43 protein-coding genes and 4 pseudogenes (1 of these 47 running past the window's edge) are annotated in these 57671 nt (G+C 72.6%); 14 read left to right on the top strand and 33 right to left on the bottom strand.

The annotated features are described in order from the left end of the window. Positions 1-842, bottom strand: partial view of an ATP-binding protein gene (locus ACFY7E_RS22350; protein WP_389487416.1) — the 5' portion only. It extends 640 nt beyond the left edge of the window; the window shows 842 of its 1482 coding nt (coding positions 1-842); it begins with the start codon at positions 840-842; its stop codon lies beyond the left edge, outside the window. A gap of 629 nt (positions 843-1471) precedes the next feature. On the opposite strand from ACFY7E_RS22350, the gene ACFY7E_RS22345 reads away from it, so the two are divergent. After that, positions 1472-2683 carry a glycoside hydrolase family 64 protein gene (locus tag ACFY7E_RS22345; protein WP_389487414.1) on the top strand — a complete coding sequence of 404 codons (1212 nt, stop codon included), beginning with the start codon at positions 1472-1474 and terminating at the stop codon, positions 2681-2683. Positions 2684-2785: 102 nt separating this feature from the next. Here ACFY7E_RS22345 and ACFY7E_RS22340 read toward each other — a convergent pair whose 3' ends face one another. Both ACFY7E_RS22340 and ACFY7E_RS22335 read right to left on the bottom strand, forming a co-directional pair. Beyond that, on the bottom strand, positions 2786-4510 hold the full coding sequence (locus ACFY7E_RS22340; RefSeq protein ID WP_389487412.1) for an acyl-CoA dehydrogenase family protein: 1725 nt from the start codon (positions 4508-4510) through the stop codon (positions 2786-2788). Between the two features lie 68 nt (positions 4511-4578). After that, the gene (locus ACFY7E_RS22335; RefSeq protein ID WP_389487410.1) at positions 4579-5160 is read right to left on the bottom strand and encodes a PadR family transcriptional regulator; all 582 of its coding nucleotides are present in this window, start codon (positions 5158-5160) and stop codon (positions 4579-4581) included. Positions 5161-5275: 115 nt separating this feature from the next. On the opposite strand from ACFY7E_RS22335, the pseudogene ACFY7E_RS22330 reads away from it, so the two are divergent. Further along, a pseudogene (locus ACFY7E_RS22330) lies at positions 5276-5503 on the top strand (MFS transporter); the annotation flags it as partial. Between the two features lie 11 nt (positions 5504-5514). On the opposite strand, the gene ACFY7E_RS22325 reads toward ACFY7E_RS22330, so the two are convergent. The 6 genes from ACFY7E_RS22325 to ACFY7E_RS22300 all read right to left on the bottom strand — a co-directional run bounded on the left by ACFY7E_RS22325 (position 5515) and on the right by ACFY7E_RS22300 (position 13030). Further along, positions 5515-6600: an aldose epimerase family protein gene (locus ACFY7E_RS22325; protein ID WP_389487408.1), complete on the bottom strand. Its 1086-nt coding sequence runs from the start codon at positions 6598-6600 to the stop codon at positions 5515-5517. Positions 6601-6730: 130 nt separating this feature from the next. After that, complete coding sequence (locus ACFY7E_RS22320; protein ID WP_389487406.1) at positions 6731-7780, bottom strand: LacI family DNA-binding transcriptional regulator; 1050 nt, start codon at positions 7778-7780, stop codon at positions 6731-6733. Positions 7781-7852: 72 nt separating this feature from the next. Beyond that, positions 7853-8899: an ABC transporter permease gene (locus ACFY7E_RS22315; RefSeq protein WP_389487404.1), complete on the bottom strand. Its 1047-nt coding sequence runs from the start codon at positions 8897-8899 to the stop codon at positions 7853-7855. After that, entirely contained in the window at positions 8896-9870 is a 975-nt protein-coding gene (locus ACFY7E_RS22310) for an ABC transporter permease (protein ID WP_389487402.1), read from the bottom strand. The genes ACFY7E_RS22315 and ACFY7E_RS22310 overlap by 4 nt, the downstream gene beginning before the upstream one ends. Then, positions 9867-11669 carry a sugar ABC transporter ATP-binding protein gene (locus ACFY7E_RS22305; protein WP_389487400.1) on the bottom strand — a complete coding sequence of 601 codons (1803 nt, stop codon included), beginning with the start codon at positions 11667-11669 and terminating at the stop codon, positions 9867-9869. Before ACFY7E_RS22305 ends, ACFY7E_RS22310 begins: the two co-directional genes overlap by 4 nt. A gap of 260 nt (positions 11670-11929) precedes the next feature. Further along, a complete protein-coding gene (locus ACFY7E_RS22300; protein ID WP_389487398.1) occupies positions 11930-13030 on the bottom strand; it encodes an ABC transporter substrate-binding protein in 1101 nt (366 codons plus the stop codon). Positions 13031-13606: 576 nt separating this feature from the next. Between ACFY7E_RS22300 and ACFY7E_RS22295 the strand changes: the two genes are divergently transcribed. Beyond that, complete coding sequence (locus tag ACFY7E_RS22295; protein ID WP_389487396.1) at positions 13607-16897, top strand: LamG-like jellyroll fold domain-containing protein; 3291 nt, start codon at positions 13607-13609, stop codon at positions 16895-16897. Between the two features lie 77 nt (positions 16898-16974). Here ACFY7E_RS22295 and ACFY7E_RS22290 read toward each other — a convergent pair. Then, positions 16975-17409, bottom strand: a pseudogene (locus ACFY7E_RS22290) (AbfB domain-containing protein); the annotation flags it as partial. A gap of 60 nt (positions 17410-17469) precedes the next feature. Next, a pseudogene (locus ACFY7E_RS22285) lies at positions 17470-19803 on the bottom strand (AbfB domain-containing protein); the annotation flags it as partial. Positions 19804-20214: 411 nt separating this feature from the next. Between ACFY7E_RS22285 and ACFY7E_RS22280 the strand changes: the two are divergent. Beyond that, positions 20215-21285 (top strand): glycoside hydrolase family 43 protein, encoded by a 1071-nt coding sequence (locus ACFY7E_RS22280; RefSeq protein ID WP_389487394.1) that lies wholly within the window; start codon positions 20215-20217, stop codon positions 21283-21285. Positions 21286-21306: 21 nt separating this feature from the next. Here the strand turns inward: ACFY7E_RS22280 and ACFY7E_RS22275 are convergent, their stop codons facing one another. Further along, entirely contained in the window at positions 21307-21870 is a 564-nt protein-coding gene (locus tag ACFY7E_RS22275; protein WP_389487392.1) for a class F sortase, read from the bottom strand. Between the two features lie 92 nt (positions 21871-21962). Beyond that, positions 21963-22475: a sortase gene (locus tag ACFY7E_RS22270; protein ID WP_389487390.1), complete on the bottom strand. Its 513-nt coding sequence runs from the start codon at positions 22473-22475 to the stop codon at positions 21963-21965. Between the two features lie 416 nt (positions 22476-22891). Here ACFY7E_RS22270 and ACFY7E_RS22265 point away from each other — a divergent pair, with 416 nt between their 5' ends. Together ACFY7E_RS22265 and ACFY7E_RS22260 are read left to right on the top strand one after the other, a co-directional pair. Further along, the gene (locus tag ACFY7E_RS22265; protein WP_389487388.1) at positions 22892-23980 is read left to right on the top strand and encodes a nitrous oxide reductase family maturation protein NosD; all 1089 of its coding nucleotides are present in this window, start codon (positions 22892-22894) and stop codon (positions 23978-23980) included. 59 nt (positions 23981-24039) lie between these two features. Beyond that, complete coding sequence (locus tag ACFY7E_RS22260) at positions 24040-25086, top strand: methyltransferase (RefSeq protein ID WP_383448148.1); 1047 nt, start codon at positions 24040-24042, stop codon at positions 25084-25086. 97 nt (positions 25087-25183) lie between these two features. Here the strand turns inward: ACFY7E_RS22260 and ACFY7E_RS22255 are convergent, their stop codons facing one another. Genes ACFY7E_RS22255 through ACFY7E_RS22225 form a run of 7 tightly spaced genes read right to left on the bottom strand, consistent with a single transcriptional unit; the run spans position 25184 to position 30460 of the window. Beyond that, complete coding sequence (locus ACFY7E_RS22255; protein ID WP_383444783.1) at positions 25184-25519, bottom strand: TcmI family type II polyketide cyclase; 336 nt, start codon at positions 25517-25519, stop codon at positions 25184-25186. A 22-nt stretch (positions 25520-25541) separates the two neighbouring features. Continuing rightward, positions 25542-26021 (bottom strand): SRPBCC family protein, encoded by a 480-nt coding sequence (locus tag ACFY7E_RS22250; protein ID WP_383444780.1) that lies wholly within the window; start codon positions 26019-26021, stop codon positions 25542-25544. Between the two features lies 1 nt (position 26022). After that, positions 26023-26283, bottom strand: coding sequence for an acyl carrier protein (locus ACFY7E_RS22245; RefSeq protein ID WP_121832942.1), 261 nt, complete (start codon positions 26281-26283; stop codon positions 26023-26025). A gap of 26 nt (positions 26284-26309) precedes the next feature. Then, positions 26310-27557, bottom strand: coding sequence for a ketosynthase chain-length factor (locus ACFY7E_RS22240; RefSeq protein ID WP_389487385.1), 1248 nt, complete (start codon positions 27555-27557; stop codon positions 26310-26312). Then, on the bottom strand, positions 27554-28822 hold the full coding sequence (locus ACFY7E_RS22235; RefSeq protein ID WP_389487383.1) for a beta-ketoacyl-[acyl-carrier-protein] synthase family protein: 1269 nt from the start codon (positions 28820-28822) through the stop codon (positions 27554-27556). The genes ACFY7E_RS22240 and ACFY7E_RS22235 overlap by 4 nt, the downstream gene beginning before the upstream one ends. After that, complete coding sequence (locus tag ACFY7E_RS22230; protein WP_365540468.1) at positions 28819-29280, bottom strand: cupin domain-containing protein; 462 nt, start codon at positions 29278-29280, stop codon at positions 28819-28821. The genes ACFY7E_RS22235 and ACFY7E_RS22230 overlap by 4 nt, the downstream gene beginning before the upstream one ends. Positions 29281-29335: 55 nt before the next feature. Continuing rightward, positions 29336-30460 (bottom strand): TcmI family type II polyketide cyclase, encoded by a 1125-nt coding sequence (locus tag ACFY7E_RS22225; protein WP_389487381.1) that lies wholly within the window; start codon positions 30458-30460, stop codon positions 29336-29338. Between the two features lie 258 nt (positions 30461-30718). Here ACFY7E_RS22225 and ACFY7E_RS22220 point away from each other — a divergent pair, with 258 nt between their 5' ends. Beyond that, complete coding sequence (locus ACFY7E_RS22220) at positions 30719-32371, top strand: FAD-dependent oxidoreductase (RefSeq protein WP_389487379.1); 1653 nt, start codon at positions 30719-30721, stop codon at positions 32369-32371. Positions 32372-32463: 92 nt separating this feature from the next. Here ACFY7E_RS22220 and ACFY7E_RS22215 read toward each other — a convergent pair whose 3' ends face one another. Beyond that, entirely contained in the window at positions 32464-34089 is a 1626-nt protein-coding gene (locus ACFY7E_RS22215) for an alpha/beta hydrolase (protein WP_389487377.1), read from the bottom strand. A gap of 388 nt (positions 34090-34477) precedes the next feature. Here ACFY7E_RS22215 and ACFY7E_RS22210 point away from each other — a divergent pair, with 388 nt between their 5' ends. After that, positions 34478-35821: a PP2C family protein-serine/threonine phosphatase gene (locus tag ACFY7E_RS22210; RefSeq protein WP_389487375.1), complete on the top strand. Its 1344-nt coding sequence runs from the start codon at positions 34478-34480 to the stop codon at positions 35819-35821. Positions 35822-35841: 20 nt separating this feature from the next. Here the strand turns inward: ACFY7E_RS22210 and ACFY7E_RS22205 are convergent, their stop codons facing one another. From ACFY7E_RS22205 to ACFY7E_RS22190, 4 genes are all read right to left on the bottom strand, one after another. After that, positions 35842-36576: a class E sortase gene (locus tag ACFY7E_RS22205; protein ID WP_389487373.1), complete on the bottom strand. Its 735-nt coding sequence runs from the start codon at positions 36574-36576 to the stop codon at positions 35842-35844. A gap of 173 nt (positions 36577-36749) precedes the next feature. Continuing rightward, the gene (locus ACFY7E_RS22200) at positions 36750-37841 is read right to left on the bottom strand and encodes a DUF1996 domain-containing protein (protein WP_389487371.1); all 1092 of its coding nucleotides are present in this window, start codon (positions 37839-37841) and stop codon (positions 36750-36752) included. A gap of 134 nt (positions 37842-37975) precedes the next feature. Further along, a complete protein-coding gene (locus ACFY7E_RS22195) occupies positions 37976-40144 on the bottom strand; it encodes a discoidin domain-containing protein (protein ID WP_389487369.1) in 2169 nt (722 codons plus the stop codon). A 125-nt stretch (positions 40145-40269) separates the two neighbouring features. Beyond that, positions 40270-42465, bottom strand: a complete 2196-nt coding sequence (locus ACFY7E_RS22190) for a discoidin domain-containing protein (protein ID WP_389487367.1) — start codon at positions 42463-42465, stop codon at positions 40270-40272. A 190-nt stretch (positions 42466-42655) separates the two neighbouring features. On the opposite strand from ACFY7E_RS22190, the gene ACFY7E_RS22185 reads away from it, so the two are divergent. Then, positions 42656-43675: a LacI family DNA-binding transcriptional regulator gene (locus ACFY7E_RS22185; RefSeq protein WP_389487365.1), complete on the top strand. Its 1020-nt coding sequence runs from the start codon at positions 42656-42658 to the stop codon at positions 43673-43675. 604 nt (positions 43676-44279) lie between these two features. On the opposite strand, the gene ACFY7E_RS22180 is transcribed toward ACFY7E_RS22185, so the two are convergent. From ACFY7E_RS22180 to ACFY7E_RS22165, 4 genes are read right to left on the bottom strand one after another with little or no spacing between them, the layout of a single operon-like run. Beyond that, the gene (locus ACFY7E_RS22180; RefSeq protein ID WP_389487363.1) at positions 44280-45656 is read right to left on the bottom strand and encodes a GH1 family beta-glucosidase; all 1377 of its coding nucleotides are present in this window, start codon (positions 45654-45656) and stop codon (positions 44280-44282) included. Positions 45657-45691: 35 nt separating this feature from the next. After that, the gene (locus ACFY7E_RS22175; protein ID WP_389487636.1) at positions 45692-46531 is read right to left on the bottom strand and encodes a carbohydrate ABC transporter permease; all 840 of its coding nucleotides are present in this window, start codon (positions 46529-46531) and stop codon (positions 45692-45694) included. A gap of 34 nt (positions 46532-46565) precedes the next feature. Next, on the bottom strand, positions 46566-47558 hold the full coding sequence (locus ACFY7E_RS22170) for a sugar ABC transporter permease (RefSeq protein ID WP_365549349.1): 993 nt from the start codon (positions 47556-47558) through the stop codon (positions 46566-46568). A gap of 12 nt (positions 47559-47570) precedes the next feature. Then, entirely contained in the window at positions 47571-48875 is a 1305-nt protein-coding gene (locus ACFY7E_RS22165) for an ABC transporter substrate-binding protein (protein ID WP_389487361.1), read from the bottom strand. Positions 48876-49045: 170 nt separating this feature from the next. On the opposite strand from ACFY7E_RS22165, the gene ACFY7E_RS22160 reads away from it, so the two are divergent. The 3 genes from ACFY7E_RS22160 (at position 49046) to ACFY7E_RS22150 (ending at position 52687) form a co-directional block, all read left to right on the top strand. Then, positions 49046-50353, top strand: a complete 1308-nt coding sequence (locus tag ACFY7E_RS22160) for an ROK family protein (protein ID WP_389487359.1) — start codon at positions 49046-49048, stop codon at positions 50351-50353. Positions 50354-50419: 66 nt separating this feature from the next. After that, positions 50420-50674: a LapA family protein gene (locus ACFY7E_RS22155; RefSeq protein WP_389487357.1), complete on the top strand. Its 255-nt coding sequence runs from the start codon at positions 50420-50422 to the stop codon at positions 50672-50674. Positions 50675-50845: 171 nt separating this feature from the next. After that, a complete protein-coding gene (locus ACFY7E_RS22150; RefSeq protein ID WP_389487355.1) occupies positions 50846-52687 on the top strand; it encodes a thiamine pyrophosphate-requiring protein in 1842 nt (613 codons plus the stop codon). A 48-nt stretch (positions 52688-52735) separates the two neighbouring features. Here ACFY7E_RS22150 and ACFY7E_RS22145 read toward each other — a convergent pair whose 3' ends face one another. Continuing rightward, positions 52736-53536 carry an SDR family NAD(P)-dependent oxidoreductase gene (locus ACFY7E_RS22145; RefSeq protein WP_389487353.1) on the bottom strand — a complete coding sequence of 267 codons (801 nt, stop codon included), beginning with the start codon at positions 53534-53536 and terminating at the stop codon, positions 52736-52738. 373 nt (positions 53537-53909) lie between these two features. Here ACFY7E_RS22145 and ACFY7E_RS22140 point away from each other — a divergent pair. Beyond that, positions 53910-54191: pseudogene (locus tag ACFY7E_RS22140) on the top strand (maleylpyruvate isomerase N-terminal domain-containing protein); the annotation flags it as partial. A gap of 162 nt (positions 54192-54353) precedes the next feature. Here ACFY7E_RS22140 and ACFY7E_RS22135 read toward each other — a convergent pair. Continuing rightward, complete coding sequence (locus tag ACFY7E_RS22135; RefSeq protein ID WP_389487351.1) at positions 54354-55283, bottom strand: DMT family transporter; 930 nt, start codon at positions 55281-55283, stop codon at positions 54354-54356. An 84-nt stretch (positions 55284-55367) separates the two neighbouring features. Here ACFY7E_RS22135 and ACFY7E_RS22130 point away from each other — a divergent pair, with 84 nt between their 5' ends. After that, a complete protein-coding gene (locus ACFY7E_RS22130) occupies positions 55368-56321 on the top strand; it encodes a LysR family transcriptional regulator (RefSeq protein WP_389487349.1) in 954 nt (317 codons plus the stop codon). Positions 56322-56458: 137 nt separating this feature from the next. Here the strand turns inward: ACFY7E_RS22130 and ACFY7E_RS22125 are convergent, their stop codons facing one another. Continuing rightward, a complete protein-coding gene (locus ACFY7E_RS22125; RefSeq protein WP_389487347.1) occupies positions 56459-56899 on the bottom strand; it encodes a transposase in 441 nt (146 codons plus the stop codon). 198 nt (positions 56900-57097) lie between these two features. After that, entirely contained in the window at positions 57098-57415 is a 318-nt protein-coding gene (locus tag ACFY7E_RS22120) for a helix-turn-helix domain-containing protein (RefSeq protein ID WP_389487345.1), read from the bottom strand. Between the last annotated feature and the right edge of the window lie 256 nt (positions 57416-57671).

The following is a 57671-nucleotide window of genomic DNA, read 5'->3' as shown; positions in this document are numbered from 1 at the left end:
TCGACCACGACACCGGAGGGCACCTCGTTGGCGGTGACCTCCACGGGGGCGTGCGGGGGCGAGAACGACGTGGCGTTGTCGAGCAGTTCGGCGAACAGGTGCATCAGCGGCTCGGACCCGGGGCCGGTCACGGCCACCTCCGCCACCGCCTGCAGCTTGACGCGGGGGTAGTCCACGATGCGCGACATGGCGCCGCGCAGGATGTCGTAGAGCGGGATCGACTTCGACCACTGGCGTCCGGGGCGGGCGTCGCCCAGGACCGCGATGCTGGCGGCGAGGCGGCCGATGAGGGCGTTCCGGTGGTCGACGTCCTGGAGGCCTCGGGAGACCACGATGTCGTTGCCGTGGAGGATCTGCATGGCGTGCAGGTCCTTGGCGAGCTGGTGGACGATCGCCTGGACGCGGCGCGCGACCGCCACGAGCGCCCGCTGGGAGGCGTCCCGGGTGTGCTCCTCGGCCTCGACCGCCTCCAGGAGGGACCGCAGGGCTCCCCTGAGCGCTTCGGTGAACTCCTTGTCGAGGTGCTTCCCGAAGTCGACGGCGCGCAGGATGTCCGAGGCGGGGTCGCCCCTCTTCAGCCGGGCGACGGCCGCGGGCAGGAGTTCCTCCGCGAGCCAGACGGTGGTGGCCCGCTGGTCGGCGAGCCGTCCGAGCAGGGCGGCCTCGCGCTGCTCGTAGTACTTCTCCGCCTCGGCGCGCGCCCGTGTGTGGCGGGCCGCCTCCGCCGACCGCACCCGGCGGGCGGTCCCGGCCGAGGTGAGGACCGTCAGGACGACCGCGGCGAAACCGCACCAGGCGACCGGTGTCCGTATCTGTGCAGGGGAAAGGAGGAGCGCGATCACGGAGGCTCCCGCCAGAACTCCCGGAGGGAGGAGCCATTCCCGGACGACCGGAGCCGGCCGGGATCTGGAAATCGAACCTGCACGAACCATCAGAAGGGTCCCTAAGAAGTCTGGAATGAGCGGACCGTGGGGGCGCGGTGCGCCGAAAGGGACGAGGGCGGACTTCATTCGGGCATGTGTACGCGTGCTCCGATGAAAACCCGACGGGCGGAAACCCGGGGGATCGCTCCGGAAATCACGCCTTCGGGCGCTTCCCTTCGCGGCCGTACTCCGTCCGCGCGCCCACGGCGTTCATGACTCGCTGTGAGCGCGGCGCAACACACCGGTGAGCATAGTCAGTTCGGGTTCTCCGTGTGACCTTGCCGAAAGGACAACCGCCACCGGTCATTCCGGTTGCACAAAGCGACCGATAGCCGTACCTGAAATGCAATAAAACGATCAAATTCTGTCGCCCGACCATCGGAAGGGCGAGGCGGAGCGCTCCGCCGGCCGCCTCCCGGATCCGTCGCGGCCATTGACAGGCGCACCTCACCCTCCCATCCTTGGGAGCGCTCTTGAGAGCGCTCTCAAGAGCCCGGTCCCCACGGATTCCCCCCACATGGAGTCCCCCCACCTCCGAGGAGCCCCACGTGTCCGCACGTCACAGGCGCACGCGCCTTCGACTCGTACCCCTCCTGGCGGCCGCCGCGCTGGCCGGCACCGGCGTCACCGTCGCCGTCTCCTCCGACCCCGTCGAGGCCGCCGTCCCCGCGACCATCCCGCTCACCTTCACCAACAACTCCGGCCGCGGGGAGCAGGTGTACGTCTACAACCTCGGCACCGAGCTCTCGACCGGCCGGCAGGGGTGGGCGGACGCGAACGGGACCTTCCACCCCTGGCCGGCCGGGGGCTCCGTCCCGAGCCCCGCGCCCGACGCCTCCATCGCCGGTCCGGCCAACGGGAAGTCGATGACGATCCGGCTGCCGAAGTTCTCGGGCCGGGTCTACTTCAGCTACGGCCAGAAGCTGAACTTCAAGGTGGCGACGGGCGGGCTCGTGCAGCCCGCGGTCCAGAACCCGAGCGACCCCAACAGGAACATCCTCTTCAACTGGTCCGAGTACACGCTCAACGACGCGGGCCTCTGGCTCAACAGCACCCAGGTCGACATGGTCTCGGCGCCGTACGCGGTGGGCGTGAAGCGCCCCGACGGCTCCGTCGCGAACACCGGACGCCTCAAGCCCGGCGGGTACCGGGGCTTCTTCGCCGCGCTGCGCGCCCAGCCCGGCGGCTGGGGCGGCCTCGTGCAGACCCGCTCCGACGGCACGGTGCTGCGCGCGCTCGCCCCGGGCCACGGCATCGAGGCCGGCGCGCTGCCGGCGGGCGTGATGAACGACTACGTCAACCGCGTCTGGAGCAAGTACGCCACGTCGACCCTGACCGTGACGCCCTTCGCGAACCAGCCCTCCGTGAAGTACTACGGGCGGGTCTCGGGCAACGTCATGAACTTCACCAACGGGGCCGGCCAGGTCGTCACCTCCTTCCAGAAGCCCGACTCGGACAGCGTCTTCGGCTGCTACAAGCTCCTGGACGCCCCGAACGACCAGGTGCGCGGCCCCATCTCCCGTACGCTCTGCGCGGGTTACAACCGCTCCACCCTGCTCACCAACCCCAACCAGCCGGACGCCTCGTCGGCCGGCTTCTACAAGGACGCGGTGACCAACCACTACTCCCGCGCGATCCACGAGCGGATGGCGGACGGCAAGGCGTACGGCTTCGCCTTCGACGACGTCGGCGCGCACGAGTCCCTGGTGCACGACGGCAACCCGCAGCAGGCGTACGTGACGCTCGACCCGTTCGACTAGGCCGTACGCCGGGAACGGCGGAAGTCCGGGAAACGGCGGAAGCCCGCACGGCCGGCCGGGGAGGTCGGTCGTGCGGGCTTCCGCGTGACGGGCGGGAACGGGTCAGGGCGTCATCTCGTACGCGCCCGAAAGGGCTTCGACGCGCCGCCAGACGCGGTCCGAGCGGACCTCGTCGACGGCGGGGCGCCGGACGGCGCCGAGCGCCCAGAGCTGCTGCTGCTCGGTCGCGGAGTCCTTGCCGTGCAGTTCGACGGCGTGCGCGGAGAAGTCGCGGACGAGGACGGCGAACAGCTCGTCGAGGACGTCCTCGTCGAGGCCGGTGAGGGCGGCCTGCTCCAGGACCAGCTGCCCGTGGACGACGAGCGCGAAGAGCCGGCCGACGGCGAGCAGCAGGTCGAGGTCGCGGCTCTGCTCCTCGTCCGGGGCGGCCTTGAGGACGAACTCGCAGAGCGCGTCGGCCTGTTCGCGGAAGCGGGCGACGTTGGACACGTGGGTGTACGCGTCGTAGGCGGCGCGCCAGTCGTGGAAGCGGACCGAGCCGAGGCCGCGGGCCGGGCCCTGGCGGAAGAGGAAGGTGTCGTCGGCCGCGTCGAGACGGGTCGGGACGGGCTCGTACGCGGCCGGGTCGAGGAGGTGGTTGCGCATGAACTTGAGGATCAGCGCCAGGTTGACGTGGACGGTGCCCTCCAGCTTCGGCAGGCTCCGGATCTCCACGGCCGCCTCGGCGAAGTAGGTGTCCTTCTCGAAGCCCTTGGCGGCGATGACGTCCCACATGAGGTCGATGACCTTCTCGCCCTCCGTGGTCACCTTCATCTTCGTCATGGGGTTGAAGAGGAGGTAGCGGCGGTCGTCGGGGCCGGCGGTGCGGAAGTAGTCGACGGCCCGGTCGCTGAAGAGCTTCATGCCGACCAGCCGGACGTAGGCGTCGGTCAGTTCGCGCCGCACGTGCGGGAAGGCGGTGACGGGGCGGCCGTACAGGACGCGGTTCTGCGCGTGGGTGACGGCCTCGTACATCGCGTGCTCGCAGATGCCGATGGAGGCGGTGCACAGGTTGAACTTGCCGACGTTGACCGTGTTGAGGGCGGCGTCGAAGGCGGCGCGGCCGGTGTGCAGGACGTCCTCGGCGGCGACCGGGTAGTCCTCCAGGCGGAACTCGCTGACGTACTTCGAGGAGTCGACGACGTTCTTGACGAGGCGGTACGCCGGGTGGCGGCTGTCGGCGGCGAAGAAGACGTAGCCGTCGGGGCCCTCGACGTCGGTGCGGCGGCCGAAGACGGAGACGAGCCCGGCGGCGTTGCCGTTGCCGATGTAGTACTTGGAGCCGGTGGCGCGGAAGCCGTCCCCGCCGTCGGGCGTGAGCAGCATGTCCGTGGAGTAGATGTCGGCGCCGTGCGTCTTCTCCGACAGGCCGAAGGCGAACACCTCGCCCCGGGAGAGGAGTTCGGCGGCACGGGCGCGGGCGGCGGCGTTGTCGCTCTGCCAGACCGGGCCCAGGCCGAGGATGGTGACCTGCCAGGCGTACCAGTAGTCGAGGCCGTAGAAGCCGAGGATCTCGTTGAGGGCGGCGATGCGGGCGGTGTCCCAGCGCTTGTCGCCCTCGTCCTCCCCGGCGGCGGAGGACGGGGTGAGGAAGGTGGCGAAGAGGCCTTCCTCCGCGGCGAAGGCGAGGAAGTCGCCGAGCCAGGCGCGGGTCCGGTAGTCCTCGATGAGCCGGCGCTTGCCGCGCGCCTCGAACCAGTCGACGGTGGCGCGCAGGAGCCGGCGGGTCTCCGGGTCGAAGTGCGCCGGGTCGTAGGTGTGCGGGTTGAACAGCAGCGGGTCGGCCATGACGTCCGCCTTTCCGGCTTGTGACGAGGGGTAGGGGTGGTGGTGTGGAATGTGGGGGCGCCCCGGGTTCAGCGCCCGGTCCCGAAGCGGGCGAGCGTGGCGAGGACGTCGTCGAGCCAGGCGATCATCATGCGTTCGTACGCGATGCCGCCCCGCAGCACGACGTGCTGGAGTTCGCGTTCCGCGTCGAGCGGACCGCCGGCCGCCGGGTCCGGAGTGCCTTCCGCGCCCGGCTCCCCGAAGTCGCGCGTCTCGCCCGCGAGGTAGTGGGCGAGGCGGTCCGTGTGCGCCTTCCGGTGCCGCTCGACCTCGCCGGTCAGCGCGGCCGGGTCGTCGAAGGCGGCGCCCCGGATCTTCACCGCGAGGTCGTGCCGCACGCTCTCGGGCTCGATCGGTTCGTGCAGCCACGCGGAGAGCGCGTCCCGGCCCGGCCCGGCGACGGAGTACTCCTTCTTGTCCGGGCGCCCCTGCTGGGGCACGTCCCGGACGTCGATCCAGCCGTCGCTCTCCATGCGTTTGAGCACGCGGTAGATCTGCTGGTGGGTGGCGGTCCAGAAGTATCCGATGGACCGCTCGAAGCGCCGGGCCAGCTCGTAGCCGGATCCGGGCTTCTCCAGCAGGGACACGAGGATCGCGTGGTCGAGCGCCATGCGCCCGATCCTGCTATGCAACGAGTTGCATAGCAAGGTCGTGCGGGGCGGGTGAGACGCGGCTCACCCCGGGCCGGCCCCCACGACGGCTCAGTACTCGCATCCCGGGCCGACGGCCGGGAGGGTCGCGGAGGCGGTCACCGGCCATCCGGACGGCCGGGCGCCCACCGGGGACGGGCGCGTCGCCGAGACGCTCCGGGGCGCGGGCGACGCGATCCGCATGGACTTCGCCGAGGCGAACCAGTGGGTCTTCCACGGCATGGCGATCGCGCTGGCCGTGGCCTTCCTGTTCGCCTTGGCCCACCCGGGGACGCGGGTCACCGAGAAGCCCCCGGAGGTCTGATCCCCGGGGCGCTAGCGGGCCGCTCCGGGGAAGCGGAACTCGGTGCGGCGCCGGCCGGTGGTCCCCGGTTCCAGTACCGGGCTGGGGTACGCGGGGCGGTTGGGGGCGTCGGGGAAGTGCTGGGGCTCCAGACACACCGCCCCGTGGCGGGGCAGCGGGCGGCCCTCGGGGTCGGTGAGCGTGCCGTCGAGCTGGTTGGCCGTGTAGACCTGGAGTCCGGGAGCGGTCGTCCACACCTCCATGGCACGCGTCCCGCCCGGGGCGGTGAGCCGTGCGGCCCGGCGCGGCGCGGCGGTCTCCCCCGCCTCCCCTCCGGACAGCGCCCAGCAGTGGTCGTAGCCGCCGGCGCGGCGGACCTGCTCGTCGCCGTCGGCCAGGACGCCGTCGCCGAGACGGCGCGGGGAGGTCAGGTCGAAGGGGGTCCCCGTGACGTCCGAGACCGGGCCGAGGGGGATGCCGTCGGGGTCGACGGGCAGGTATCCGGCGCCGTCCACCCCGAGGGTGTGGTCCAGGACGTCCCCGCCGTCCGCCGCCAGGTTGAAGTACGCGTGGTGGCTGAGGTTGACGACGGTCGTGCGGTCCGTGACGGCCGCGCAGTCCAGGGCGAGGGTGCCGACGGCGTCGAGCGCGTACACGGCGGTGACGTCGAGCGCGCCGGGGAAGCCCATGTCGCCGTCGGGACTGTGCAGGCGCAGGCGCAGCCCGGCCGTGTCGCCCTCGGTGAAGGGCGTCGCCTCCCACACCCTGCCGTCGAAGCCCCGGGGGCCGCCGTGCAGGGCGTGGCCCCGGTCGTTGACGGGGATCCGGTGGACCGTCCCGCCGAGGGTGAAGCGGCCGTGGGCGATGCGGTTGGCGTAGCGGCCGATCAGCGCCCCGAGGTACGGACTCTTCTCGGCGTACCGGTCGAGCGTGGGCAGCGACAGGACGACGTTCCCGGTGCGGCCGGTGGCGTCGGGGACGCCGAGGGCGTGCAGGACGCCCCCGTAGGTGAGGATCTCCGCGTACACGCCGGAGGGGGATTCGAGGCGCCAGAGGGTGACGTCCTCCCCCTCCGGGGTGGTGCCGAACGGCCGGTGACGGACGGTGGGTCGGGGCATGGGGAGTCCTCGGGACGGTGGGTGGAGGGGACGTGTCGGTTCGGGGCGGGACCGGGCGATGGGGCGTGGGGCGGGGCCGGGCGTGGCGGTGAGGCGGGGCGGGCCGTGTGGCCGGTGTCCGCCCCGGTGGTCAGGCCGCGTCCCCTCCCCCGCGGGGTGGCGCGACCGTGTGGGCGCCGCCGGTGGACTCGCGGACCGCGAGCCGGTAGCCGGGTCGGATGCGCCGGGGTTCCGTGACGGTGCCGCCCGCGAGGCGTTCGACGAGCCGGTCGACGGCGTGCCGGGCGATGGCCTGCTTGTCGGGGCACACGGTGGTGAGGCCGATCGCCCCGTAGCGGCTCTCCTCGATGTCGTCGAAACCGACCACGGCGATGTCCCCGGGCACGCGCAGACCGCGTTCGGCGAGGGTGCGCATCGCGCCGAGGGCGATCAGGTCGTTGTACGCGAAGACGGCGTCGGGCCGGGCGCCCCGTCCGAGGAGCTCCGCCATGGCCGCGGCCCCGTCGCCGCGGCCGTAGCCGTCGGTGGCGACGACCAGGTTCTCGTCGGGCTCGACGCCCGCGGCGGTGAGCTCCTCGCGCCAGCCGCGAAGCCGCAGGTGGGCGGGCTGGCGTTCGCGGCCGGTGCGGGAGCCGAGGAAGGCGATCCGCCGCCGGCCGAGGTCGAGGAGGTGCCGGACCGCGCTGCGGGCGGCGGCCACGTTGTCGATGGCGATCTGGTCGTACGGCGCCTCGTACTCGCGCTCGCCGAGCAGCACGAGCGGCGAGGTCTCCTGCCGGGCGAGCAGGTCGTCGTTCTCGAGGTGGATGGGGCTCAGGATCAGGCCGTCGATGACGTGGGAGCGGAACTCCTGGCAGACCAGGAGCTCCCGCTCGCGCAGTCCGGCGGTGTGGTCGACGAGCACGGTGTAGTCGTGCTGGGCGGCGGCGTCGATGACGGCGCCCGCCAGCTCGGCGAAGTACGGGTTGCCCAGCTCGGGCACGGCGAAGGCGATGATGCCGGTGCGGCCCTTGCGCAGGTGGCGGGCGGTGAGGTTCGGACGGTAGCCGAGCTCGTCGATGGCCCGCTGCACCTTGGCGCGCATCTGGGGGGTGACGTGGGGATAGTTGTTCACCACGTTGGACACGGTCTTGATCGACACGCCGGCCCGCTGCGCGACGTCCTTGAGGCTGACGCCCACGGAACTCCTCTGGTTCGGCTCTGACCGGGCGGTCCGGTGGTCCGGATGGTCCGGATGGGGTGGTCTCCGGCGTCAGAGCGTTCTTCTGCTCCGTGAAACGTACCGCTGTGCCACGACGACGAGGATCAGGAAGCCTCCGCTGACCACCGACTGGTACGAGGAGTTCAGCGAGCCGATCTGGTTGATGAGGTTCTGGATGACGGCGAGCAGCAGGACGCCCCACAGGGTGCCGCTCACCGAGCCGGCCCCGCCGGCCAGGAGGGTGCCGCCGATGACGACGGCGGCGATCGCGTCGAGTTCCATGCCGGTGCCGATGATGGTGACGCCGGAGGAGAGGCGGGCCGCGTTGAGGGCGCCCGCGAAGCCCGCGAGCAGGCCGCTGAGCACGTACACCGTCACCTTGGCGCGGGCGACGGGCAGCCCCATGAGGGTGGCCGCGTCGCCGCTGCCGCCGACGGCGAAGAGGGTCTGTCCGAAGGAGGTGCGCTGGAGGACGACGCCGCCGGCGCCGAACAGGGCGAGCGCGACGAGGATCGGGTGTCCGAAGCCGAGGACGCTGCCCTGGCCGAGCGCGGCGAACGCCGAGTCCTTGGGCACGAGGTGGGTGGTGGCGCCCTCGTCGGTGAGGGCGAGCAGCAGTCCGCGCGCGCCCAGGAGCGAGGCGAGGGTGACGATGAAGGGCGCCATGCCGGCGCGGGCGATGAGCAGGCCGTTGAGCAGACCGATCGCGCCGCACACCACGAGCGGGACGAGGAGCGCCGGCAGCATGCCCCACTGCGAGGCCCAGGCGGCGAGGACGCCGCCGAGGGCGAAGACGGAGCCGACGGACAGGTCGATGCCGCCGGTGATGATCACCAGGGTCATGCCGAGGGCCACGATCGCGAGGAACGAGGCCTGGACGAGGACGCCGCGGGCGTTGTCGAGGGTGGGGAAGGTGGGGTACGCGAAGGAGGCGATCAGCACGACGAGGAGGAGCACGGCGAGTACGCCCTGGCGCTGGACCAGGGAGAGGAGGCGCTCGGGGGCGGAGGCGCCGGTGGCCGCGCGGTCGGTCTTCGCCGCGCCGGCGGGCGAGGGCGCGCCCGTCCCCGGTGCGCTGGGGGAAGGGATGGGGTTCATCGGGATCGGCGCTCCCGTGCGACGTAGACGGCGGCGACGATGATGGCCGCCTGGGCGATCTGGGCGGTGGAGTCGGGCAGGTCGTGCTTGACGAGGGTGGCGCGCAGGAGCTGCATGAGCAGGGCGCCCGCGACGGTGCCGAGGACGCGGACGGAGCCGCCGCTGAGCGGTGTCCCGCCGACCACGACGGCGGTGATGGCGGAGAGTTCCATCAGGGTGCCGAGCGAGGACGGGTCGCTGGCGGTGAGACGGGCGGTGGCGAGGACTCCGGCGAGGGCGGCGAGGACGCCGCACAGGACGTAGACCCCGGTCAGGACGCGCTTCACGGGCAGTCCTGCCAGGGTGGCGGCGGCGCGGTTGCCGCCGATGGCGACGACCTGGCGGCCGAACGTGGTCCGGTGGACGAGGAAGGCGACGGCGAGCGCCAGGGCCCCGGCGACGAGCACGACCAGGGGGACGCCGAGGAGGCTGCCGGTGCCGAGGGCGAGCAGGTCGGGGTTGACGATCTGCTTGAGCTGTCCGTCGGCCATCACGAGCGCGAGGCCGCGCCCGCCGACGAACAGGGCCAGGGTCGCGACGATGGGTTGCAGTCCCACCACGGAGACCAGGGTGCCGTTGACCGCGCCGACGAGGGCGCCCGCGAGGAGGGCGACGAGCAGGGCGGGGACGAGTCCGTAGCCGAGGTAGAGCGGCAGCAGCGCCGTGGCCAGGGCCATGGCGGAGCCCACGGACAGGTCGACGCCCTCGGTGCCGATCACCAGGGCCATGCCGAGGGCCACGATGACGATCGGGGCGACCTGGACGAGCTGGGTGCGGAGGTTGTCGGCGGTGAGGAAGTGGTCGGTGAACAGGGCGTTGAACAGCAGGAGCGCGGCCACGGCGGCGTACACGCCGTACTCCTGGAACCACGCGGCGGCGTTCGGCCGGGTCCCGGCGGCGCGGGCCGGCGCCGCGGTGGCCTGGGTGGTCATCGGGGGTCCTCCTCGGCGGCCGGGGTGGCCGGGGCGCCCGGTGCGGTGGGGTCGGGGGATTCGGTGGGTGGGGTGAGGGTGGTGGGTGCGGTGAGGGTGGTGGGTGAGGTGAGGGTCGTGGGTGCGGTGGGTGGGGTGAGGGCGGTGGGCTCGGCGGGTGCGGTGAGGTCGTTCGGCTCGGGGTTCTTCACGAGGGGTACGGGATCGGGCCCTCCGGCGGGCGGCGCGTGGTCGGCGAGGGCCGCGAGCAGGGCCTCCTCCGACACGTTCTCGCCGACCAGTTCGCCGGCCGCGGCGCCGTTCCTGAGGACGACGATCCGGTCGGCGCCCTCGACCAGCTCCTCGATGTCGGAGGAGATCAGGAGGACGGCAAGGCCTTCCCGCGCGAGTTCGTCGATGAGGGCCTGGACCTCGGCCTTGGCCCCGACGTCGATGCCCCGGGTGGGTTCGTCCAGGAGCAGGACCTTCGGTTCGAGGCAGAGCCAGCGGGCCAGGAGGACCTTCTGCTGGTTGCCGCCGGAGAGTTCGCCGACCTTCTGCTCGGGGCTGGACGCCTTGATCCGCAGCCGCTTCATGAAGACGTCGACCACGCGGTCCTGCCGTTCGCGCGAGACGACGCCGGCGCGCGAGAGCCGGGGCAGGGCGGCGAGCACGATGTTCTCGCGGACGGACAGGCCGGGGACGATGCCCTCGGCCTTGCGGTCCTCGGGGAGCAGGCTGATCCCGGCGCGGATCGCGCTCGCGGAGGAGAGGCGGTCGAGGGGCGTGCCGCCGACGCGGACCTCGCCCGCGTCCAGGGGCAGGGCGCCGGCCAGGGCCTTGGCGGTCTCGCTGCGGCCGGAGCCGAGCAGGCCGCCGAGGCCGAGGACCTCGCCGGGGCGGAGCGCGAGGGAGACGTCGTCCAGTTGGTGACGGCGGGTCAGGCCGGTGGCGGTCAGGACGGGTTCGCGGGTGACGTCGTGGCCCTCGTCGCCGAAGCTCGTCACGCCGTGCCGGCGCACCTCGGAGATCTCGCGGCCCAGCATCATGGACACGAGCCGCACGCGGTCCAGTTCGGCGAGCGGCCCGGTGTGGATGTGCCGGCCGTCGCGCAGGACGGTGACCCGGTCGCAGATCCGGTACAGCTCGTCCATGCGGTGGCTGACGTACACCACGGCGATGCCGCGCCGGCGCAGGTCGTCGATGACGTGGAAGAGGGTCTCGACCTCGCGCGGCTCCAGGGAGGAGGTGGGCTCGTCCATGACGACGACGTGGGCCTCGACGGAGACCGCCCGGGCGAGGGCGACCATCTGCTGGGTGCCGATGCCCAGGGTGTGCAGCGGCCTGCGGGGGTCGACGGTGACGCCGAAGCCGCCGAGGAGTTCCGCGGCCTCGGTGTGCATCCGGGCGAAGTCGATGAGGCCGAGGCGGTTCTTGGGCTCCCGGCCGAGGAAGATGTTCCGGGCCACGCTCATGAGAGGGACCAGGTTCACCTCCTGGTAGATCGTGGAGATGCCGGCCTCCTGCGCCTCGGAGGGGCGGGCGAACCGCACCGGCCGTCCCGACAGGAGCAGTTCGCCGCCGTCCGGGCGGTGCACGCCGGTGAGCACCTTGATGAGGGTGGACTTGCCGGCGCCGTTCTCTCCGACGAGGGCGTGGGTCTCGCCGGCGCGGAGGGTGAACGAGACGTCGTCGAGGGCGACCACGCCGGGGAAGCGCTTCCCGACGCCGCGGGCCTCCAGCACCGTCGGCGCGGCCGTCGGGGCGACCGGGAGCGCGGTGCCGCTCGCCGCGGACGCCGCCGTTTCGGGGGGTGCCATGAACGTGGCCTTCCGGAGAGGGATCGTGAAGAAGGGTCGGGGCCGCCCCCGTCGCCGTGCGGCGGTGAGCGAGACCGCCGCGGGCGGGGAGGCGGGGCGGCCCCGCGGCCGGGCCGTGGCCCGGGCCGGTGGGCGTACGGACCGGGCCGGGGTTCCCGCCGGAACCACGGCACCGGCCCGTACGGATCGGGGGGCGGTGCGGAGGACGTGCCGTACCGGTCGTACGTCGGTACCGGCTTCGCGCCCGTACCCGCCTCGCGTCAGTACGCTCCGCCGAGGGACTCCTCGGCGTTGGCCGGGTCGTAGGAGCGGTCCGAGATGATGACGTCCTCGGGGATGCCCTCGCCGGCGTAGAACTTCTGCGCGGTGGCGAAGGCCAGCGGGCCGAAGCGCGGGTTGGACTCGATCACGGCGTTCAACTCGCCGTTGGCCAGGGCCTGGACGGCGTTGCGGGTGCCGTCGATGGACACGACCTTGACGTCCTTGCCGGGGGCCTTGCCCGCCGCCTTGAGGGCGGTGACGGCGCCGAGGGCCATCTCGTCGTTCTCGGTGTAGACCGCCGTGATGTCGGGCTTCGACTGGATGAGCTGCTCCATGACCTGCTGGCCCTTGTCGCGGGCGAACTCGCCGGTCTGCTGGGCGACGATCTCCAGGCCGGGAGCCGTGGCCTTCACCTGGTCGACGAAGCCCTTGGTGCGGTCGGTGGTGACGCTGTTGCCGGAGGAGCCGAGCAGGATCGCGACCTTGCCCTTGCCGCCGGTCGCCTTCACCATCGCGTCGGCGGCCCGCTTGCCCTGTTCGACGAAGTCCGAGCCGAGGAAGGCCAGATAGTCCTTGCAGGCGGTGGCGTTGATCTTGCGGTCGATGGTGAGGACGGGGACCTTCTTGGCGGCGGCGGCCTGGAGGGCGGGCTCGAGACCGTCGGAGTTGAGCGGGGCGACGATGAGGAACTGGGCGCCCTGGGCGAGCATGTCCTGGATGTCGCTGATCTGCTTGGACAGCTGGGACTGCGCGTTGGTGGTGAGGAGCTTCTTGACGCCGACCTTGGCGGCCTCGTCCCTGATGGATCGCGTCTCGGCGATGCGGAAGGGGTTGGCCTCCTTCTCCGACTGGGAGAAGCCGACGATCGCGTTCTCGAGGTCGAGCTTCGGCGCGCCGTAGGAGGTGAGGGTGCAGCCCTCCCCGGCGGCGGACGCGGTCGGCGTCCGGACCGTCTGGGCGCCCCGGCCGCTGTCGCCGCCCGCGTTGTCCGCGGTCTCCGACTTGGCGCAGCCGGAGAGGGCGAGCGCGGCGGAGGCGGCGACGGCGCAGGCGACGGAGAGCGTGCGGGATCTGCGCGGAAGGGTCGACAGAAGGTTCATCGGAAGGACACTCCTTGGCGGGGGGACAGCACCGCCGAGTGGCGTGCGGTCGCGCGGGGCGGGAAGAGGAGCCGGTCCGCCGCGATGGGCCGGCGGACCTTCGGTGCACGGCCGGCGACGGCCTCGATCGCTCTGGATCAAGGCCCCGACCTGGGAACATCAAGGCCCGGAGCGACCGTCCGAGGGGGTGGCCGCTTCGCCTTTACAACGTTATAACCGCGCTCCGGCGAGCGCTGCAAGAGGCCGGGGGCAACGTTTCCGGAATGAGTCCCGGAGACGAAGCGGCCGTAACGGCGCGCCGGGTGACGGGTCGTCGGCGCCGCTCCGTCCGGGGTCTGGACAGCCCCCGCACCGCGTGTTGTCATTTCGGCTGCACGCGATTTCCAACGTTGGAATGGCGGCCGTACGCCCCCGTCGGCACCCCGTGCCGGTGTACGGGCGGGCCGTGCGCCGCCCTGCGGCGACCGCCGGGCCCCGCGCCCCCCCCGAGGCGAACGCGCTTCCTCGCCGGGCGCTCCACCGTCATGTCCGGGTCCGGGTCCGGCTCCGACTCCCCTCTCCCCGAGGAAAGATTCGATGACACGACGAAAAACCCGATCCCGATCCCGAACCGGAACGTGGGCGCTGCTCGCCGCCGTGGCCCTGGTGCTGCCCCTCGGCGCCCCGGCCGCCACCGCCTCGGCCGCGCTCGCCTCCTCCCCCACGACCGTCTCCCCGTCCGTCCGTGACGCCGCCGTCGAGGTGCACGGCCTGAAGGGCGAGTACTTCAGCATGTCGGCGCCCGGCGCGCGGGACTTCGCCGAGCTCGGCGGCGTCTCCCTCGACCCGCGGATCGACTTCTCCGGCCTGACCGGCACCTTCCAGGCGCTCACCGGCCGGTCCGAGCACACCACCGCCCGCTGGACCGGCCGCATCGAGGCCCCGGTCACCGGCGACTACACCTTCCACGGCATCGGGGACAACGGCTTCCGGCTCTTCGTCGACGGCGAGCCGGTCATCGACCACTGGGTGCCCGACTGGGACCGCGAGCAGACCAGCGCACCCCTCCACCTGAAGGCCGGCGAGAAGCACGACTTCCGCCTGGAGATGTTCCAGGACGTCGGCGGCGCGAACATGTTCCTGCGCTGGTCGACGCCGACGACGCCCAAGCAGCTCGTGCCGGAGTCCGCGTTCACCCCGCCCGCCGACTTCGAGGTCTACCCGGTGGACCCGACCGTCCCGGCGGGCGGGCGCCAACTGCGGCTGCGGTTCGACCACCGGGTCGGCGGCCTGGAGAAGGTGGCCGAGCACCTCACCGTCGAGGCCGACACCACCCCGATGCCGGTCAAGAGGGTCCGCGTCGCCCCGGGCGACCGGAACAGCGTCCTCGTCGACCTCGCGGAACCGATCCAGAAGGGCCAGCGGGTACGCGTCGACTACGACGGCCTCGGCGGGCTGAGGAACGGGGACGAGACCGTGCCCCGGATCCTGCGCTCGGCGTCCAACGCCTCCACCCACCGGCTCACCACCGTATGGGGCGACGAGCTGGACGAGAAGCACCCGCTGCCGGAGTACCCGCGCCCGCAGCAGGTGCGGGACCGGTGGAAGAACCTCAACGGGCCCTGGCAGTTCGCCGGCGCCGGGGCCGGGGAGACGCCGGTCTTCGGCAAGGACCTGGACGAGCGGATCACCGTCCCGTTCCCGGTCGAGTCGCAGCTCTCCGGGATCGAGCGGCACGAGGACCACATGGTCTACCGGCGCCTCGTGGACGTGCCGAAGGACTGGAAGATCGGCAAGGCCGGCAAGGGGGGCCGGGGCGACCGGCTGATGCTCAACTTCGGCGCCGTCGACTACCGGGCCCGCGTCTGGGTCAACGGCAGGCAGGTCGCCGAACACACCGGCGGCTACAACGCCTTCGGTGCCGACGTCACCGACGCGCTCAAGGCGAAGGGCCCGCAGGAGATCGTCGTCGCGGTCACCGACACCGGCGGCCCGAACCAGCCGACCGGCAAACAGTCCACCGACCCGGGCGGCATCTTCTACACCCAGTCCTCGGGCATCTGGCAGACGGTGTGGATGGAGCCCGTCGCCCCCGTCTCCATCGACGACGTCGTCACGACCCCGGACATCGACACCGGCACCCTGGCCGTGAAGGTCGAGTCGGCCCGCGCCTCCGCCGGCGCGCGCGTGGAGGCCGTGGCCCGCGACACCCGCGGCCGGGTCGTCGGCCGGACCACCGGCCCCGCCGGCGAGGAGCTGCGCCTGCCGGTCGCCGAACAGCACCTGTGGAGCCCTGACGACCCGTACCTCTACGACCTTGAGGTACGTCTGACCGACGGCGGGTCCTCCGACCGGATCGACAGCTACTTCGGCATGCGGAAGATCGCGGTGGAGAAGGTCGGCGGCTTCCCCAAGCTGGTGCTCAACGGCAAACCGGTCTTCTCCCTCGCCACCCTCGACCAGGGCTTCTGGCCGGACGGCCTCTACACCCAGCCCAGCGACGAGGCGCTCGCGTTCGACCTGAAGGCCCACAAGAAGCTCGGCTTCAACGCCGTGCGCAAGCACATCAAGGTGGAGTCGCAGCGCTGGTTCTACCACGCCGACCGGCTCGGGCTCCTGGTCTGGCAGGACTTCGTCTCCGGGAACCTCACCGACGAGACCGGCCGCAGGGCCTTCGTCGACCAGGGCCGCGAGATGATGCGCCAGCGCCACGACTCCCCGTCCGTCATCGGCTGGATCGTCTTCAACGAGGGCTGGGGCGAGTGGAACCGGGAGGAGACCGGACGGATCGCCGAGGCCGTGGAGGCGGCCGACCCGTCCCGTGTCGTCAACGCCCACAGCGGGGTCAACTGCTGCAACTCCAAGGGCGATTCGGGCAAGGGAGACATCCTCGACCACCACGACTACGACAACACCGACGCCCCCTACCCGGACCACCGGGCCGCGATGGACGGCGAGCACGGCGGCTTCACCCTGCGCACCCCCGGCCACATGTGGCCCGGCGCCCCAACCGTGATCTACAGCGGCGTCGCCGACAAGGAGGCGCTGACCCGGAAGTACGTCGAGAACACCGGGAAGTTCTACCTGGAGGCCGCCGGCGCCGAGCTGTCCGGCTCCGTCTACACCCAGATCTCCGACCTGGAGAACGAGCTCAACGGCCTCTACACGTACGACCGCCGGGAGATCAAGGTCGACCCGGTCCGGGTCCGCGAGATCAACCGCGAGGTGATCGCGGCGGGCGCGGCCGCCGGGCGGCGCGCTCCCCTGAAGGGCGGGGCCTCCTGGTCCCTGGACGAGGGCACGGGCACGACCGCCCGGGACTCCGGCCCCCAGAACCGGCCGCTGACCCTCACCGGGGGCACCGCGTGGACCCCGGGTGTCGACGGCAGCGCGCTGAAGTTCGACGGCGAGGGCCACTTCGCCCAGACCGACGGGCCCGTCGTCGACACCACCACGAGCTACACCGTGTCCGCGTGGGCCACGCTCGACGCCCTGCCGGGCAACTACGCGACCGTGGTCAGCCAGGACGGCCGGCGCCGGGAGAACCCGTTCTACCTCCAGTACGGGCAGGGCGCCTTCGCCTTCAGCACCCCGGGCGGCAACCGCGCCCGGTACGCGACGACGCCCGAACTCGGCCGCTGGTACCACCTGGTGGGCGTGCGGGACACCGCGAGGAACGAGATCCGGCTGTACGTGGACGGCGCGCTCGCGGCGACGGCGGCCCCCGGCCCGGCGGACGTGAGCGCCGGTCCGCTCGCGGTCGGGCGTGCCAGGTGGGGCGGCGGGAACGTCGACTTCTGGAACGGCTCGGTCGACCGGGTGCACGCCTTCGACCGGGCGCTCTCCTCCGAGGAGGTGGCCGCGCTGCACACGGCCGAGAAGCCGTAGCCGGCACGTGAGTGAGCGGGTCCTTCCGGGCGGTGGCGCCCGGAAGGACCCGCTCCTCGTTCACCGGCGGGAGCCGGTCAGGGCGCCCAGGGGGCTTCGAGCGCCCAGCTGCTGTCGGCCGTGAGCGTCTGCGGGCGGTCGAAGCCGCCGCTTCCGGCGCCCGAGGCGATGGACACGGCGGAGTCGAAGTGGCGCAGGTACGCGCCGGGGACGTTCAGCGACTCGAAGGTGACGCCGGTCCCGCCGACGCCCGGCCGGGCGCAGAAGGTGGCGTCCTGCCGGAAGAGCGCGGTGCCGTCGTCGGCGGCGGTGCCCACCCGGCTGTCGGCGTGCCGCAGGAAGCGGCCCGGGTAGTTGACCGACTCGAAGGAGTAGCAGGACGAGTCGGCGAGGCCGCGCCGCACGGTGAACGTGGCGTCCTGCTTCAGGAGGGCGGCGCTGCTCCCGTTGACGACCTCGGTCCGGGCGAGGCTGTCGGCGTGGCGCAGATAGCGGTCGGTGTGGCCCCAGGTGGTGACGCGCAGCGAGCGCCGCACGTCCGTGGGCAGCAGGACGGAGCTGCGCCACAGCGCGGGCTCGCCCGTGTTCCAGGTGGCGTCCGCCGCGAAGGAGGAGGCCGTGTCCCAGGGGTTGGGGCCGCCACTGCGGGCGAGGTACACGTTGTCGGCGTAGTGCCTGAGGTACGAGCCGGGGAAGTTCAGCGACTCGTACGAGGTGCCGCCGGCCGCGAGTCCGGTGCGGGCGCACCAGGTCGCGTCGGCCGCGAACGACCCGCCCGTGTCGGCGTCGAGGCGCATGCGGCTCGCGGAGTGGCGCAGGTAGCGGCCGGGGAGGTTGACCGACTCGAAGGAGTGGCAGCGCGGGTCGGCGAGTCCGGCGACCGTGCGGAACGAGGCGTCCTGGCGGGCCCCGTCGGCGGAGGCGCCGGTCAGCACGTCGGTGCGGGCCAGGGAGTCGGCGTGCCGCAGGTGGCGGTCGGTGAAGCCGGGTGTGGTGACCCGGAAGGAGCGCACGTGGCCGAGGGTGTGGCCCGGTGTCGCGTTGAGGTTGCGGGAGGCGGCGATCAGCGTGCCGTGGGCGGCGCGCAGGGCGGCGGTGTCGACCTTCTGGATCCGCCGGTCGTAGGTGAGCAGGCCGTTGTACTCGCCCTCGACGTCGGTGATCTCGGTGTAGACGCAGGCGGAGACGCCCTTGGTGGTCATGAGCGCCTGCACGTCGCGGACCATGCCGGTGTACCGGTCGTTGAGCTGGGCCGCACCGGAGACCTGCTCGTAGGCGAAGAACTGGCCGTTGGGGCTGTACTCGTGGCCGGGGGTGCGCAGTCCGATGCCGCCGAACTCGCCGAGGACGGAGATCCGGGTGGCGGAGGGCCGGGGCGCGTCGGGGCCGGTGTAGACGTGCCAGTCGATGATGTCGCCGGTGCCCGGATCGCCCTTGGAGGCACAGCAGTTGTAGCCGCTGTGGGCGTTCATCAGCCGGCCGGGGTCGTAGTTCTCCAGATCGGTGGTGACCCGGCGGGTGTCGTCGAGGTTCCACTCGCCCCAGCCCTCGTTGAAGGGGACGTAGGCGACGACGGCCGGGGAGAAGCGGTGCTCGTCGACGATCTCGCGGGCCTCGGTCTCGAACTGGGCGATCTGCGCCGGGGTGCGGTCGGCGTCGAAGGCCTGGGTGGAGGGGATGTCCTGCCACACCAGGAGTCCGAGCCGGTCGGCGTGGTGGTACCAGCGGGCGGGTTCGACCTTGATGTGCTTGCGCACCATGTTGAAGCCCAGGTCCTTGTGCTTCCGCAGGTCGGAGGCGAGGGCCGCGTCGGTGGGCGCGGTGTAGAGGCCGTCGGGCCAGAAGCCCTGGTCGAGGGTGCCGATCTGGAAGACGAACTCGCCGTTCAGGGTGGGGCGCATGACGCCGTCGACGAGCTTCTTGCCGATCTCGCGCATGCCGAAGTAGCTGGTGACGGTGTCGACGGCGGCGCCCGAGGCGTTGCGGAGGGTGACCCTGAGGTCGTACAGGAAGGGGTCGTCGGGCGACCAGCGGCGGGCGTTCGGGACGGGTACGGAGAACTCGGTGAAGCCGCCGGTGGCGGTGCCGACCACCTGGGTGCCGTTCAGGGCCTCGGCGCGGACGGTGTGGCCGGTGACGTCGCCGCGGGTGAAGACCCTGACCCGGGCGGTGTCGGTGGCGAGGTCGGGCCTGATGTCGACCGAGTAGACCGAGGAGACGGGGGTGGGCTCCATCCAGACGGTCTGCCAGATGCCGGAGGTGGGCGTGTAGAAGATGCCGCTGGGGTTGTTGGTCTGCTTGCCGACCGGCTGCTTCTCGCCGCGCCCGTCGGTGGGGTCGTAAACGCGGACGACCAGTTCGTTGGCGCCGGCGCGCAGTTGGGGGGTGATGTCGACCTCGAAGCGGTCGTAGCCGCCCTTGTGGCTCGTGACGCGGGTGCCGTTGACCCAGACGGTGGCCTCGTGGTCGACGGCGCCGAAGTGGAGCTGGACGCGGCGGCCCGACCAGTTCTGGGGGACGGTGAAGGAGCGCCGGTAGAACATCAGGTCGCGGTTGTCGTTGCGCATGATCCCGGAGAGGGCGGACTCCACCGGGTACGGGACGAGGATGCGCTCGGGCAGGGTCTGGCCGAACGGCGGGGCCGCGTTGCGGTCGACGTCGCCGGAGGCGTCGACGGGCGGGTTGAGGAACTCCCACTCGCCGTTCAGGGACTGCCAGTCGGGCCGCGTCATCTGGGGGCGCGGGTACTCGGGCAGGGGGTTGGTGGTGGACACCTGTGAGGTCCACGGGGTGGTCAGGGGCGGCGTCTTGGGGACGACGGCGGCGGAGGCTGCGGTGGTTCCGGTGAGGAGCAGGCCTCCGGCCATCGTCAACAGGGCCGCCAGGCAGGCGACGACGCGTCGCATCGGTTCCTCCTGGGCAGGACGGCGCCCGGAGTCCGCGCACGCGTCGGGGCCGTCCGGCCGGTCGGCGTGCGGGGGTCCGTGCGGAGTTGACGGGTGACTCGGGCGAGGGCCCGTCCGGTGGAACGCGAGCGGACGGACCCGGGGGCGGAGCGCCCCGGTCCTCGGCGGCGGACGAGGTGGGGAGGAACCTAACAGGAAACAGTTCCGAACGGAATCACCCAGCAACCGAAAGGAAACAAACATTTTCCGTCGCGCTGTCACGCCGGGCGCGCACCTCCGCACACCTCCGCACACAGCCTCGCGCCCCCGCGCAAGCGCTCCCATATTGACATGCTCACCGCCAACCGGGATGCTGCGGACGCTGGATTACATCGATGTAAAACGTGTCGGCCCGTCCCGTCGGGAGCCCCCATGAAACGTGCACGACGCCCCTCCGGAGCACTCCTCCTGGCCCTGTCCCTGCTGTTCGCCCTGGTCGCCGCCCTGCCCGGGGCCGCCCCCGCCGAGGCGGGACAGACCTCGCTGCGGGCCGCCGACCCGAGCGTCCTGCGGGTCGGCGGCACCTACGTCGCGGTGCAGTCGACCGGCAACGGCATCGACGTGCGCCAGGCCTCGTCGACGGCCGGGCTCGCCACCGCGCCGGCCCGCCGGATCTGGACCGACGGCCGGAACCTCGGCGAGGTGTGGGCCCCGGAGATCGTCCGCGACGGCGGCCGCTACCACGTCTACTTCACGGCCGGCCGGGGCGCCGCCCACCGGATGTACGTGATCAGCTCGGCGAGCCCGGACAGCGGGTACACGGCGGAGACGAAGCTCGCCCTGCCCGACGACAAGTGGGCCATCGACGGCACCCTGTTCACCTTCGGCGGGCAGCGCTGGTTCGTGTGGTCCGGCTGGGCCGGGGACACCGATGTCGAGCAGAACCTCTACATCGCCCGGATGAGCGGCCCGGCCACCCCGACCGGGGCGCGGTACGTCATCTCGCAGCCGCGCGAACCCTGGGAGCGGGTCGTCGGCAACCCGTACATCAACGAGTCCCCCGAGGCGATCAAGGACCCGAACGGGCAGCTGCACGTCGTGTACTCCGCCAACGGCAGCTGGAGCGACCGGTACTGCCTGGCCGACCTGCGGCTGCGGGCCGGCGGCGACCCGACGTACGTGTGGGACTGGTACAAGTCGAACGGCTGCCTCTTCGGCTCCCACCGCGACACCATGATGTCCGGCTGGGACCCGACGCTGCACGTCGACGGCCCCGGTCACCACAGCTTCGTCCTGCTCGACGGCGACATCGCCACCAGCCCGCCGGCCGGTCCGACGTTCCCTCTGATGTTCCACGCGGTGCCGAAGGGGACGCCGTACGCCTGGGAGAACCGCTACTGGTACACCGGCGGCTTCTGCTGGTGGGGCGGCACCACCTACCGGCGCGCCGGCGTCCCGGGCGCGGACACGGACACCGGCTGGAGCCTGAAGTTCTTCGAGTGAGCCCGGGCCCGTACGGGTCGTCTACGCCACGCCGGTCAGCGTGGCGTAGACGACCGTGTTGGCCAGGTAGCCGGTGTCGCCGGACCAGTCGCCGCCGCAGGTGATCAGGCGCAGCTCCGGGCGGCCGGAACCGCCGTAGACCTTGTCGTCGGGGAAACGGTCCTTGGCGTACTCCTCGACCGCGTCGACCGTGAAGAGGGCCGTGCGGCCGTCCGCGCGCTCGACCGCGATCCCGGCGCCCGGCGTCAGGGCGCCGAGCCGGTGGAAGACGGCCGGGCCGGCGGCGGTGTCCAGATGGCCCGTCAGGACGGCCGTCCCCGGCGTGCCGGGCGGGGTCCCGCGGGCGTACCAGCCGGCGAGGGCCGGAAGGTTCGGGGGCGGCGGCTCCAGCCTCCCCTCCTCGTCCAGGCCGAGGCGCATCAGACGTGCGTCGACCCCGATGGCCGGGATCCGGACCCGTACCGGATCCGACGCGGGAAGCGGGGCGGCGGCGGGGCCGGGGCGGTCGGGGGCGTCCCGTACGGCGGCCCGCACCTCCTGCGGCCGTCCCCCCGCCGCGGGCGGCGGAGTGCCGTGGCCGCCCATGGCGTCGACGAGCAGCAGCGAACCGGCGAGCGCGGCCCAGACGAGCGGCTTGGGCGACGGGGCCCAACGCGGCCGCGGGCCGCCGGTGCGCGTCAGGCCCGGCCCCCCGCGCCCGCGGTGCGGCGGCGCATCCTGAGGGCCCCGCCCACGACGGCCGCGCCCAGGAGGAGCAAGCCGAGGTGGGACTCGGCCTCCTTGCCGGCGGTCCCGCCGAAGCCGGCCTCGACGGCGCCGTTCGGACGGCCGGAGATCCGGTACGTGGTGGTCAGCTTCTTCCGCGGCGGGCACTTGAGCGTCACGGTGTCCGTCCCGGAGGCGACGCCCTCGGGCAGCCGGAACTCGCCCGTCAGGACGCCCTTCCGGTCGCCCGGGAGGAGGTGGAACTTCCCGCCCGCCTCGGACTCGCCCTTGCCGTAGGTCTCCTTGCCGCAGGCGGTCGTGCTGACGGTGACGGTGCTGCCGGGGGACGCCGTCCCCGGGTCGACGCGGACGTCCCCGGCCGTCGTGACGGTGGTGTCGCCGTCGGCGGCCAGGACGGCGGGGGCGGGCAGGACCAGGGCGGCGGCGATCAGGGCGGCCGTGGCACCGGTACGGGCGAGACGCATGGTTTCTCCTCGGGGGGAGCGGCTGCCGCCCGGCTCGTCCGTACGGCTCCTGTGCTGTGCTCCGAGCACGAGGGAACGGCCCTCCGCCGGCCGTCGCAACGCGAGCGGCGCCCGGCCCTGTCGCCCGGTCGGCCCTCCCGGCCGCCGTCCGCGGCGCCGTCACCGCAGGTCACGACGGTGGACCGGGACGGCAGGAGCGATTCCGCCCGGACGGCGAACGGGTGAGGGCCGACGGCGGATCAGGGGACGCCCGGCCCGCCGCGCCCGCTTCCGGCGGAGCCACGGGCCGGGGTCCGGCCGGGGGCGGCGTTCGGGGGACGGGCAGCCCGGCCGGTGGTGTCGGCGTTCGGGGGACGGGCAGCCCGGCCGGGTGATCAGCGGTGGCGGGGCGGTGGGCCCGCTCATAGCTTCGCCGTATGACCAAACGACAGATCGCCCTCGTGGCATGCGCCGTGGCCGCCGCGACCACGGGTCTGGGCGCCGCCCCGCCCTCCGCCCCCGAGGCCGCCTCCGCCTCCGCCTCCGCCTCCCGGACCGTGCACCGGGTGAAGCCCGGCGAATCGATCCAGAAGGCCGTGGACGCGGCGCGGCCGGGGGACAGCGTAGTCCTCGCCCCCGGCACCTACCGCGAGAGCGTCACCATCACCACGTCGAACCTGACCCTCCGGGGCTCGTCCGCCTCCCCCACCGTCATCGTGCCCGGCAAGGCCGCCTCCGGTACGTGCGCCGTGGCCGGTCACGGCGTCTGTGTGACCGGCACCGCCCAGCGCCCCGTCGAGGGCGTCACCGTGCGCTCCCTGACGCTCCGGAACTTCGCCCGCAACGGCCTGTGGGCGTCCCGCACCGACCGGCTGACGGTCCGGTCGGTGACCGCCGAGAAGAACGGCAACTGGGGCATCGCCCAGGAGCGTTCCGTCCGCTCCGTGCTCAGCCACAACACCGCCCGGGACAACGGCGACGCCGGCCTCTTCGTGTCCAACACCACCGACACGGAGGAGGGCGCCGTCGACACGAGGGGTACGGAGATCAGCCACAACCACCTGTCCGGCAACCGCATCGGCCTCACCGTGCGCCGGCTGCGGAACGTGACCGTCGACCACAACGAGGCGACCGGCAACTGCGCCGCGGTGTTCGTGGTGGGCGACGAGTCCACCCCGCGCGCCGGGGCGATGAGGCTGCGCCACAACCACGTCCACGCCAACAACAAGTACTGCCCCAAGACCCCCCGCCTTCCCTTCCTCCAGGGCTCGGGCATCGTCCTCACCGGCGCCGAGGAGACGCTGGTGGCCGGCAACCGGGTCGAGGACAACAAGGGCACCTCCCCCCTGTCGGGCGGGATCGTGCTGTTCAAGAGCTTCGTGGGCGCCCTCAACGAGCGCAACGAGATCCGCGACAACGTCGTGCTCCGCAACGGCACGGCCGACCTGGCCCACCGGGACACCGGCACGGGCAACACCTTCCGCGGCAACACCTGCGGGGTCTCCGAGCCCGCGGGCATGTGCTGACCCCGCTCCCCCTCCCCCCCACTCCCCCACAGGCACGAACAGAGAAGGCCAGGCGACAGATGACGACCGTTGACCCGGTGAGGACCGTCGACCCCGCTCCCCCGCCGCCCATGCGGCTGAGGGAGCTCGTTTTCGGAGCGGCGTGCGCCGCCGCCGTGCGGGCGGCCGCCCGGCTCGGCGTGGCGGACGCCCTCCAGGACACGCCCGCGAGCGTGGAGGACCTGGCGGAGGCGGTGCGGGCCCAGCCGCGGACGCTGCGCCGGCTGCTGCGCGCCCTGGCCTGCCAGGGGATCTTCGCGGAGCGGCCCGACGGCACCTTCGCGCACACGGAGATGTCCCGGCTGCTGCGCGAGGACGACCCGCACAGCCTGCGGTACATCGCCCTGTGGTGCACCGAGCCGTGGACGTGGGACGTCTGGCCGAAGCTCGACGAGGCGGTGCGCACCGGCGGCAGCGTCTTCGAGGAGGTGTACGGCAGGGAGTTCTTCCCGTACCTCAACGAGGAGGCGCCCGAGTCCGCGTACGTGTTCAACCGGGCCATGACCACGTCCAGCCGGCAGTCCGCGCAGGACGTGGCCGAGCTGCTCGACCTGGCGGGCGCGGTGTCGGTCGCGGACATCGGCGGCGGCCAGGGGCACGTCCTGGCGAGCCTCCTGGAGCGGCACCCCGCCCTGGAGGGCACGCTGCTCGACCTGCCGGGCGTGGTGGAGAACGCCGACCCGCGCCTGCGGGCGGGCGGCGCGCTCGCCTCCCGGACCCGGGTCGTGGCCGGGGACTGCCGCGAGGACATCCCGGTCGAGGCCGACGTGTACGTCCTCAAGAACATCCTGGAGTGGGACGACGACAGCACCCGCAGGGCGCTGGCCAACGTCCGGAGGGCGGCGCGGCCCGGCGCCCGTGTCGTCGTGATCGAGAACCTCGTGGACGACACGCCCTCGATGCGGTTCACGACGGCCATGGACCTGCTGCTGCTGCTCAACGTCGGCGGTGCCAAGCACACCCGGGCGAGCATGGTCGAGCGGCTGACGGACGCGGGGCTGGTCGTCGGCGAGGTCCGCCCGGTGAACGCGTACCTCCACGCCTTCGAGTGCACCGTTCCCGCCTGACCGGGGCGGCCCCCTCCTGACGGGGGAAAGTCCGAGGCCGCCGGCTCCGCTTCTCGCGGGGCCGGCGGCCTTCGGGTTTCCCGTGCCTCGGGTCCGGTCAGGAGACGGTGTCCCGCTCCCAGCGGTAGAAGCACTGCGCCATGGCGTCCTTGGGGCTGCGCCAGGTCTCCGGGTGGTACGCGCTGACGTACGTCGCCAGGCGGTCGCTGACGTCCCGGAACTCCGGGTGTCCGGTCAGCTTCGCGATGGCCGGCGCCGGGTCCCGCTCGGACTCGATGAGGTGCAGGTAGACGTCGTCGCCGAACTGGAAGAGGCTGCGGCGCGAGACGCCGATCAGGTGGGGCAGCTCGCCGCCGTCCGAGGCGGCGAACACGTCGGCGATCGCGGGCGCCGAGCCGGGCGCCATGCGGGCGACGATCAGGGCGTGGTGCATCGGGCGTCCTTCCTGGGACGGCTCAGTCGGAGAGGACCGGGGCGGGCCGGCGCTCGCGTGCGGCCTGCTCGACGCGGTCCCGGATGAGGGCCATCTGGGTGCGGGAGTTGCGGTTGATGTTGTCGGTCATCCAGTCGTCGTCGACCGGGGCGTCCGGCTTCATCGCGAAGTCCTGGACCCAGCGCATGTGGACGCCGGCCGGGGTCTCCTCGTACTCCCACCGGATGTCCATGTGGGCGAAGGGGCCGGTCTCGACGCGGCGGGCGGTGACGGTCCGCCGCGCGCGGTCCGGGGTGCGCTCCGAGACCCAGCTCCAGACCTTGCCGGACTCGTCCGGGTGCATGGTCAGGCGGAAGGTCGTCGTGTCGCCCTCGCGGGAGAGCACCTCGACGGAGGCGTACTCGCTGAAGAGGGAGGGCCAGTTCTCGAGGTCGTTGGTGATGTCCCAGACGAGGTCGAGGGGCGCGTCGATGGTGATGCTGTTGTCGGTGTGTCCTGACACGTCAGACTCCGGTGGTGAGGGTGCTGTTGACGAGGCCGAGGAAGTCGGCCGGGGTCTTGCTGCGCTCCGCGTCGGGCGGGAGCGCCACGCCGTGGCGGTTCTCCAGCTCGCCGACGATGCCCAGCAGGCCGAGCGAGTCGACGCCGAGGGCGCTGAAGGGCACGTCCGCGGCGTTGCGGAGGTCCTCGGGGGCGACGGTGACGCCCGCCGACTGCTTGACCAGCGCGGCCAGCTCTTCGAAGGTCAGTTCGGTGATGCTCATGTCTGCTCTCCTTCTCCCGCCCGGTGCTACCGGGCGGTCTCGTCGCCGCGGCGCACGACCAGCGCGGCGTTGGATCCCATGAGGCCCCTGCTGAGGACGAGGGCCGTCCGCAGGTCGGCGGGGCGGGCGCGCGACACCACCAGATCGATGTCGTGGCAGATGTCGAACACGTTCGGGGTGGGGGGCACCAGGCCGTGTTCCATCGCGAGCACGGCGGCCGCGACGTCCAGGACGGGGGCCCCGCAGTAGGCGCGGCCGATCCCGGTCTTGGGCGCCGTGACGGGCACGCGGGCGGCGTGCGCGCCCAGGGCGTCGGCGAGCGCCAGCGTCTCGGCGCGGTCCGCCTCCGGCACGCCCAGGGCGTCGGCGAACACGACGTCGATCTCCTCCGGGGCGCAGCCGGCCTCGTCGAGGGCGACCCGGATCGCGCGGGCGAGCCCCTCCCGGGACTCCGCCCAGCGGGAGGCTCCGGTGAACGTGGCACCGTGTCCGGCGACGACGGCGCGGACGGCCGTCCCCCGGTCCCGGGCGCGGTCCTCGTCCTCCACGACGAGCACGGCGCCGCCCTCCGCGGGCACGAAGCCGGAGGCTCCGGCGGTGAAGGGGCGGTAGGCCCGGTCGGGCTCCTCGACGGTGCTGAGCTCGGGGTAGCCGAGCTGGCACACCATCGAGTACGGGGCGAGAGGCGCCTCGGCCGCGCCGACGACCATCGCGCCCGTCCCGCGCCGTACGGCCCTGGCGGCGTGGGCGAGGGCGTCCAGGCCGCCCGCCTCGTCGCTGGCGACCACGCCGCACGGGCCCTTGAAGCCGCTCCGGATGGAGATCTGGCCGGTGCTGGCGGCGTAGAACCAGGCGATGGACTGGTACGGGCCGACGAACTTGGAGCCCTGGCCCCACAGCTTCTGGAGCTCCCGCTGGCCGAACTCGCCGCCGCCGGATCCGGCGGCGGTGACCACCCCGATGGAGAAGGGGTCCTCGGGAGCGTCCCGGCCGAGGCCGGCGTCGTCGAGGGCGAGCGAGGCCGCCGCCATGGCGTAGTGGCTGAACCGGTCGGTCTGGACGAGGAAGCGGTCCTCGATGAGGGTCGAGGCGTCGAAGGACCGGACCTCGCCCGCCACCTTGAGGGGCAGGTGCTCGCACCCCTCGCGGGTGATCCGGTCCAGGACGCCGATGCCCTCCTGGACGGACTTCCAGTACGTGTCGGCGCTCAGGCCGTTGGGGGCGATCACCCCGATGCCGGTGACGACGGCGCGCCTGGGCTGCTCCGTGCTCATCGTGTCCTCCCTGCCGGTTCCGTCAGGAGCACGGCGGACTGGAAGCCGCCGAAGCCGCTGCCGACGGAGAGCACGTTCGCGAGCTTCCGGGGGCGGGCGGTGCGCGGCACGTAGTCCAGGTCGCACTCGGGGTCGGGGACCTCGTAGTTCGCCGTCGGGGGCACCACCTGGTGCTGGAGGGCGAGGACGCAGGCGGCCACCTCTATCGCGCCGATCGCCCCGAGCGAATGTCCCACCATGGACTTGATGGAGCTCATGGGGGTGTCGTACGCGTGGGCGCCCAGGGAGCGCTTCACGGCGGCGGTCTCGTGGCGGTCGTTCTGCCGGGTGCCCGAGCCGTGCGCGTTGACGTAGTCGATCCGGGTGGGGTCGAGCCTGGCCTGGTCGAGTGTGCTGTCGATGGCCCGGGACATCTCCAGACCCTCTCCGGTGAGACCGGTCATGTGGTAGGCGTTGCCGAAGGTGGCGTAGCCGCCGATCTCGCAGTAGATGTGCGCGCCGCGGGCCCGGGCGTGCTCGTACTCCTCCAGGACGAGGACCGCGGCGCCCTCGCCCATGACGAAGCCGTTGCGGCGGTCGTCGAAGGGCTTGGAGGCGTGCGCGGGGTCGTCGTTGTCGGGCGAGGTCGCCTTGATGGCGTCGAAGCAGGCCATGGTGATCGGGGAGATCGGCGAGTCCGACGCCCCGGCGATGCACACGTCCGCCCGGCCCTCCTGGATGGTGTGGAAGGCGTAGCCGACGGCGTCGAGGCCGGAGGTGCAGCCGGTGGAGACCGTCTGCACCGGGCCGCGGGCGCCGAAGCGTTCGGCGACGAACGAGGCGAGCGTGCTCGGCGAGAACGCCAGGTGCAGCTTCGGGTCGGCGGCGCGGTGGTCCACGTCCCACCGCTCTCCGCCCGCGCTGACCAGGACGTAGTCGTGTTCGAGCCGGGTGGTGCCGCCGACGGCGCTGCCCAGGGAGACCCCGATCCGCCACGGGTCCTCCGCGTCGGTGTCGAGCCCGGAGTCGCGGACGGCCTCCCCGGCCGCGACCGCCGCGAACTGGATGTAGCGGTCGGCGTGCAGGCTCAGCTCGGGGTCGAGGCCGTGCGCCAGCGGGTCGAAGTCGCACTCGGCGGCGATGCGCGAACGCAGGCCGGCCGGGTCGAACAGGGTGATGCCGCGGGTCGCGGTGCGGCCCTCGGAGAGGAGGTCCCAGAACGCCGCCGTGCCGGTGCCGCCGGGGGCGACCACTCCGATCCCGGTGACGGCCACGCGCCGGTTCACTCGATGGCCCCGGTGCGTTCGGGGACCTGGCCGGGGCCGCCGACGGTCAGCTGCGGTCCGACGGGGGCGGCCGCCGTCTCCTCGGTGTCGACGTGGCCGAGGCTGGGGTGCGGGGCGAGCGGGCCCAGGTGGAAGACCATGCGGGCCTCCTCGTCGCCGACGTTGCGGAAGCGGTGCCGCACGTCGATCGGGATCAGGAGCCCCTGGTCGGGCCGGAGGGCGTACGTCTCGCCGTCCAGGTCCACTTCGAGGGCGCCGGAGACGACGTACACGAACTCCTCGGAGTACGGGTGGTAGTGCTCGCCGATGCGTTCGCCGGGCTTGACGATGGCCAGGCCCATGAAGCCGCTGGTGGAGCCCACGGCGGCCGGCGTGAGCATGGCCCGCAGGTCACCTCCGCGCCTGCGGTTGGGCTCCGTCTCGTCCAGGCTCACGATGAGGGGCTGCTGGTGGGGCATGGGTGAAACCTCCGGGTGGGGCGGTGGCGTCCGGGCGGGAGGCCGCGGCCGTCGGTCAGGAGTCCGCCGAGGTGCGGTCGGTGAGGGGCAGCATGTCGGCGTGCGACAGGAGCCGGTTGAGGTTGCGGTCCGTCGTCAGGGAGCCCTCGACGCCGATCGCGGCGCCGTCGAGGAGCCGTTCGAGCTCCTCGGCCTTCCCGGGGCCCCTGAGGCCGAGGGAGGCGACGGGGTCGAGGTCGAGGTCGCCGGTGATGTCGACGAGGCGCACCACGATGTCGTCGCGGTGGAAGACGGTGCTGCCGTACACCGGGTTGTCCGGCTCCTCGGCCGCGGCGGCGTCCTGCTCGGCGAGCAGCCGGGCCAGTTCCATGCCGCGGCCCTCCTTCGCCGGGTAGTACAGGGCGTGGCGCCGCAGGCCGGCCGGGGCGGGCCGGTCGGCCACCACGTGGTGCACGGCGGGCAGCGCCGCCCGGGTGAAGAAGACCCGCGCCGACTCGGGGTCGGTCAGGTCCCGCTCCTGCTCCAGGTACGGGTTGAGGGCCTCCTCGACCGCGCGCACCTCGGGCTGGCGGGCGACGTGGCGCAGGGCCGCGAGGAGGTCGCCCTCCACCTCCACCGCGCGCACGACGCGGTTGCCGTGCATGAAGAGGGAGGTGCGGCGCAGCCGGGTGGTCTCGTCGACCTGGGCGCGGGGCGAGTCGTAGCCGGCGAGGATCTCGGCGACCTTCGACTCCGAGCCCGGCCGTACCGTGAAGGTGAGGGCGTGGCGCGCCACCCCGTCGCCCTCCCGGGCCGCGACCTGGAGGCCCGCCCCCGCCGTGTCCTGCGCGAGCGGACGGCCGCCGCCGGTCTCCCGCAGGACGCTGTAGCGCATCGACCGGGTGTCCCGGACGCAGCTGTGCATCGGCTTGACGACCTCGACGTGGTCCTCGCTGTTCACCCAGGCGAGGAAGGGCGGGGCGCTCTCCCACTCGCTGGTGATGAGCCACTGCGAGGGGTTCTCGATGGACTGGCAGAGCTGGTCGCTGATGTGTCCGGGGACGGCGGCGACCTGCTTGCGCATCAGCTCGTACGCTTCGAGGAACTGCTGCTGGGCCCCTTCGTACAGGTCGAGCAGCAGGATCACGCGCAGCCTGGAGCCGTCGAACGCCGATTGCGAGACACGTGCCGAAACGGTCATCCGGCGCACCTCTTCTTTCTTCGGGAGTTTCCTTCGGGGACCCGCTCCGGGGAAGCCGGGAGGAGACCGCCGTGCCGCGGGGGCAGGGGTCGTCCTGTGCCGATCGTCAGCGCGTCCCCGGGAGTCGCGCGACTCCCACGGTGCGGATGAGTGAACCGCGCGTCATTCGGGTGCCCCGAACGCACGAAGCGGCCGTCCCAGGGCATGGATCTCCATCCCACCCCCGACTCGCGTCACAGGTGACGCTGGAGGCACTCGATGAACCGATGCGAAGGGTCCGGCGAGGACGTCCGCACGTCCGTCCTCATCGTCGGCGGCTCTCTGGTCGGACTGTCCGCCTCGTTGTTCCTCGGCCGCCTCGGCGTGCCGCACGTGCTCGTCGAGCGTCACGCCGGCACCTCGATCCACCCGCGCGGACGCGGCAACAACGTGCGCACGATGGAGCTCTTCCGGGGCGCCGGGGTGCGACAGCGCGTCCGGGAGGCCGCGTCGGTCCTGGCCCGCAACAACGGCATCCTCCAGGCGCCGAGCCTCGTCGGGGACGCCGGCGAGTGGCTGTTCCGGGAGATCGACCCCGGCGGCGGACTCGCCCGCTTCAGCCCCGCCGAATGGTGCCTGTGCAGCCAGAACGACCTGGAGCCCGTGCTGCGGGAGAGCGCCGGGGAGCTGGGCGGGGACCTGCGGTACGCGACGGAGCTGATGTCCTTCGAGCAGGACGCCGAAGGGGTGACCGCGCAGGTCAAGAGCCGGGAGACCGGTGAGCACACCACGATCCGCGCGGACTACCTGATCGCGGCGGACGGCCCGCGCAGCCCCGTGCGCGAGCGGCTCGGCATCGGGCAGAACGGCCCCGGCGACCTGTTCCACAACGTGAGCGTCACCTTCACCTCCCGCGGTCTCGCGGACGTGGTCGGCGACCGGCACTTCATCGTCTGCTACCTGACGGACCCGGGGGCCGACGGAGCCCTCCTGCCGGTCGACAACCGGGAGCGCTGGGTCTTCCACGCGCCCTGGCACCCCGAGCGCGGCGAGACCCTGGAGGAGTTCACCGACGAGCGGTGCCGGGAGCAGATCCGCCGGGCCGTGGGCGTGCCGGACCTCGACGTGGAGATCACCGGCCGGGCCCCCTGGCACGCCGCCGAGCGGACGGCCGAACGGTACGCGGACGGGCGGGTGTTCCTGGCCGGCGACTCGGCCCACGAGATGCCGCCCACCGGCGCGTTCGGCTCCAACACCGGCATCCAGGACGCCCACAACCTCGCCTGGAAGCTGTCCGCCGTCCTGGACGGCTGGGCCGGTCCCGGCCTGCTCGCGTCCTACGACGCGGAGCGCCGCCCGGTCGCGGAGGCGACTAGCGCCCGCGCCTCGTCACGCTCGGTCGAGCACAGCCACCCGGGGTACGCGCCGGACCCCGGTGCCGGCCCGGCGGGCCGGAAGGGCGGCATCCTGAACGTGGTCCTGGGCCACCGCTACCCGCGGGGCGCGGTCCTGGGCGCCGACGGGGCGCTGCCGGTCGTGCCCGACGCGCTGCGCCTCACGGGCGAGCCGGGGTCCCGGTCGCCCCACCTGTGGCTGGACCGGTCCGGCGAGCGGATCTCCGCCCTCGACCTGTACGAGCGGTTCCCGGTGCTGCTGAGTTCGGCGGGCGGCACGGGCGCGTGGCACACCGCGGCGGCCCGGGTCGCGGACCGCCTCCCGGTGCCGCTCGTCCCGTACCGGATCGGTGAGGGGCCGGACGCCGACCTGGTCCCGGAGGACGGCGCGGACTGGGCGGAGCTGCACGGCGTCACGGAGGGCGGGGCGGTCCTCGTCCGGCCCGACGGCTTCGTCGCGTGGCGTTCCGAGGAGGCCGTGGAGGACCCGGAGGAGACGCTGCGGGCGGTCCTCACGGAGCTCTTCGACCTGGCGTGACCCGCGCACGAGGCCCCTCGCCCGCCCGGGAGAACCGGGCGGGCGAGGGGCCTCGTCGTCGGTGGCGCCCGTGAGGGACCGGCCCGAAGCCGTCAGAAGCGGTCCTGCCGGCCCGGGAGGCCGGGGGCGGCCGGAAGGCCCGGGACCGCCGGGGACGCCGACGGCGGGAGGCGCAGGCCGTCGAGCTTCCGGCCCGCCGGGGTCCGGCAGGACACGTCCACGACCGGCAGCCTGCCCGTCACCAGATAGGCGGTGGCGAACTTGTCGGCGCAGGACCTGGTCCCGTAGACGCCGTGGCCCAGGCCGTCGAGGACCGTGACCATCCGGGAGCCCTTCAGCGCCCGGCGCATCCCCTTCCCGCTGACCAGCGGCGTCTGGGGGTCCCACTCGTTCTGCAGGACGAGCGCGCGGACGGTGTTGTTCACCTTCGTCGCCGGCTCCGCGCCCTGCCCCCAGAACGCGCACGGCTTGATGTGGGACGCGAAGTCGCCGTACAGCGGGTACTTCGCCTTGTCCCGGATCGCGTCGCGGCGGTACTGCTCCGGGTCGCGCGGCCAGGCGCGGGTGTCGGCGCACACCACGGACCAGAAGCCCGCGTCCCCGTTGTCGGACGGGACGGCGCGGGCGAACGACGACGGGGCGGGAGCGGCCGGCGGGACCCGCAGCGGAAGCGTCGCGCCCGGGGCCGGGGCCCTGCCCTCGGCGGCCTCCTTGAGCAGGACGACGGTCTGGGCCGCGTCCTCCACGTAGAAGAACATGACCCGCAGGGAGCGGATGTCGTCGCCGTTCAGGAGCAGGCCGTCGATGGGTATCGGCTTCTTGTCCGCCCCGGCGACCAGGTTCCAGAAGGTCGCGCGGACCTCGGCGGGGGTGCGGCCCAGCTTGTACGTGGTGTTCCGCGCGGCGGTCCACTCGGTCCACCGCGTGAACGCCGGCTCCGCGCCCTCCGCCCACACCTGGATCATGCCCCGCCAGACCCGCTCGGGGTCGACCGCGCTGTCCAGGACGAACCGGTCGGCCCGCTTCGGGAACAGCTGCGTGTAGACCGCGCCCAGGTACGTGCCGTAGGAGTAGCCGAGGTACGAGAGCTTCTTCTCGCCGAGCACGGCGCGGATCACGTCCATGTCGCGCGCGGTGTTGCGGGTGCTGAGGTGGGGCAGTACGGCTCCGTTGCTCTTCCGGCACTTCTCGGCGACGGTCCGGGCCCGCCGGACGTCCTTGTCGAACGTCTCGGCCTTGTACGGGCGTTGCCAGTCCAGCTCGTCGTCGTTGAGGCCGCAGCCCACCGGGGAGCTCAGGCCGACGCCCCGGGGGTCGAACCCGATCAGGTCGTACCGCTTCTTCACCGAGTCCGGCAGCTGCGACGCCAGGTACAGGGGCATGTCGAGGCCTGTGCCGCCGGGGCCGCCCGGGTTGAGGAGCAGGACGCCGTGCCGGTCCTCGGCGCTGGTCGCCTTCGTCCGGGAGATCGCGACGTCGAGCTTCCCGCCGTCCGGACGGCCGTAGTCGAGCGGCACCTTGATCGTCGCGCACTCGAAGTTCGCCGGCCCCTGGGCGTCGCAGCGCTTCCAGCTCGGCTTCTGCTGCGTGTACTGCGCCAGGGGGTCGGCGGCGAGGCGGAGTTGCGGGGCGGCCGCGGAGGCGGCGGGTGTGAGGGCGGGCAGGAGCGCCGCGGCGACGCCCATGGCCACGAGGGATGCTGTTCGCCTGTTTCTCACCGTGGGTCAGGTCCTTGCGGGAGGGAGGTGAATGAGTCTCACGAACCCTCCCCCACAAGGACGTTGGGCGAATCCTCCGCCGGGGCACGATCGTGTCCGACCTCAGGAGTAGTGCGCGGCGCGGCGAATGGTTCCCGGGGCGGAGAACGCGACGGGCCGTTTTCCCGTCCCCGGTCGCCGCCCCGCACGCCGGCTTCTCCGCCCCCGCCGGCGACGGCACGGTCCGGGTGTGCGCGCGGGGCCGGGGGTCCCGGGCCGAAGGTCCCGGACCCGGGGACCTCCGGTACCTGCCGCCGGGGCCGTGCCGGGGGGAAGCTGGCCGGGACGGCCGTGCGCCATGCGCGACGGCCCCGGAGACACGGGAAGGAGCGGCGAGGTGTACGGATCCGTGGACACGAGGCGGCCCGGGGGTGCCGCGAAGGGGCTCCCGCCCGGCGATCGCGCCGACCCGGCCGGTTCCGCCGGAGCGGGCGGCACCACCGGGACGGTCGATCCCGCCGGGACGGACGGCCCCACCGGGCCGGGCCGTACGACCGGGCCGGGCCGTACGACCGGCGCGGCCCGTCCGGTCGGCGCGGTCCGTCCGGTCGGCGCGGTCCGTCGTGTCCTCCGCCGGCCGGCGGAGCTCGGGTACCTCCTCGGTCGGGCGCTGCCCTTCCTGGTCCTGGCGGCCGCTCCCCTCGCCGACGTCCTCACCGCGCCGGAGGAGCGCTTCGACCGCTTCCTGGTCGCCGCCCCCGCGCTCGCCGCGGTGACCTGGGGCGCCCGCGGCACGCTCGCGGTCGGAGCGCTGGCGATGGGGGCGACCACGCTGCTCGACCTGGGCCGGGGCGAGCGGCTCTTCCCCGCGCTCCTGGCCGGCCAGACGGTCCTGGCCGTCGTCACCCTGGCCGCCGCCCTGACCAGCCGGGCCCGCAGGCGGCGGGAGGTCGAGCTGCGCCGGGTGAGCGAGGTCGCCGAGGCCGCCCAGCGGGCGGTGCTGCGCCCGCTGCCCCGGCGTCTCGGCAGCGTCGACCTGCGGCTGCTGTACGAGGCGTCCGCGGCCGGCGCGCACGTCGGCGGCGACTTCTACAAGGCCCTGAAGGTTCGGGGAGGCGTACGGATCATGCTCGGGGACGTCCAGGGCAAGGGACTCGCGGCCGTGGAGGCCGCCTCACTGCTGCTCGGCTCCTTCCGCGAGGCCGCGTACACGGCCCCCGACCTGCCCGCGATCGCGGAACGCCTGGAGGCGAGCATGGCCCGCTACGCGGAGCGGGCGCCGGAGTCGACGGCGGCCGACCGCTTCGCGACCGTCCTGCTCGCCGAGATCCCCGACGACGAGCCGGTCGTACGGCTCCTCAGCTGCGGCCATCCGGCCCCGATCGTCCAGCGCGGCCCGGTCGTGCGCACGGTCGAGCTGTCCTCGCCCTCCGTACCGATCCACCTGCCGGTTCCGGTCGACGCGCCCTTCACGGTGGACGAGGTGCCGTTCGCTCCCGGCGACCGGATGCTGATGTTCACCGACGGGGTCAGCGAGACCAGGGACGGACGCGGCGCCTTCTACCCCCTGGAGCGGCGGCTGCGCGGCTGGGCGGCCGAGCCGGCCGACCGGATCCCGGACCTCCTCAAGGAGGACCTGGCCCGGCACGGCGCCCACGGCCTCGACGACGACACGACGGCCGTCCTCGTGGTCCGGGGCGCGGCCGGGGAGGAGACCCTGCCGTCGCACGAGGACCGCCTGGCCGGCGTCTGAGCGCCCCGGGGCCGCGCGCGTCACGGGGACGCCGCGGGACCGGCGGAGCCGTTCGCGGTCGGGCGGGTGGCGACGAGGACGCCGATCTTGTCGATGCGGTGCTCCGGGTTGCCCAGGGCGTCCCGCCAGTGGTTGCCGGCCGCGTCGTCCTCGGGCGTGGCGCAGGTGGAGAGGGTGATCATCGCCCGGGTGGGCTCCTCGCCGGGCTTCCCGGGGACCGGGGCGCGCTGCTCGGCGAGGGACGCGGCGGACCGGAAGGACGTCGAGCGGGTGTCGACGATCCGGTACTCGTACACGGCGTCGTCGGCGGTCACGACGACCGTGTCGCCCTCCTCGACCTCGGGGAGCAGGCGCAGCGGCCCGCCGGCCGAGAGCCGGTGCGCCGTCACGAGGTAGTTGCCGGTGTCGCCCGGCCCGACCCCGCCCCGGTCGCCGTGGGGGCTCGCCGCCACTCCGCGGTCCTGGATCCGCGTGCCGGCCCGGTCGTCGCTGGTGCCCTCGTACGGCAGGACGGGCAGGTCCGCCACCCCGATCGAGGGGATGTCCAGCTCGGCGCGGCGCGGCCGGGCCTCGGGGACGGGCGGGGGGGACGGCTCGGCGGGGGAAGCGGCGGGAGGCGCGGCCGACGGCTCACGGACCGTGCCGGGGGCCGTCGACGCGCCGGCCGTGCCGTTCGGGAGTGGCCCGCAGCCGAGGGCGGTGAGGACCGCCGTCGCGGCGGCGGCGGCGAGGCGGGTGCGACGGGTGCGTGTCATGGGGTACGAGCCTTCCGGTGGGGGCGTACGGCTCACCGAGGATTGTCCCGTAAAAGGCGCCCGGGGGGTACTGGATCACCCGCCCGGGAGGACACACGGGCACGGCCCGGACGCCGTGGCGGGCGTCCGGGCCGTACGCGGATCAGGTGCGGGTGTCGGGTGCGGGTGTCGGGTCAGGGCAGGCGGTGGTCCGCGTTCAGCACCGCGCCGCGCTCGGGGCGGTACAGGTCGAAGCCCCGCGTGTCGCACTGCAGGCCGCCGACGATGCAGTGGTCGACCAGGGCCTTGAGGGTGCGCTCCTCCCACGCGTTGAGGAAGTCGTAGTGGAAGGAGTAGCCGCGACCGCTGGCCAGGCGGACCTGGCTCATGTCGCCGTTGACCGGCCACGCCATCTTGAACTCGATCATCGGCAGGGCGACCGGGTGGGAGGCCGGGCACATGTTGTCGTTGGTGCCGGGCTTGACGACCGGGTAGGCCATGTGGCTCTTGTGGTCCGGGGTGTCGAGGTACTTCCCGTCCCAGCAGCTGGGGGCCTGCATGCGCAGGTTCAGCTGGACGTCGGGCCGGCTCGGACAGCTCGCCGGGAAGTCGGTGTTGAAGAAGCTGTCACCGCACTCCCAGCCCTCGACGAAGCCCTTGTGCGCGCGGAACTCCTGGGCGGTCTGCATCGGGTTGCCGACGACGAAGCGGAGGCCCTTCGGGAAGGGGCGGACGCTCCGGTAGTCGGTGACGCCGGCCTTGTAGTAGATGACCTGCGGGCCCACCGGCAGGATCTTCTGGTCGCCCTTGTACAGCGAGGGCATCCAGTAGGCGGAGGCGTCCGCGGGCGCCTTGCAGGTGGTGTTCCCCCCGTAGAGCGAGCCGGTGGTGCTGGCCGCGTTGGTGGAGGTGTTGCCCATGAACGTGTGGTCGTGGGACTTGCCGAACTGGCCCGGGTAGACGATCGGGTCGTCCGGCGCGGTGTGGGTGACGGCGCAGCCGGCCTGGAACTCGTGGTGGTAGGCCGGTGGCGGGGTGGCCGTGGACGGGGTGACGCCGGTGACCTGCGGTACGGCCGGGATGTAGCCGTCGCCGTCGGCGTCGTCGCCCGAGGCCTGGGTGGAGGCGGCCATCAGGTGCCCGGTGTGGTGGACGGCCGCGGCGACGGCGGGCGGGACGCCGCCGTCCGGGTCCGTGGCCGAGGCCACGGTGCCGATGCCGAGGACACCGGCGACGAGGGCCGTGCCGACGAGGAGTGCGGAGAGCCGCTTCGGACTCGCTCTCATGGGGTTCTCCTGCCCGTGGGGGTGGTCGCGCGGGGGCGCCGCGCGACCGGTGTGTTGGTTTCCCGTGCGGTGGTGCCGGGGTGGCGGGGCCGAGCGGCGGGCCCCGCCACCCGTCATGGGGGTGTTCGGCGCCGTCAGGCGTAGACGCCGAACTCGTGGAGCGAGTAGCCCCAGCCGGTGCCGCGCGCGGTGAGCTGGAGCCTCACGTGGCGGGCGGTGGCCCCGGCCTCGACGGTGTCGATGTCGCCGTTGCTGGTCGTGGTGGTGTGGAGGGTGCGCCAGGTGTTGCCGTCGTCGGAGACCTGGACCTCGTAGGACTTGGCGTAGGCCGGGTCCCAGACGAGCTGGATGCGGTTGAAGGAGCGCACGGAGCCGAGGTCGACCCGGATCCACTGCGGGTCGCTCCAGTCGCTGGCCCAGCGGGTGGCGGTGTTGCCGTCGGTGGCGTTGGAGGCGGGGCAGGGGCAGTCGCCGTAGGAGGCCTGGGCGGAGGAGGCGGTGGTGGGCTTCCCGAGGGCGATGTTGGTGCCGGCGACGGGCGGGGCGACGACCTTGACGGACTTGGTCTCGATGCCGGCGTTGCCGCGGCCGTCCTCGGCCTGGACGTAGACCTTCCAGACGCCGAGCTTCTCGGGCGCGGTGACGGCGAAGGTGCCGTTGCCCAGGGAGCGGTACTGCGCGTCGACGAGCCGCTTGTCGCCGTTGGCGTAGTTCCCGCTGAGGTAGATCCTGGGCGTGACGGGATCGCCGTCGGGGTCGCGGATGTCGGCGCGGACCGTGAACTCGCGTCCGGCCGGGGCCGCGGACGCCGGGGTGACGGTCATGTTGGTGATGACCGGCGGGGTGTTGTCGCCCGTGGTGGAGCCGGTGTAGGCCTTCTTGACGGCGTAGTACGAGAGGCGCTTCAGGCCGTCGGGCACGAGGTTGAACCAGACGCCGCCGAAGTCGTGTTCGAGGCCGTAGTGGAAGAGGGTGGCGCCGAGGGCGACGCCCTGGTGGCCGGTGACGCAGCCCCAGGCCTTGGTGTAGCCGTCGGCCTTCTGGACGTCGGTCGGCTCGTCCGGGATGCCGTTGGCGTCGTTGGGGACCTCCCACTCGCCGGCGGGACCGCCCTCGGTGATGAGGTACGGCTTGGTGTAGCCGCCGTCGATCCAGTCCTGGCGCACCTTGCAGAGGTTGCCGTAGGAGTTCATCGAGTACAGGTCGAGGTCGGGGGCGTTGCGCTTGTAGTACGGCCAGGCCCCGGTCCAGGCGTCGGTCGAGGTGACGGGGTGGTCGGGGTCGATGGAGTGGATCTTCTTGGCGACGTCGTTGACGAAGGTGGTGTACGCGTTGCGCTGGGCTTCGAGTTCGGTGCCGCCGTAGCAGTTCTGGAGGCCGAGGACGGACTCGTTGCCGACGTTCCACATGAGCGTCGCCGGGTGGGACTTGTAGGTGTCGACCCACTTGGCGAACTCGGTGAGCGCGTTGTTCTTGTACGCGGTGTCCGTCACGTAGTTGACGCAGCCGCCGGAGCCGGGGCCGCCGCCGGGCTGGAGCCAGAAGCCGTTGACGACCTTGAGGCCCTGGGCGGCCGCGGCGTCGAGCAGGGGCTTGCTGGCGGCGTCCGTCCCCCAGGTCCGGACGGTGTTGACGCCCATGGACCTCAGGTCCGGCATGTAGCGGGGGGCGTCGGCCATCGAGGGGCCCCAGGTGAGGCCCTTGACGGTGTACGGCTTTCCGCCGACGGTCAGCTGCCAGTTGCCCTGGGAGCCGGTGATCCGGACGGCGCCGCCGGGCGGCGGCTGGGTGGTGCCGCTCTCGCCGTAGACCCGGAACTCCCAGAGGGAGTAGCCGTATCCGCCGGAACGGGCGATGCCCTGGAGGCGCACGTAGCGGCCGGTGCCGGTGACGGTCAGCTCGTCGGTGCCGCCGTCTCCGGCGGTGACGGACTTGACGGTGCGCCAGTCGGTGCCGTTGTCGGAGAGCTGGATGTCGTAGGCCTTGCCGTAGGCGCCCTCCCAGTTCAGTACGACGCGGCTGATGTTCGCGCTCGCGCCGAGGTCGACCTGGAGCCACTGGTTGTCGCTCCACTGGCTGGCCCAGCGGGTGCCGGTGAGGTCGCCGTCGACGGCGGCGGAGGCGACGTAGGCGGCGCCCTCGGTGGAGGAGGCGGTGGCGGTCTTCCCCTGGGAGAGGAGGGTTTCGGCGGCGGTGGCGGGCGCCGCGGTCAGCACCGTGGCGGAGGCGGCGAGCAGGGCGCCGAGGGACACGAGGGAGGCCGTGGTGCGGGCCCGCCTTCGTGCGGTCGAAGCGGTGGTCATGGACTTCTCCTGGACGGAGGGGGAGGGAGGGGGTTGCCTTCCGGGCGGCGTGGCGGGGACCTGGAACGCCGCCCGGAAGGAGCGGGGGGCCGGGGCGCGCCGGTCGGGCGCGCCCCGGGGGACCGTCAGGGGAAGGAGACGACGGTCGAGGGCACGGTGGAGGTGCCGGCCGGGATCGTGGAGGCGCCGGTGTCGTTGATGACGTGGTTGTAGTGGCCCATGCCGCCGAGGGAGACCACCAGGAGGCTGTGGAACTTCACGCCCGGCTTGACGGGTGCCTTGAAGCCGTGGTCCTGGACGATGGTCGGATCGACGTTGTAGTTGCAGTAGCTGCCGAGACCCCACGCCTCGTGGGTGTTCACGGAGTCGTCGACCCGGTAGGCGGCGTAGCCCTTCGTGGTGCCGTTCTGGATGGCGGCCTGGTTGGGGGCGTCGTACGCCTTCTCGTTCTGGTAGAAGATCGTGCGGCCGCGCTCGCCGTACCACTCGACGTCGTACTTGTTGAAGTGCTCGACGAACAGGCCGGTGGCGAGCACGTCGTCGCCGTTGACGCGGACGCCGTAGTCGGCGCGGTTGGTCTCCCAGCCGACGCCCTCGCCGTGGTCGGCGCGCCAGACCCAGGTGTGGTCGATGATCGCGTCGTCGCTGTTCACGACCACGCTGGTGGTGGCCTTGCCGGCGCCGGCGCCGCCGACGCGGATGTAGACGTCCTGCACGGTGGTGGGGTTGGCGGCGTGGTCCGCGGAGGCGTTCTGCGGGCCGAGCTCCAGGAGCGTCGGGGAGTTGACCGGGCCGGCGTCGATGAGGAAGCCGGCGAGCCGGACGCCGTCGACGTCGGCGACCTTCATCGCGGTGACGCCGTTGTCGGGGATGATCGTGGCGAGGCCGAGGCCGAGCACGATGGTGTTGGCGCGGTTCACGTTGATGGTCTGGTCGACGTGGTAGACGCCCGGGGTGAACAGCAGGTGCAGGCCCTGGGCGAGCGCCTGGTTGATGGTGGCGGCGGTGGCGCCCGGCTTGACCACGTAGAACTGGCTGAGCGGGACGGACGTGCCCTGCGGGGTGCCGTTGGCCCAGGTGGTGCCGCGGGCGTTCACGCGCTTGGCGGGCGCGAACACCTTGTACTCGTTGCCGTCGAGGTACAGGTAGGGCTTCTCGCGGGAGATCGGGGTGGTGTCGAGCGTGGTGTAGCGGGGCTCCGGGAAGGAGGTCGCCGGGGCGCCCTCGACGCCCGAGAACGTCTGGTTCCAGACGCTGTTGGACCAGCCGCCGATGGAGCTGTCCCGGGTGTACCACTGCTGCTGCGAGTAGTTGCCGATCTGGCCGTCGACCTTGGAGTCGGCGATGTAGCCGCCGCTGGCCCAGCCGTAGCCGTTCGGGGCGAGGTTGAGGCCGCCCTTGACGTGCATGCGGCGGAAGGAGGAGGCCTGGGAGACGGCCCAGCGGTCGGTGCCGTTGACCGGTTTGAGGGTCAGGCCCTCGGCGCCGCGCCAGAAGTTCTGGGTGGCGTTGCCGTTGAACCAGCCGGCGTCGACGGTCACGTCGCCGTTGATGGTGGTGTCGCCGGGACGCAGGCCGAGGCCGGCGATCTGGGTGTAGAAGCCGATCTGGGCGTTGAGGCCGTTGTACGTGCCGGGCTTGAAGAGGAAGGCGTGCCGGCCGTTGCCGAACTGGGCCGATTCCTGCTGCTGGAAGACCTGGTCCAGTTTGGCCTGGATGCCGGGGGTGGACGGGTCGAAGACGTGCACGTTGGGGCCGAGGTCGCCGCCGCCGGGGAGGGTGGGGCCGGTGCCGTCGGTGGTGCCGTACACCTGGAACTCCCAGAGGGAGAAGCCGTATCCGGTGGCGCGGGTCTGGCCGTTCATGCGGACGTAGCGGCCGGTGCCGGAGAGGGAGAGCTCGTCGGTGCCGCCGTCGCCGGCGGTGACGGTGGCGACGGTCCGCCAGTCGGTGCCGTTCTCGGAGGCCTGGATCTGGTAGCCCTTGCCGTAGGCGCCCTCCCAGGTGAGGGTGGCGCTGCTGAGCGTGGCGCTGCGGCCGAGGTCGACCTGGAGCCACTGGTTGTCGCTCCACTGGCTGGCCCAGCGGGTGCCGGTGAGGTTCCCGTCGACGGCGGCGGAGGCGGAGAAGGCCGCGCCCTCGGTGGAGGAGGCGGTGGCGGTCTTCCCCTGGGAGAGCAGGGTGGGGGCCGCCTGGGCCGTCGTGGCGGGTGCGAGGGCGAGCAGGCCGCCGGCCAGTGACGCGACGAGGGCGCCGACGGTGGCCCGTCGGACGGTGGGGGCGGGACGCCGGAGGACCGGCGGGGACCCGACGGAGGACATGGGTCTCCTCTGGGATACATGGGGGAAACGTGGGAGAGCGCTCTCCGAAACCTTGCCTGTCGGGCGAGTTGACGGTCAAGGCGTGTGACACGACTTTTCTTTTGGCTTTCATTAAGTCACGACACCTATGGGTTCCGGCCGGACCCGGACCGTTCCCCCACCGGACACACGACACCGTTAAAGTGCGCAGGTGGGGAATCGAGCACCGACTCTGGAGGACGTGGCACGGGAGGCGGGGGTCTCGCGCGCCACGGTGTCCCGCGTCGTCAACGGGGTGCGGAACGTGGCCCCCGACATCCAGCGGAGCGTGCGCGACGCCATCGCCCGCACCGGCTACACGCCCAACCAGGCCGCCCGGTCCCTGGTGACGCGGCGGACCGGGGCCGTCGCCCTCGTGCTCTCCGCGCGGGACGGGGCCTTCGCCGCCCGGGTCTTCTCCGACCCGTTCTTCGGGCGCGTGGTGGACGGCGTCCTGCCGGTGCTGCGCGAGCGCGCGATCCAGCCGGTGCTGCTCGTCGCCGAGTCGGAGCAGGCCAGGACCCAGCTGGTCGAGTACCTGCGGCAGGGGGGCGCCGACGGGGCCCTCGTGGTGCCGATCGACGACGAGGACCCGCTGCCAGCGATGCTGGTGGCGGCGGGCCTCCCCACGGTCCTCTTCGGCCGGCCCCGCGCCGGCGAGCGGCACGGCTTCGTCGACCTCGACAACGACGCCGGGGCGCGCCTGGCGGCCGAGCACCTGTGGAACACCGGGCGGCGGCGCCCCGCCACCATCGCCGCACCGGTCACCGCCCCCTCGGCGGGCGCGCGCCTGGACGGCTTCCGCCGGGCGCTGGCCGCCCGCGGCGTGACGGACGTGCCCGTCGTACGGGGCCGGTTCACGGTCGACAGCGGCCGGCGCGCCATGGCCGAACTGCTTGCGGAGCACCCGGACGTCGACGCGGTCTTCGCCGCGAACGACCTGATGGCCCAGGGCGCCTGCCAGTACCTGCGCGAACGGGGTGTGGACGTCCCCGGCGCGGTGGCCGTCATGGGCTTCGACGACTCGGCGGCGGCGCGCAGGGCCCGGCCCCGGCTGACCACCGTGCGCCAGCCGGTGGAGCGCATGGCGGCCGCGATGGCCGGCCTCCTGATCGAGGAACTGGAGGGCGCCCGGTCCGGCCCCGCCTCGCAGGTGTTCGAACCGGTCCTCGTCGTGCGCGAGTCCGCCTGACCCGGCCGGTCGCACGGCCGGGGGAACAGTCCCCCCGCGTACGACGGGGACGGCGGGAGCGAGGCGGCCGGCCGTCGTACGGCCGGGATCACGAGGGCGGCCGGAAGCACGGCTCCGTCGCAGCCGACAGGGGGATCGACGGGGAACGGTGAACGCACGCGTCCGGCCCGATGGGTACGGGGCGTTCTGGTGCCGGCGTGCGGGGGCCTCCTGGCCGCGCGCGGAGGGCGGCCGCAAGCGGACCGGCCTGCCGGGGAGGCCGACAGCCAGGTCGGCTGCGGCGGCATGGACGACGGGACCGACTACCTCACCGAGGAGGACATGCGCTCCCCGGAGTTCGGCCCCGGCGTCTCCAGGCAGTTCGGCGACCCGGCGGCGGGCACCCCGTACTGGACCCGTGCCTGGCAGCTGGTGCCGGAGGGGGCCGACCCGTCACGGGCCCGGCCGTGCGAGGGAGGAAGCGCCGAGGGCCCGGACAACTGCGTCCCGCCCGGAACGGTCCGCCGCGACGGCGGGCCGGGCCCGGCGGCGGACCGACCGGCCCCCGGAAGGCCCTCCCCGGTCCCGGCGGGAGGGCCTTTCGGAGGCGTGCGGCGGGGTCCGGTCAGCCGGCGGTCGCCTCCCGGTGGGCCCGGATGATGTCCGCGTACCGGCGGCCGCTCGTCTTCACGGTCCGCCGCTGCGTGGCGTAGTCGACGTGGACGAGCCCGAAGCGCTTGTCGTAGCCGTAGGCCCACTCGAAGTTGTCGAGGAGGGACCAGGCGTAGTACCCGGCGAGCGGGACGCCCTTGCGGACGGCGCGGGCGCAGGCCGCGAGGTGCTCCTCCAGGTAGCCGGTGCGCTCCGGGTCGTGGACGGCGCCGTCGGGGCCGACGGTGTCGGGGAAGGCCGAGCCGTTCTCGGTGACGTACAGCTCGCGCACGCCGTAGTCCTCGGTGAGCCGCAGCAGGAGGGCCTCCAGGCCGCCGGCGTCGATCTGCCAGTCCATGCCGCTGCGGGGCACGTCGGGCAGGCGCACCTCGCGGGCGTACGGGACGGGTCCCTCGGGGTCGTCGGCGACGGTGACCGGGAAGTAGTAGTTGAGTCCGTGCCAGTCGAGCGGGGCGGCGATGACGTCCAGGTCGCCGGGCCGCTCGGGGAGGTCGACCCCGTACAGCTCGCGCATGTCGGCCGGGAAGCCCCGGCCGTGGACCGGGTCGAGCCACCAGCGGTTGGTGTGGCCGTCCATGCGGACCGCGGCGGCGAGGTCCTCGGGCCGGTCGGAGGCGGACGCGACGGTGGAGTGGTTGGTGACCAGGCCGATCCGGGCGCCGGGGACGGCGGCGCGCAGGGCCCGGGTGGCCAGGCCGTGGCCGAGCAGCAGGTGGTACGAGGCGCGGACGGCGGCCGTGAGGTCGGTGAGGCCCGGGGCCATCCGGCCCTCCAGGTGGCCGATCCAGCCCGAGCAGAGCGGTTCGTTGAGGGTGGCCCACCGGGTGACGCGGTCGCCGAGGCGCTCGGCGACGGCGGTGGTGTAGGCGGCGAGGTGCTCGGCGGTCTCGCGGACGGTCCAGCCGCCCCGGTCCTGGAGGGCCTGGGGCAGGTCCCAGTGGTAGAGGGTGACGGAGGGGGTGATCCCGGCGTCGAGGAGTCCGTCGACGAGCCGGTCGTAGAAGTCGAGTCCGGCCTTGTTGACGGGCCCGTCGCCGCCGGGGACGACACGGGGCCAGGCGACGGAGAGCCGGTAGGTGTCGGTGCCCAGCTCCTTCATCAGGGCGATGTCCTCGGGCCAGCGGTGGTAGTGGTCGCAGGCGGTGTCGCCGTGGTCGCCGTTGTCGATCGCGCCGGGGACCCGGGAGAAGGTGTCCCAGATGGAGGGGGCCCGGCCGTCCTCGGCGACCGCTCCCTCGATCTGGTAGGCGGAGGTCGCCGTGCCCCAGGCGAAGGACGGCGGAAAGGCCTCCAGGTCGAGCGCGGGGCGGGGACCGGTGGATTCGGACACGGAGAACCTCTTCGTGGTCGGTGTGGAGAGGGACGTCACTTGACCGCACCCGCGGTGAGGCCGGCGACGAGGTAGCGCTGGAGGAGCAGGAACCCGACGACGACGGGGACGCTCACCACCAGGGAGGCGGCCATCACCTGGTTCCAGTAGACGTCGTTCAGGGTGGCGTAGCCCTGGAGGCCGACGGCGAGGGTGCGGGTGGATTCGGTGGTCATGACCGAGGCGAAGAGGACCTCGCCCCAGGCCGTCATGAAGGCGTAGATCGCGACGGCGACGATGCCGGGCGTCGCGGCCGGGATGATCACCCGGAACAGCGCCTTGATCGGCCCGCAGCCGTCGACCTTGGCCGCCTCGTCCAGCTCGCGCGGGATCGAGTCGAAGTAGCCGGTCAGCATCCAGATGGAGAACGGCAGCGAGAAGGTCAGATAGGTGAGGATCAGTCCTTCGCGCGAGCCGAAGAGCGCGATGCCGGTGGCGTTGCCGAGGTTGACGTAGATGAGGAAGAGCGGCAGCAGGAAGAGGATGCCGGGGAACATCTGCGTCGAGAGGACCGTCACCGTGAAGACCCGCTTGCCGCGGAAGGAGTAGCGGCTGACGGCGTACGCGGCGAAGATCGCGACGATCACCGAGAGCACCGTGGCCGCGCCCGCGACGACGATCGAGTTCACGAAGTAGTCCGCGAGCGGGACGGTCTCCCAGATGTCGACGTAGGGCCGGAGGGTGAGTCCGGAGGGGAACCACTCGAACTTCCCCGAGACGTCCTTCAGGGGCTTCAGGGAGCTGGAGACCATGACGTACACCGGCAGCACCACGAACGCGGTGAGCAGGGCGAGGAAGATCCGCCGGGTCCACAGGAACGAGCGGGGTGCCGCCATGGGCGACCGGGGGGCCGTGCGGCGGGCCGCGTGCTCAGACATCGGAGGTCTTCCTTCCGCGGGTGGTGAGCAGGAGGTAGACGCCCGTGACGACGAGGAGGAAGAGCAGGAGCAGCACGGACATGGCCGAGCCGGTGCCGAAGTTCCACGTCTGGAAGGACGACTGGTAGATGTGGAGCGAGATCAGGTCGGCGGCTTCGGGGGCCGCCTTGCCGAAGAGCACGAACGGCGTGTTGAAGTCGTTGAACGTCCACAGGAACAGGACGAGGACGAGGACCTGGTTGACGGAGCGCAGGGACGGCAGGGTGATGTGCCGGATCTGCTTCCACACGCCGGCGCCGTCGAGGGCGGCGGCCTCGTACATGTCCCGGGGGATGTTCTGGAGTCCCGCCATGACGGTGAGGAAGGCGAAGGGCCAGCCCTTCCAGACGGAGACGATCAGCAGGGCCCAGAAGCTGTTGTCCCCGATGAGCCAGAAGGCGGGGCTGTCGCCGATGCCGAGCTGGTCGTGCAGGACGTGGTTCACCAGGCCGTTGTCGCGCTGGAACATGAACGCCCAGGTGATGACGGCGGCGTAGACCGGCAGGGCGTACGGGACGAGGAACAGGGTCCGCAGGAAGCCCCGGCCGCGGAAGTTCTCCTGGAGGAAGACGGCGGCGGCCGTCCCCAGGAGCCAGCACAGTCCGACGGAGAGGAGGGTGAACAGACAGGTCGTCAGGAAGGACTTCAGGAGAGCCTGTCCGACGGGGGCGTCGAAGTCGATCGAGACGGCGTAGTTGTCGAACCCGGACCAGGGGGCCTCGGACCAGTTCCGGACGTAGAACTGGGTGAGCTCGCGGAAGCTCATGGTGATGCCCATGAGCATCGGCACGAGGTGGACGAGGAGTTCGAGGAGCAGGGCGGGCAGGAGCAGCAGGTACGGCAGTGCGATGCGGCGGCGCCCGGAGCGGCGCGGGGTGCGCGCCTCTCCGGGTGCGGCCTTGCGCACCGTCCGCTCACTCGGAGGAGTGACGACGGTTTCGGTCATGGTGGGTGCGGCCTACTTCTTGGGCATCTGCTGCTGGGCCTTTTCGAGCTTGGCCCGGACGGACTCCGTGGTGACCGGCCGGCCGGCGGCGGCGTCGGCGAAGAGCTCCTTGACCGCGGTGCCGACGACGGTCTCGAACTGGGACTCCTCGGGGACCTGCGGCAGGGCGGCGGCGCTGGTGGCGAGGGTGTCGCGGATGACGGTGAGCGAGGGGTCGGAGAACGCGGCGTCCTGCTGGGCGCTCTTGACCGGCGGGACCGAGCCGTACGCCTTGTTGAGGGCGATCTGCTCCTCGTCGCTCGTCAGGTACTTCACGAACTTCAGCGCGCCGTCGAGGTTCTTGGTGTTCTTGAAGACGGCGAGGTTGATGCCGGCGACCATCGAGTTGGTCTGCTTGTCCTGGCCGGGCTTGCCGGACGGGACCGGGGCGGGGGCGACGCCCCACTCGTCGGGGCCCATGCCCTGCGCGGAGAAGGTCTGCGACGGGGTCTGCCACAGGACCATGCCGGTCTTGTTCTTGGCGAAGTCGCTGAGGGACTGGTTCTGGGCGTACTCGGCGTTGCCGGGGGCCACGATCTTCTGGGCGGCCATGAGGTCGACGTACTGCTTGACGGCGGCGACGGCGCCGTCGGAGGTGAAGTCGGGCTTCCCGTCGGCGGTGAAGAAGTCGGCCCCGTGCTGCTTGCCGAGGACGAAGACCTGGTGGATGTTGTTGGAGAGGTTGGAGCCCTCGACGCCGATGCCGTTCTTGCCCTTCGCCTCGAGCTTCTTGCCGGCCGCGGCCACCTCGTCCCAGGTGGTCGGCGGCTTGGCTATGCCCGCCTCCTTGAAGAGCTGCTTGTTGTAGTAGAGCGCGTAGGCCATGGAGTAGAGCGGGACGGCGGCCGGGTCCTGGCCGGAGACGCCGGTGGAGCCGAGCGCGGAGTCCACGAAGCGGTCCTTGCCGCCGATGGCCCCGAAGTTCTTCTCGTCCCAGGGCAGGAGGGCCCCGGTGGACTGGAGCGAGGCGCTCCAGGTGTTGCCGATGTTGAGGACGTCGGGGCCCTGGCCGGAGGTGGTCGCGGTGAGGATCCGGTTGAGCAGGTCGCTCCAGGGCACGACCTCCAGCTTGACCTTGATGCCGGTCTCCTTCTCGAACTGGTCGAGTTCGGGCTGGAGGACCTTCTTGTCCACCTCGATGCTGGCGCCCTGGTTGGAGGCCCAGTAGGTGAGGGTCTTCGGGGACGATCCGCTGTCTTCTCCCCCGCCGCAGGCGGTGGCGGTGAGGACGAGGGAGAGCGTGACGGCACCGGTGACAGCGGCTCTGATTCTGCGCATGGCTCCTGGGCCCTTTCGGGGACGAGGGAAGGGCCGACGCGGGGAGCCCCTGGACCGCTCTCCGTGACATCGGCTTAATTTAGGATGTGAGTTAAACCCCATGAGAAGGTCGCGTCAAGGCTTGTACTGCGGGTATGTTGAAACGAACGACATGAGAGACGGGGACCAGAGTGCACGCGAGAAGTGGCCGCACGGTGCGTGACCTGCGGCGCGAGAACCGCACCGCCGTTCTGCGCAGGCTGTACTTCGACGGACCGATGAGCCGGCTCACGCTGGGGCCCGCGACCGGGCTCAGCTCCGGCTCGGTCAGCAACGTGGTCTCCGAACTCGTCGCGGAGGGCCTGGTCGAGGAGGCCGGCAGCGTCGACTCGGCCGGCGGGCGCCCCCGTACCCTCGTGCGCATCACGCCCGGCAGCGGCTTCATGATCGGGGTGGACATCGGCGAGACCCGGATAAGGATCGAGCTGTTCGATCTCGCCCTCACCGAACTCGCCCGCACCGAGCGCCCGTTGGCCAGCTCGGGACCGCGCACCGCGCGCTACGACGTCGACCTCGTCGTGGCACACCTGCGGGAGGGCATCGCGGAGGTCCTGCGGACCGCGGAGGTGCCCGCCGAGCGCCTCCTCGGCGTCGGCGTCGGCGTCCCCGGCATCGTGGCCCGGACCGCCGAGGACGGCGCGGTCGTGCACGGCCAGACCGTCGGCTGGGACGCCGTCCCCCTGGAGCGCCTGCTGCGCGAGCACGTGGAGCTGCCGGCCTCGGTGCCGTACTGGATCGACAACGGCGCCAAGACCCTCGGCCAGGCCGAGATGTGGTTCGGCGCCGGACGCGGCGCCCGCAGCGCCGTCGTGGTCCTCTTCGGCTCCGGCGTCGGCGCCTGCGTCGTCACCGACCCCATGGGCCCCGGACGGGCCCTGGAATGGGGACACCTGACGGTACGGGTGCGGGGGCGCCGCTGCCGCTGCGGCTCACAGGGCTGCCTGGAGGCGTACGCGGGCGCGGAGGCCCTGCTGGAGCGCTGGCGCGAGGAGGGAGGGCGACCCCGGGAGGGCGCGGACGAGGAGACGGCCCTGACGGCGATGCTCACCGCCGCCTACCCGGCCGAGGCCGGCACTCCCCCGGACGCCACCGCCCTCGCCGTCCTGGAGGAGACCGCCGAGTACCTCGGCGCCGGATTCGCCGACCTGATCAACCTCTTCCAGCCCGAACGGATCCTCGTCGGCGGCTGGGCCGGCCTCCAGCTCGGCACCCGCTTCCTGGAGACCGTGAACGGCTACGCCCGGGAGTACGCGCTGAAGTACCCGGCCAGCCGCACCGACATCGGCCTGGGGACCCTCGGCCCCGAGGCCGTCACGGTCGGCGCGGCCCTCCTGCCGCTGGTCGACTTCTTCGCCCAGGGCGGCCGCCGCCCCGAGACCGCGCCGGCCCCGCCCTCCCCGGCCTGGCAGACCGCCCTGCGGGACCGCGTGTCGCCCTGAGACGGACGGCGGCGGCCTCGCCGCACTCGGATGGCCCCTTCGGACGAACCACCCGATACTGATCGCATGGCAGAGAAAACGGCGAAAGAGCACCCGCCGTCGAGCGTGACGGTCAAGGGGCGGGACGTCCGGCTGCGCACCATCAGTTTCCTTCTGCTCGCGGCCCTGGCCGTCTGGTTCATCGCCGCCAACACCGGCTCCGTCACCATCCGTCTGTGGGTCCCCGAGGTCACGCTCCCCCTGTGGACCGTCCTGGCGGTCACCCTGCTCGCCGGAATCGCCCTGGGCCTGATCGTCGCCCGCCGCCGCGCCCGGCGCTGACACCTGCCGCGCACCCGCCGCTCCTCCTCGGCGACGGGCGGGCGAAGACGTCCAGGGCGAGCGCGGCCCGCGACCGCCGGTCGGCGATGTTTTCGCCCGGCGGGTCAGGGGTTACCCATGGACTGTCCGGCCGCGCCGGCGGAAACCGCCCAGAACAGGAACGGAACCCCCATGACCAGCACGAAGGTGTCCGACTACGTCCTCCGGCGCTTGCGTGAGTGGGGGGTGGAGCACGTCTTCGCGTACGCCGGCGACGGGATCAACGGCCTGCTCGCCGCGTGGGGGCGCGCGGACGACAAGCCGAAGTTCGTGCAGGCCCGGCACGAGGAGATGGCCGCCTTCCAGGCGGTCGGATACGCCAAGTTCTCCGGGAAGGTCGGCGTCTGCGCGGCGACCTCGGGCCCCGGGGCGATCCACCTCCTCAACGGCCTGTACGACGCCAAGCTGGACCACGTCCCGGTCGTGGCCCTGGTCGGGCAGACCAACCGCAGCGCGATGGGCGGCTCGTACCAGCAGGAGGTGGACCTGCAGAGCCTGTACAAGGACGTCGCCTCCGACTTCTGCGAGACCGCGACGGTCCCCGAGCAGTTGCCGAACCTGATCGACCGGGCGATGCGGACCGCGTACGCCCGGCGCACCGTGACCGCGGTCATCCTCCCGGCCGACGTGCAGGAACTGGACTACAGCCCGCCGACGCACGCCTTCAAGATGGTGCCCTCCAGCCTGGGCATGAGCGACTACGCCCCGGTGCCGGCGGACGCGGACGTGGCGCGGGCGGCGGAGGTCCTGAACTCCGGCGAGAGGGTCGCCGTCCTCATCGGGCAGGGGGCGCGCGGCGCGCGCGGCGAGGTGGAACGGCTGGCGGACGTCCTGGGGGCGGGGGTGGCCAAGGCGCTGCTCGGCAAGGACGTGCTGCCCGACGACCTGCCGTACGTGACCGGCTCCATCGGCCTGCTCGGCACCAGGCCGTCGTACGAGCTGATGCGGGAGTGCGACACCCTCCTGGTGATCGGCTCCAGCTTCCCGTACTCGCAGTTCCTGCCGGAGTTCGACCGGGCGCGGGCGGTGCAGATCGACGTCGACCCGCACATGATCGGACTGCGCTACCCGTTCGAGGTGAACCTCGTCGGCGACGCGCGCGAGACCCTCCGGCGGCTGCTGCCCCAGCTGCACCGCAAGACCGACCGGGCCTGGCGGGAGAAGGTCGAGGAGAACGTCGTCCGCTGGTGGGAGGTGATGCGGCGGCGGGCCGCCGTGGACGCCGACCCGGTCAACCCCGAGTACGTGGTCCACGCCCTGGACGGCAGACTGCCCGACAACGCGATCCTGACCGCCGACTCCGGCTCCGCCGCCAACTGGTACGCCCGGCACCTGCGGCTGCGCGGTGCCATGCGCGGTTCGCTGTCCGGCACGCTGGCGACGATGGGGCCCGGCGTGCCGTACGCGATCGGCGCGAAGTTCGCCCACCCCGACCGGCCCGCGATCGCGATCGTCGGCGACGGCGCGATGCAGATGAACGGCATGATGGAGATGGTCACGGCGGCGAAGTACCACCACGAGTGGTCCGACCCGCGCCTGATCGTGGCCGTCCTCAACAACGGCGACCTCAACCAGGTCACCTGGGAGATGCGCGCCATGACCGGCGCCCCGCAGTTCGAGGAGTCCCAGCACATCCCCGACCTGCCCTACGCCGACATCGCCCGGAGCATCGGGCTCGACGGGGTGCGGGTCGAGAAGCCCAAGCACGTCGAGGCGGCCTGGGACCGGGCGCTCGCCGCCGACCGGCCCTTCGTCATCGACTTCCGCACCGACCCCGCCGTGCCGCCGATCCCGCCGCACGCGACCCTGGACCAGATCGAGGCCGCCGCCACCGCGATCCTGCACGGCGACAGCGACACCGGCTCCGTGATCAAGCAGGGCCTCAAGGCCAAGGTCCAGGAGTTCCTCCCCGGCACCCGCCACCGCCACGACCGCCCGGGCGCCGGACGGGACGACAGCGCCCCGGGGAAGTAGCGGCCGATTCGGGGCGGGGCGGTCGGTCCCGCTCCTCGCCGGCCGCTGCTACTCCTCCTCGCCGGACCCGGGTTCGGCCGTCTTCCGGTGGGCCTGCGCCTTCAGGCTGTCGGGCAGCACCTTGCCGGCGGCGGCCTGCGCCTTGGTCTTGACCGAGCCCGCGACGATCTTGTCCTTGCCGGCGAAGAGCGCGTCCAGGCCCTGCCGGGCGACCTGGGCGGGATCGTCCTTGTCCTGCTGGCCGACCTTGGTGTCGTCCATGCCGGCGCGGTGGAAGAAGTCGGTCTCGGTCGGGCCGGGCATCAGGGAGGTCAGGGTGACGCCCGTGTCCTCGAGTTCGTTCTGCAGGGCCTCGGTGAAGGACTGCAGGAACGACTTGGACGCGTTGTACACGGCCTGGAAGGAGCCCGGCATCGTCGAGGCGATGGACGAGGTGACGAGGACGCGGCCCTCGTCGCGGGCGGCCATGTCACGGAGGGTCAGTTTGGCCAGGTGCACGGTGGAGCGGACGTTGAGGTCGACGATCTCCAGCTCGTCCGCCAGGTCGGCGTCGACGAACGCCCCGCCCCGCCCGACGCCGGCGTTCAGGACGACGACGTCGAGCGGCCGGCCGAGACCGGTGGCCGCCGCGAAGAGGCGCTCGGTCTGCTCGGGGTCGCGCAGGTCGGCCCGGACCACCTCCACCCGCGCCCCGGCCGCCCGGATCCGCCGGGCCGCCTGCTGGAGCCGGGCCTCGTCCTCGGCGTTGACGACGAGGTCGTAGCCGCGTCCGGCCAGCTGCTCGGCCAGTTCGAGGCCGATGCCGCTGGAGGCGCCGGTGACGAGGGCGAGGGGCTTGGTGTCGCTCATGTGCGATCGCTTTCGGTTCGGGTGTCGGAACGGCGGAGCGGACACCGGTCGCCCGGTGCCCGACGGAAGCCGTAAGACGCCTGTTCCCGTTCTCCGGCGTTCGACGGCCCGCCCGGAGGAGCCGTTCACTCCTACGGTCGGGCACGAGCCCGCTCGGGGCCCGGTCGGCGACCTCGCCCGCGCGGGCGTCCCGTACGCCGTCCTCGTCGGTGTCGGTCGAGGTGGACGACACGTGGCACCCCGTGCCCGTGCCCGTTCCCCGACGGTCTCGTGCCGCCGCGGTGCGAGCGCGGGGACCGGCTCCGACCACGCGTCGGCGGGGTGGCCGGAACACGCCGACCGGGCCCCCGCCCGCACGGGTGGCCTGCGGGGCGTGGACGACTTCTCGCGCTCGTGGACCGCGCTGCGCGCGGCCGTCGCCGCTCTCGCCGACGAGGACTTCGCCCGGCCATCGGGCTGCGCCGGCTGGCTCGTACGCGACCTGGTGTGCCACCTCGTCATCGACGCCCAGGACGTCCTGATCACCCTCGCGACTCCCGTGGGCAGGCCTCCCACGCGCGACGCCGCGACCTACTGGGAGGTCTCCGGCACGCCGCCGACCGGCGACGACCCGCTCGACGCGCTGACCGTACGGCTCGCCGCGGCCTACGGGGACGACGGCCCCGCCCTTCCGCCGGACGGGATCGAGTCGGTCACCGCCCCGGACACCACGACGGCGAGAGGATGTCGGTCCTCGCCCGTCCGCACCGGCGTGGGCGTGACGCCCTTCGGCGTGAGGACCGTACCGGTCCGGGCGGATCGCGACGGCGTCGTGGGTTCACCACGCCTGCGGGCTCACCGGAGTGGACGTCGTCGCGGGGCGGGGTTCGGGGACGCTCGGGGCGGGCCGGGCGCCGGTGCGGGTGGCGCCGATGCCGGCGAGCACGACGAAGGCGACGCCGGCCGCGGGCGCGAGACCGGGCGTCTGGCCGAGCACCAGCAGGCCGGCGAGGAGCGCGATGGCCGGCTCCAGGCTCATCAGGGTGCCGAAGGCGGAGGCCGTGAGGCGTCGCAGGGCGAGGAACTCGAGGACGAAGGGCAGTACGGCGCTCAGCACGGCCAGCCCGAGCATGGCTCCGAGCAGCGTCCACGTCACGTGTCCCAGGCCGGAGGGCGCCGCGGCGGCCAGGCCGATGAGACCGGCGACGGGCATGGAGACGGCCAGCCCGCCCAGACCGGTCACGGAGTCGCCCACGCGTTGTGTCAGCAGGATGTAGACCGCCCAGCACGCCGCGGCGGCCAGGGCGAAGCCCGCGCCGGCCGTGTCGATGCCGCCGTGCCAGGGTTCGGTCAGTCCCACGACGCCGACGGCGGCCAGGACGGTCCAGCGGGTGCGACCGCGGCCGGGGCCGCGGAGGGACACGGCCAGTGGGCCGAGGAACTCCAGTGCGCTGGCCGTGCCGAGCGGCAACCGGGTCACGGCGAGCATGAAGAACATCATCATGCCCGCGCTCACCGCCCCCAGCAGGGCGCACGCCAGCAGGTCGCGGCCGGTGAAGTCGCGCGGGCGGGGCCGTACGAGGAGCAGCAGGAGCGCACCGGCCCACGCCAGCCGCAGTCCGGTCGTGCCCAGGGCGCCGAGCCGGTCGACCAGCGGTACCGACAGGGCCAGGCCGAGCTGGATGGCGGACATGGAGGTCACGGCCATCAGGGTTCCGGCGGTGGCCGTGGAGGGGCGCGGACGTGCGCGGTGTTCCGGCAGGCTCATGGGAGCCAGTAGACGAGCCGCCCACCGTTCATGTCCACGTGCCGATCATGAACTGTTCGTTCGCCCATCATGGACAATAGCGGGATGGAGACTCGACGACTGCGCATGCTGGTGGAGTTGTCCCGCCTGGGGTCCATGCGTGCGGTGGCCGACATGCTGTCCACGACCACCTCGACGGTCTCGCAGCAGATCGCCGCCCTGGCGGACGACATGGGTACCGCGTTGACGGAGCCGCACGGGCGCCTGGTCCGGCTCACCCCCGCGGGCCGCCGTCTGGCGGAGCACGCGGTGACGATCCTGGCCGCGGTCGAGTCGGCGCGCCACGACCTCGCACCGGACGGCGAGCCCAACGGCACCCTGCGCGTCGCGGGCTTCGCCACCGCCATCCGCGCCCACCTCCTGCCCATCGTCACCGCCCTGGCCACGAGCCACCCCCGCCTGCGCGTCCTGGTCCGCGAACACGAACCCGCCGAGGCGCTGCGACTCCTGGCGGAAGACGCGACCGACCTGGCCCTGACCTACGACTACGACCTGGCCCCCGCGACAGGAGACCCCGCACTGCGCGCCACCGCCCTGTGGACCGCCCCCTGGGGCCTGGGCGTCCCCGCAGGGGCCGACGTCCGGGAGGGGACGACGGCGGAGGTGTTCGCCCAATGCGCGGACCGGGACTGGATCGTCAACTCGCGCAACACCGCGGACGAAACCGTCATCCGCACCCTCGCCTCCATGGCGGGCTTCACCCCCCACCTCACCCACCAGGCCGACAGCCTCGACCTCGTACAAGACATGATCACCGCCGGTCTGGGCGTGGGCCTGCTGCCTCAGGGTGCCACCACACTCCCCTCCGTACGACTCCTCCCCCTCACCTCCCCCGGCGTCCGACTACGCGCCTACGCCGTCACCCGCCACGGCCGCCTGGACTGGCCCCCTCTCGCCCTGATCACCGACCTCCTCGTCCAGCGGTCCACGACCGGGCAACCCCCCACCCGCCCCACCGCCCCGAACACCGAGGAGCGCGAAGCCGCACGTGACACGTGAGAGGCCGTGAGCCGACGACAACGGCCGGACCGTTCCGGGCTTCGGAAAGGTTCACGAGAGGCCCTCATGGCGGCCGACCGCACTCGTCGGCCCCGAACCATGGGGTCCCATCGCATACGCCCCTGACCTGCCACTTCCTATAGGACGCAGCGGACGTGCGGGCCGCCGAAGCAGCCGCGGACGATGTGCGGCTGGCGTTGCCGCCGGCGGAAGAAGCGGCGGTTCTCGGCGGCGAGTTCAGTCTGATCTCGGGTCCGGTGCTGCTTGGGCAGACCGTGCTCGAGGTCGGCATTGACCAGCCCGTCGGGGTTCGGCTCGGACGAGTACGGGGGCAGGAAGTACAGCTCGACATCGTCGGAACGGGCAGCGAGCCAGTTCCGGACCTTCTTCGAGCGATGCGCGGAGTGTGTGTCGACCACGAGATGCACCTTGCGGTCGAAGTGGCCGGCGAGCCGTTCCAGGAAGCGGCACATCACCTCGACGGTGAAGGACTCGGCGAAGGCCATGAAGTGCATCCGGCCCCTGGTGCTGATCGCCGACATCGCGTTCACCGAGAACCGGTTCCCGCTCCGCCGCACCACGGGCGTCCTGCCCTTCTCCCCCAGGTGCGGCCGTGACCTGGTCGGACCGGATACCGACCTGGTCGGCGAAGAGGATCTCACCGCCGTCGGCCTTGCCCTTCGCCCGAATCGCCGGCCAGGTCTCCTGGTGCCAGCACCGGACAGCCTCGGGGCCCTGTTCCACGGCCCGCTTGTCCGGGCGCTGGAAGGACAGCCTCACCGCTTCAGGTACTTTCCCACCTCCGCCTCGGCCGGCCGCACCCGGTACAGCTTCGCGATCAGCTCGCCCACCAGTCGCCGCGTCCACAGTTGGCCGGAAAGCTCCACATTGCAGGGCCGGTGATCGAGGACCGCATGCCGTACGGCGGCCTGCTCGGCCTCGCCGAGGACCTGGTGCACCCCGACCGGCTTGCCCCGCGACCGCACGACCAGCGCCTCCCGCCCGCCGGCCTGCCGTTTCGCCCACCAGATGTCGACCGCCTTCAGCGACACCCCGAAGACCGCCGCCACGTCCTCGCGGTCCCGCCCCGCCATCAACGCCGCACCGCCCGCAGACGCAGAGCCCCCTGCGCCGACGGCGACAGATGCCGCGCGTCCCCCACCAGATCGCTCACACCCCACCGATGACCCAGAACCCGAACCGTCTCGGATCAATAGAAGCCCGGCCGGGCGGAGAGGCCAGCGTCTTGACTCACGTGTCGAGGGGGACGAGGCCCAGGGGTTCGGTGGTGGGTTGTCGGGAGCCGCCCGCGGGTTCGACGGTGATGCCGACGGCGATGGCGTCGCCGAG

Origin of the sequence: Streptomyces sp. NPDC012825 (genome assembly GCF_042900925.1) — a bacterium.
Lineage (GTDB): Bacteria > Actinomycetota > Actinomycetes > Streptomycetales > Streptomycetaceae > Streptomyces.
This window is presented reverse-complemented; position numbering and strand designations above follow the sequence as displayed.

Coding starts and splice junctions, on each gene's coding strand:
- ACFY7E_RS22205 (WP_389487373.1), bottom strand. CDS start 36,576: ATGACACGCACCCGTCGCACCCGCCTCGCCGCCGCCGCCGCGACGGCG.
- ACFY7E_RS22200 (WP_389487371.1), bottom strand. CDS start 37,841: ATGAGAGCGAGTCCGAAGCGGCTCTCCGCACTCCTCGTCGGCACGGCC.
- ACFY7E_RS22295 (WP_389487396.1), top strand. CDS start 13,607: ATGACACGACGAAAAACCCGATCCCGATCCCGAACCGGAACGTGGGCG.
- ACFY7E_RS22165 (WP_389487361.1), bottom strand. CDS start 48,875: ATGCGCAGAATCAGAGCCGCTGTCACCGGTGCCGTCACGCTCTCCCTC.
- ACFY7E_RS22230 (WP_365540468.1), bottom strand. CDS start 29,280: ATGCCCCACCAGCAGCCCCTCATCGTGAGCCTGGACGAGACGGAGCCC.
- ACFY7E_RS22325 (WP_389487408.1), bottom strand. CDS start 6,600: ATGCCCCGACCCACCGTCCGTCACCGGCCGTTCGGCACCACCCCGGAG.
- ACFY7E_RS22225 (WP_389487381.1), bottom strand. CDS start 30,460: ATGACCGTTTCGGCACGTGTCTCGCAATCGGCGTTCGACGGCTCCAGG.
- ACFY7E_RS22120 (WP_389487345.1), bottom strand. CDS start 57,415: ATGGCGGGGCGGGACCGCGAGGACGTGGCGGCGGTCTTCGGGGTGTCG.
- ACFY7E_RS22265 (WP_389487388.1), top strand. CDS start 22,892: ATGACCAAACGACAGATCGCCCTCGTGGCATGCGCCGTGGCCGCCGCG.
- ACFY7E_RS22130 (WP_389487349.1), top strand. CDS start 55,368: ATGGAGACTCGACGACTGCGCATGCTGGTGGAGTTGTCCCGCCTGGGG.
- ACFY7E_RS22190 (WP_389487367.1), bottom strand. CDS start 42,465: ATGTCCTCCGTCGGGTCCCCGCCGGTCCTCCGGCGTCCCGCCCCCACC.
- ACFY7E_RS22175 (WP_389487636.1), bottom strand. CDS start 46,531: ATGGCGGCACCCCGCTCGTTCCTGTGGACCCGGCGGATCTTCCTCGCC.
- ACFY7E_RS22255 (WP_383444783.1), bottom strand. CDS start 25,519: ATGCACCACGCCCTGATCGTCGCCCGCATGGCGCCCGGCTCGGCGCCC.
- ACFY7E_RS22340 (WP_389487412.1), bottom strand. CDS start 4,510: ATGGCCGACCCGCTGCTGTTCAACCCGCACACCTACGACCCGGCGCAC.
- ACFY7E_RS22280 (WP_389487394.1), top strand. CDS start 20,215: ATGAAACGTGCACGACGCCCCTCCGGAGCACTCCTCCTGGCCCTGTCC.
- ACFY7E_RS22170 (WP_365549349.1), bottom strand. CDS start 47,558: ATGACCGAAACCGTCGTCACTCCTCCGAGTGAGCGGACGGTGCGCAAG.
- ACFY7E_RS22300 (WP_389487398.1), bottom strand. CDS start 13,030: ATGAACCTTCTGTCGACCCTTCCGCGCAGATCCCGCACGCTCTCCGTC.
- ACFY7E_RS22305 (WP_389487400.1), bottom strand. CDS start 11,669: ATGGCACCCCCCGAAACGGCGGCGTCCGCGGCGAGCGGCACCGCGCTC.
- ACFY7E_RS22155 (WP_389487357.1), top strand. CDS start 50,420: ATGGCAGAGAAAACGGCGAAAGAGCACCCGCCGTCGAGCGTGACGGTC.
- ACFY7E_RS22240 (WP_389487385.1), bottom strand. CDS start 27,557: ATGAGCACGGAGCAGCCCAGGCGCGCCGTCGTCACCGGCATCGGGGTG.
- ACFY7E_RS22270 (WP_389487390.1), bottom strand. CDS start 22,475: ATGCGTCTCGCCCGTACCGGTGCCACGGCCGCCCTGATCGCCGCCGCC.
- ACFY7E_RS22315 (WP_389487404.1), bottom strand. CDS start 8,899: ATGAACCCCATCCCTTCCCCCAGCGCACCGGGGACGGGCGCGCCCTCG.
- ACFY7E_RS22135 (WP_389487351.1), bottom strand. CDS start 55,283: ATGAGCCTGCCGGAACACCGCGCACGTCCGCGCCCCTCCACGGCCACC.
- ACFY7E_RS22145 (WP_389487353.1), bottom strand. CDS start 53,536: ATGAGCGACACCAAGCCCCTCGCCCTCGTCACCGGCGCCTCCAGCGGC.
- ACFY7E_RS22310 (WP_389487402.1), bottom strand. CDS start 9,870: ATGACCACCCAGGCCACCGCGGCGCCGGCCCGCGCCGCCGGGACCCGG.
- ACFY7E_RS22150 (WP_389487355.1), top strand. CDS start 50,846: ATGACCAGCACGAAGGTGTCCGACTACGTCCTCCGGCGCTTGCGTGAG.
- ACFY7E_RS22335 (WP_389487410.1), bottom strand. CDS start 5,160: ATGGCGCTCGACCACGCGATCCTCGTGTCCCTGCTGGAGAAGCCCGGA.
- ACFY7E_RS22220 (WP_389487379.1), top strand. CDS start 30,719: ATGAACCGATGCGAAGGGTCCGGCGAGGACGTCCGCACGTCCGTCCTC.
- ACFY7E_RS22245 (WP_121832942.1), bottom strand. CDS start 26,283: ATGAGCATCACCGAACTGACCTTCGAAGAGCTGGCCGCGCTGGTCAAG.
- ACFY7E_RS22260 (WP_383448148.1), top strand. CDS start 24,040: ATGACGACCGTTGACCCGGTGAGGACCGTCGACCCCGCTCCCCCGCCG.
- ACFY7E_RS22195 (WP_389487369.1), bottom strand. CDS start 40,144: ATGACCACCGCTTCGACCGCACGAAGGCGGGCCCGCACCACGGCCTCC.
- ACFY7E_RS22275 (WP_389487392.1), bottom strand. CDS start 21,870: ATGGGCGGCCACGGCACTCCGCCGCCCGCGGCGGGGGGACGGCCGCAG.